This is a genomic window from Bacteroidota bacterium, assembly GCA_038746285.1.
Lineage (GTDB): Bacteria > Bacteroidota > Rhodothermia > Rhodothermales > JANQRZ01 > JANQRZ01.
Genome location: JBCDKT010000015.1, coordinates 1 through 57,671 on the forward strand (window position 1 = coordinate 1; position 57,671 = coordinate 57,671).

At 69.3% G+C, this 57,671-nt stretch carries 46 protein-coding genes and 1 pseudogene (1 of these 47 running past the window's edge); 25 read left to right on the plus strand and 22 right to left on the minus strand.

Features of this window, described 5'->3' with window-relative positions; translation table 11 throughout:
• The first annotated feature begins 316 nt into the window (after window positions 1-316).
• The 12 genes from AAGI91_06730 (at window position 317) to ppc (ending at window position 16,335) form a co-directional block, all read left to right on the plus strand.
• Window positions 317-1,765: a PQQ-dependent sugar dehydrogenase gene (locus tag AAGI91_06730; GenBank protein ID MEM1042311.1), complete on the plus strand. Its 1,449-nt coding sequence runs from the start codon at window positions 317-319 to the stop codon at window positions 1,763-1,765.
• Between the two features lie 38 nt (window positions 1,766-1,803).
• Window positions 1,804-3,297, plus strand: coding sequence for a PQQ-dependent sugar dehydrogenase (locus AAGI91_06735; GenBank protein ID MEM1042312.1), 1,494 nt, complete (start codon window positions 1,804-1,806; stop codon window positions 3,295-3,297).
• A gap of 27 nt (window positions 3,298-3,324) precedes the next feature.
• Window positions 3,325-4,788, plus strand: coding sequence for a PQQ-dependent sugar dehydrogenase (locus AAGI91_06740; protein MEM1042313.1), 1,464 nt, complete (start codon window positions 3,325-3,327; stop codon window positions 4,786-4,788).
• Window positions 4,785-5,483: an orotate phosphoribosyltransferase gene (pyrE, locus tag AAGI91_06745; protein ID MEM1042314.1), complete on the plus strand. Its 699-nt coding sequence runs from the start codon at window positions 4,785-4,787 to the stop codon at window positions 5,481-5,483. Before AAGI91_06740 ends, pyrE begins: the two co-directional genes overlap by 4 nt.
• 64 nt (window positions 5,484-5,547) lie before the next feature.
• Window positions 5,548-6,837 (plus strand): competence/damage-inducible protein A, encoded by a 1,290-nt coding sequence (locus tag AAGI91_06750; GenBank protein ID MEM1042315.1) that lies wholly within the window; start codon window positions 5,548-5,550, stop codon window positions 6,835-6,837.
• A gap of 249 nt (window positions 6,838-7,086) precedes the next feature.
• Complete coding sequence (recA, locus tag AAGI91_06755; GenBank protein ID MEM1042316.1) at window positions 7,087-8,172, plus strand: recombinase RecA; 1,086 nt, start codon at window positions 7,087-7,089, stop codon at window positions 8,170-8,172.
• 140 nt (window positions 8,173-8,312) lie between these two features.
• Window positions 8,313-8,939, plus strand: a complete 627-nt coding sequence (locus AAGI91_06760; GenBank protein MEM1042317.1) for a hypothetical protein — start codon at window positions 8,313-8,315, stop codon at window positions 8,937-8,939.
• 51 nt (window positions 8,940-8,990) lie between these two features.
• On the plus strand, window positions 8,991-9,719 hold the full coding sequence (locus AAGI91_06765) for a phosphatase PAP2 family protein (protein ID MEM1042318.1): 729 nt from the start codon (window positions 8,991-8,993) through the stop codon (window positions 9,717-9,719).
• Complete coding sequence (locus AAGI91_06770; protein MEM1042319.1) at window positions 9,719-10,558, plus strand: glycerophosphodiester phosphodiesterase family protein; 840 nt, start codon at window positions 9,719-9,721, stop codon at window positions 10,556-10,558. Before AAGI91_06765 ends, AAGI91_06770 begins: the two co-directional genes overlap by 1 nt.
• A gap of 175 nt (window positions 10,559-10,733) precedes the next feature.
• Window positions 10,734-12,776 carry a S46 family peptidase gene (locus AAGI91_06775; GenBank protein MEM1042320.1) on the plus strand — a complete coding sequence of 681 codons (2,043 nt, stop codon included), beginning with the start codon at window positions 10,734-10,736 and terminating at the stop codon, window positions 12,774-12,776.
• 140 nt (window positions 12,777-12,916) lie between these two features.
• A complete protein-coding gene (msrA, locus tag AAGI91_06780) occupies window positions 12,917-13,465 on the plus strand; it encodes a peptide-methionine (S)-S-oxide reductase MsrA (protein MEM1042321.1) in 549 nt (182 codons plus the stop codon).
• Window positions 13,466-13,539: 74 nt separating this feature from the next.
• Window positions 13,540-16,335: a phosphoenolpyruvate carboxylase gene (ppc, locus tag AAGI91_06785; GenBank protein ID MEM1042322.1), complete on the plus strand. Its 2,796-nt coding sequence runs from the start codon at window positions 13,540-13,542 to the stop codon at window positions 16,333-16,335.
• A 2-nt stretch (window positions 16,336-16,337) separates the two neighbouring features.
• Here ppc and AAGI91_06790 read toward each other — a convergent pair whose 3' ends face one another.
• From AAGI91_06790 to AAGI91_06810, 5 genes are all read right to left on the minus strand, one after another.
• A complete protein-coding gene (locus AAGI91_06790) occupies window positions 16,338-16,670 on the minus strand; it encodes a DUF5615 family PIN-like protein (GenBank protein MEM1042323.1) in 333 nt (110 codons plus the stop codon).
• A complete protein-coding gene (locus AAGI91_06795; GenBank protein ID MEM1042324.1) occupies window positions 16,667-16,885 on the minus strand; it encodes a DUF433 domain-containing protein in 219 nt (72 codons plus the stop codon). Before AAGI91_06795 ends, AAGI91_06790 begins: the two co-directional genes overlap by 4 nt.
• Window positions 16,886-16,980: 95 nt before the next feature.
• Window positions 16,981-19,005 (minus strand): S9 family peptidase, encoded by a 2,025-nt coding sequence (locus AAGI91_06800; GenBank protein ID MEM1042325.1) that lies wholly within the window; start codon window positions 19,003-19,005, stop codon window positions 16,981-16,983.
• A gap of 133 nt (window positions 19,006-19,138) precedes the next feature.
• Complete coding sequence (locus AAGI91_06805; protein MEM1042326.1) at window positions 19,139-19,489, minus strand: toxin-antitoxin system HicB family antitoxin; 351 nt, start codon at window positions 19,487-19,489, stop codon at window positions 19,139-19,141.
• Window positions 19,473-19,730, minus strand: coding sequence for a type II toxin-antitoxin system HicA family toxin (locus tag AAGI91_06810; protein ID MEM1042327.1), 258 nt, complete (start codon window positions 19,728-19,730; stop codon window positions 19,473-19,475). The genes AAGI91_06805 and AAGI91_06810 overlap by 17 nt, the downstream gene beginning before the upstream one ends.
• A 94-nt stretch (window positions 19,731-19,824) precedes the next feature.
• Here AAGI91_06810 and ettA point away from each other — a divergent pair, with 94 nt between their 5' ends.
• The 3 genes from ettA (at window position 19,825) to AAGI91_06825 (ending at window position 24,491) form a co-directional block, all read left to right on the plus strand.
• Window positions 19,825-21,507, plus strand: a complete 1,683-nt coding sequence (ettA, locus tag AAGI91_06815; protein MEM1042328.1) for an energy-dependent translational throttle protein EttA — start codon at window positions 19,825-19,827, stop codon at window positions 21,505-21,507.
• Window positions 21,508-21,509: 2 nt separating this feature from the next.
• Complete coding sequence (locus tag AAGI91_06820) at window positions 21,510-22,019, plus strand: DUF1440 domain-containing protein (GenBank protein MEM1042329.1); 510 nt, start codon at window positions 21,510-21,512, stop codon at window positions 22,017-22,019.
• A gap of 150 nt (window positions 22,020-22,169) precedes the next feature.
• Entirely contained in the window at window positions 22,170-24,491 is a 2,322-nt protein-coding gene (locus AAGI91_06825; protein MEM1042330.1) for a S8 family peptidase, read from the plus strand.
• A gap of 89 nt (window positions 24,492-24,580) precedes the next feature.
• Here the strand turns inward: AAGI91_06825 and AAGI91_06830 are convergent, their stop codons facing one another.
• The 4 genes from AAGI91_06830 to tsaD form a co-directional block, all read right to left on the minus strand.
• The gene (locus AAGI91_06830) at window positions 24,581-24,946 is read right to left on the minus strand and encodes a DUF2237 domain-containing protein (GenBank protein MEM1042331.1); all 366 of its coding nucleotides are present in this window, start codon (window positions 24,944-24,946) and stop codon (window positions 24,581-24,583) included.
• Between the two features lie 69 nt (window positions 24,947-25,015).
• Window positions 25,016-26,650, minus strand: coding sequence for a hypothetical protein (locus tag AAGI91_06835; GenBank protein ID MEM1042332.1), 1,635 nt, complete (start codon window positions 26,648-26,650; stop codon window positions 25,016-25,018).
• A 56-nt stretch (window positions 26,651-26,706) separates the two neighbouring features.
• Window positions 26,707-27,762 (minus strand): endolytic transglycosylase MltG, encoded by a 1,056-nt coding sequence (gene mltG / locus AAGI91_06840; GenBank protein ID MEM1042333.1) that lies wholly within the window; start codon window positions 27,760-27,762, stop codon window positions 26,707-26,709.
• 121 nt (window positions 27,763-27,883) lie between these two features.
• On the minus strand, window positions 27,884-28,918 hold the full coding sequence (gene tsaD / locus AAGI91_06845) for a tRNA (adenosine(37)-N6)-threonylcarbamoyltransferase complex transferase subunit TsaD (GenBank protein MEM1042334.1): 1,035 nt from the start codon (window positions 28,916-28,918) through the stop codon (window positions 27,884-27,886).
• A gap of 85 nt (window positions 28,919-29,003) precedes the next feature.
• On the opposite strand from tsaD, the gene AAGI91_06850 reads away from it, so the two are divergent.
• Together AAGI91_06850 and AAGI91_06855 are read left to right on the plus strand one after the other, a co-directional pair.
• Window positions 29,004-30,545 carry a T9SS type A sorting domain-containing protein gene (locus AAGI91_06850; protein MEM1042335.1) on the plus strand — a complete coding sequence of 514 codons (1,542 nt, stop codon included), beginning with the start codon at window positions 29,004-29,006 and terminating at the stop codon, window positions 30,543-30,545.
• Window positions 30,546-30,718: 173 nt separating this feature from the next.
• Window positions 30,719-31,177, plus strand: coding sequence for a DoxX family protein (locus tag AAGI91_06855; GenBank protein MEM1042336.1), 459 nt, complete (start codon window positions 30,719-30,721; stop codon window positions 31,175-31,177).
• A gap of 5 nt (window positions 31,178-31,182) precedes the next feature.
• On the opposite strand, the gene AAGI91_06860 is transcribed toward AAGI91_06855, so the two are convergent.
• From AAGI91_06860 to AAGI91_06875, 4 genes are all read right to left on the minus strand, one after another.
• Window positions 31,183-32,139 (minus strand): T9SS type A sorting domain-containing protein, encoded by a 957-nt coding sequence (locus tag AAGI91_06860; GenBank protein ID MEM1042337.1) that lies wholly within the window; start codon window positions 32,137-32,139, stop codon window positions 31,183-31,185.
• 78 nt (window positions 32,140-32,217) lie between these two features.
• On the minus strand, window positions 32,218-33,006 hold the full coding sequence (locus AAGI91_06865) for a CPBP family intramembrane glutamic endopeptidase (GenBank protein ID MEM1042338.1): 789 nt from the start codon (window positions 33,004-33,006) through the stop codon (window positions 32,218-32,220).
• Window positions 33,007-33,156: 150 nt separating this feature from the next.
• Entirely contained in the window at window positions 33,157-34,257 is a 1,101-nt protein-coding gene (locus tag AAGI91_06870) for a quinone-dependent dihydroorotate dehydrogenase (protein MEM1042339.1), read from the minus strand.
• A 74-nt stretch (window positions 34,258-34,331) separates the two neighbouring features.
• Window positions 34,332-37,493, minus strand: coding sequence for a peptidase S9 (locus tag AAGI91_06875; GenBank protein ID MEM1042340.1), 3,162 nt, complete (start codon window positions 37,491-37,493; stop codon window positions 34,332-34,334).
• 756 nt (window positions 37,494-38,249) lie between these two features.
• Between AAGI91_06875 and mrdA the strand changes: the two genes are divergently transcribed.
• Window positions 38,250-40,109, plus strand: a complete 1,860-nt coding sequence (gene mrdA / locus AAGI91_06880; GenBank protein ID MEM1042341.1) for a penicillin-binding protein 2 — start codon at window positions 38,250-38,252, stop codon at window positions 40,107-40,109.
• 49 nt (window positions 40,110-40,158) lie between these two features.
• Window positions 40,159-41,430, plus strand: coding sequence for a rod shape-determining protein RodA (rodA, locus tag AAGI91_06885; protein ID MEM1042342.1), 1,272 nt, complete (start codon window positions 40,159-40,161; stop codon window positions 41,428-41,430).
• Window positions 41,431-41,462: 32 nt separating this feature from the next.
• Here rodA and AAGI91_06890 read toward each other — a convergent pair whose 3' ends face one another.
• Complete coding sequence (locus tag AAGI91_06890; protein MEM1042343.1) at window positions 41,463-41,921, minus strand: hypothetical protein; 459 nt, start codon at window positions 41,919-41,921, stop codon at window positions 41,463-41,465.
• A gap of 318 nt (window positions 41,922-42,239) precedes the next feature.
• Between AAGI91_06890 and argS the strand changes: the two genes are divergently transcribed.
• From argS to AAGI91_06905, 3 genes are read left to right on the plus strand one after another with little or no spacing between them, the layout of a single operon-like run.
• Window positions 42,240-43,982 (plus strand): arginine--tRNA ligase, encoded by a 1,743-nt coding sequence (gene argS, locus AAGI91_06895; GenBank protein ID MEM1042344.1) that lies wholly within the window; start codon window positions 42,240-42,242, stop codon window positions 43,980-43,982.
• The gene (locus AAGI91_06900) at window positions 43,979-44,548 is read left to right on the plus strand and encodes a hypothetical protein (GenBank protein MEM1042345.1); all 570 of its coding nucleotides are present in this window, start codon (window positions 43,979-43,981) and stop codon (window positions 44,546-44,548) included. The genes argS and AAGI91_06900 overlap by 4 nt, the downstream gene beginning before the upstream one ends.
• Before the next feature lie 4 nt (window positions 44,549-44,552).
• Complete coding sequence (locus tag AAGI91_06905) at window positions 44,553-45,476, plus strand: TPM domain-containing protein (GenBank protein ID MEM1042346.1); 924 nt, start codon at window positions 44,553-44,555, stop codon at window positions 45,474-45,476.
• A gap of 46 nt (window positions 45,477-45,522) precedes the next feature.
• Here AAGI91_06905 and AAGI91_06910 read toward each other — a convergent pair whose 3' ends face one another.
• From AAGI91_06910 to sufB, 6 genes and pseudogenes are all read right to left on the minus strand, one after another.
• Window positions 45,523-45,963 carry a hypothetical protein gene (locus tag AAGI91_06910; protein MEM1042347.1) on the minus strand — a complete coding sequence of 147 codons (441 nt, stop codon included), beginning with the start codon at window positions 45,961-45,963 and terminating at the stop codon, window positions 45,523-45,525.
• A gap of 141 nt (window positions 45,964-46,104) precedes the next feature.
• Window positions 46,105-47,382, minus strand: a complete 1,278-nt coding sequence (locus AAGI91_06915; GenBank protein ID MEM1042348.1) for a cysteine desulfurase — start codon at window positions 47,380-47,382, stop codon at window positions 46,105-46,107.
• 84 nt (window positions 47,383-47,466) lie between these two features.
• Entirely contained in the window at window positions 47,467-47,820 is a 354-nt protein-coding gene (locus AAGI91_06920; GenBank protein MEM1042349.1) for an iron-sulfur cluster assembly protein, read from the minus strand.
• 76 nt (window positions 47,821-47,896) lie between these two features.
• Window positions 47,897-49,258 (minus strand): Fe-S cluster assembly protein SufD, encoded by a 1,362-nt coding sequence (gene sufD / locus AAGI91_06925; protein ID MEM1042350.1) that lies wholly within the window; start codon window positions 49,256-49,258, stop codon window positions 47,897-47,899.
• A gap of 64 nt (window positions 49,259-49,322) precedes the next feature.
• Window positions 49,323-50,088, minus strand: a pseudogene (sufC, locus tag AAGI91_06930) (Fe-S cluster assembly ATPase SufC).
• A gap of 117 nt (window positions 50,089-50,205) precedes the next feature.
• Window positions 50,206-51,696, minus strand: coding sequence for a Fe-S cluster assembly protein SufB (gene sufB / locus AAGI91_06935; GenBank protein ID MEM1042351.1), 1,491 nt, complete (start codon window positions 51,694-51,696; stop codon window positions 50,206-50,208).
• Window positions 51,697-51,909: 213 nt separating this feature from the next.
• Here sufB and AAGI91_06940 point away from each other — a divergent pair, with 213 nt between their 5' ends.
• Window positions 51,910-52,242: an iron-sulfur cluster assembly accessory protein gene (locus tag AAGI91_06940; GenBank protein MEM1042352.1), complete on the plus strand. Its 333-nt coding sequence runs from the start codon at window positions 51,910-51,912 to the stop codon at window positions 52,240-52,242.
• Between the two features lies 1 nt (window position 52,243).
• Window positions 52,244-53,140 carry a dihydrodipicolinate synthase family protein gene (locus tag AAGI91_06945; GenBank protein ID MEM1042353.1) on the plus strand — a complete coding sequence of 299 codons (897 nt, stop codon included), beginning with the start codon at window positions 52,244-52,246 and terminating at the stop codon, window positions 53,138-53,140.
• A gap of 20 nt (window positions 53,141-53,160) precedes the next feature.
• Here AAGI91_06945 and AAGI91_06950 read toward each other — a convergent pair whose 3' ends face one another.
• Both AAGI91_06950 and AAGI91_06955 read right to left on the minus strand, forming a co-directional pair.
• A complete protein-coding gene (locus AAGI91_06950) occupies window positions 53,161-54,630 on the minus strand; it encodes a FlgD immunoglobulin-like domain containing protein (protein ID MEM1042354.1) in 1,470 nt (489 codons plus the stop codon).
• 126 nt (window positions 54,631-54,756) lie between these two features.
• Window positions 54,757-56,925, minus strand: coding sequence for a winged helix-turn-helix domain-containing protein (locus AAGI91_06955; GenBank protein ID MEM1042355.1), 2,169 nt, complete (start codon window positions 56,923-56,925; stop codon window positions 54,757-54,759).
• Between the two features lie 446 nt (window positions 56,926-57,371).
• On the opposite strand from AAGI91_06955, the gene AAGI91_06960 reads away from it, so the two are divergent.
• Window positions 57,372-57,671: the beginning of a T9SS type A sorting domain-containing protein gene (locus tag AAGI91_06960; protein MEM1042356.1), read on the plus strand. Its footprint extends 1,356 nt past the window's final position; the window shows 300 of its 1,656 coding nt (coding positions 1-300); the start codon lies at window positions 57,372-57,374; its stop codon lies off the right edge, out of view.

Here is a 57,671-nt window from a genome sequence, read left to right on the forward strand (position 1 = left end):
ACGGCCCCCCGTGTGACCCCGCGGACCCGGCATGCGTGGGCTTCGTTCGGTACTGGTGCGGGGCGGGAGGTCGGGAGGTCGGGTGGTCGGGAGGTCGGGAGGTCGGGAGGTCGGGAGGTCGGGAGGTCGGGAGGTCGGGAGGTCGGGCAAAGCAAAGCCGCGAAAACTACCGAGGCCGCTGCGCAACGCGCCAACCGTCCTCTGTCCACCGTCCAACGGGTTCACTAGATTTACCCTGCGCGCACCGGATAGTTTGGGTATATACTGTCCCGCCAGACTGCTTCCGTCCGTCTCCACCGATTTCGCCCTACTCGCCATGCGTCTACTTCTCCTTGCTGCTCTGCTGCTTGCCGCTCCCGCCTACGCCCAGATCACCGTCGAGGAAGTCTTCCCGGGCCTCTCGTTCGACAGTCCCATCGGGCTGGAGCACGACCCGGTCGACGAGGATCGGCTCTACGTCGTCGAGCAGGCGGGCGTGGTACGGGCGTTTGATATCGGCCCGGACGTAGCCTCGTCGAGCGTGTTTCTCGACCTCCTCGACCGGGTCAGCTCGGGCGGCGAGAAAGGGCTACTCGGGCTGGCCTTCCACCCGGATTACGAGACGAACGGGTACCTCTTCGTCAACTACAGCACGCGGCCCCCGCACCGCTCGCGCCTGTCCCGGTTCTCCCGCTCCGCCTCAAGCCCCAGCATGGCCGACCCGGCGACCGAACTCGTCCTGCTCGAGGTCGACCAGCCCTTCAGCAACCACAACGGCGGGGGACTCGCCTTCGGCCCGGACGGCTATCTCTACCTCTCGCTCGGCGACGGCGGCTCCGGCGGCGACCCCGAGGAGAACGGGCAGGACGGCACGACGCTCCTCGGCGCGATCCTCCGCCTCGACGTGGACGGCGGCGGGGCCGCGCCCGACTGCGGCGAGATCGGCGGCCAGGAGGCGGGCTACACCGTCCCGCCGAACGCCCTCGCCGACGGGCCGGGCGGTACGTGCGACGAGATCTACGCGTGGGGCCTCCGCAACCCCTGGCGCTTCTCCTTCGACCGCGAGACCGGCACCGGCTGGATCGCCGACGTCGGCCAGAGCCAGTGGGAAGAGATCGACGTGATGGAGGACGGCGCCAACTACGGCTGGAACACGTACGAGGGCAACGCCTGCTTCGACGGGCCGTGCGACCCGGAGGGGCTGGCATTTCCCGTCTGGGAGTATAACCACTCGCTCGGCTGCTCCGTAACCGGCGGCTACGTCTACCGCGGCACCGAGGTGCCGGAACTGACGGGCCGCTACGTCTACGGCGACTACTGCTCCGGCCGGGTCTGGGCGCTCGACACGTCGGGCGCGCGGCCGGTGAATGACGAGGTGTTCCGCTTCCCGGCGAGCCCCTTCCCGGCGCTGACCACGTTCGGCGAAGACGCCCGCGGCGAGCTGTACCTCGTCCGCCAGAACGGACAGTTCTACCGGTTCTTCTCCGGGTCCGACACTTCCACCGGTAGCGGTCCGAGTCCGGAGATCCTTCGCCTCGACCTCAGCGGCCCGAACCCGTTCCGCGCGGAAACGGCGCTGACGGTGAAACTCGCTCAGGCAGGGCCGGCGCGGGTAGCGGTCTACGACGTGCTCGGGCGCGAGGTGGCGGTGCTCCTCGACGGTGTGGCTCCGGCGGGCGAGACCACCGTGACGCTGGCTGCCGCCGGCCTGCCGGCCGGGCTGTACGTCGTGCAACTGGAAGCGGCAGGCGCAACGCGGACGCGCAGGGTCGTCCTCGCCCGCTAGACCGCCGTTCGCCTCCCTTCTTCTGCCTGCTGTCTGCCATGACGCTTCGCCCCGCTTGCTTTCTGGTCGCCGTGCTCCTCGCGGTTCCGGCCATCGCCCAGCCTGTCGAACTGGAGGCAGCCTTCCCCGAGTTGCCGCGCTTCCGGGTCCCCATCGGGCTCGAAACAGCCCCCGGCGAGACGCGCCTGTTCGTGGTCGATCAAGTCGGCCTTCTTTTTTCGTTCGAGAACGACGAGGCCGCGAGCCGGCTCGACACGCTCCTCGACCTCCGCTCTGTCGTGAGCTACGACGAGCCGTCGTGGGAAGAGGGCCTGCTCGGCCTCGCCTTCCACCCGGACTATCAGGAAAACGGCCACTTCTTCGTCTACTACAACGCGCCCCCGGCGAACCCGGGCGAGGACCACCGGTCGATCGTCTCCCGCTTCACCGTGACCGAGTACGCCCCGCCCCGCGCTACGCTCGGCAGCGAAGTCGTGCTCCTGGACGTCGAGCAGCCGTTCCGGTGGCACAACGGCGGCAAGCTCGCCTTCCACCCTGGCGAGGACGCGGCCAACCTCTACGTCTCCTTCGGCGACGGGGGGTCGGCGAGCGACCCTCTCGACCACGCCCAGAACCGCGAGACGCTCTTCGGCTCCATCCTCCGCCTCGACGTGGACAATCCATCGGGTGGTCGGAACTACGGCATCCCGCCGGACAACCCGTTCGCGGGCAACGCCGACGGCTGGCGCGAGGAGATCTGGGCCTACGGGCTGCGCAACCCCTGGCGCTTCTCCATCGACCCCGTCACCGGCGACCTCTGGGTCGGCGACGTGGGGCAGGGGCAGTGGGAGGAGGTGACCGCCGTGCGCGAGGCGGGGGCCAACCTCGGCTGGGACATGTACGAGGGGATGCACTGCTTCGAGGGTCCGTGCGACCCGGCCGGCGTCACGTTCCCGGCGTGGGAGTACCCGCACGCGGACGGGATGTGCTCGGTCACCGGCGGCTACGTCTACCGCGGCGCGGACCTCCCCGAGCTCGTGGGGCAGTACGTCTACGGCGACTTCTGCACGGGCCGCGTGTGGGCGCTCGACATCGACCCCGCGGCGGGGGACACCACCAACACCCTCCTCCTGGCAGGAGACGATGACAACGAGCCGGGCGAAGTCGACCTCCTCCTGTCCTCGTTCGGCGTGGACGCGGGCGGCGAGTTGTACGCGCTCGGGTGGGACACCCGCCGCGTCTACCGCTTCGTGCGTAGGATCGTGGACGCGGAACCCGGCGCGACGGGTACCGCAACGGTCCTCCGGGCCCCCTTCCCCAATCCGTTCGCGGACGAGACCGTGCTGCGGTTCGACCTCGCCGAGGCGGGGCCGGTGCGGATCGCGGTCTACGACGTGCTCGGGCGCGAGGTCGCCGTGCTGCGCGAGGGGGTGGCGGCGGCGGGCGCGGGCACCGTCCGGTTCAGCGCAGACGGCCTCGCCCCCGGCATGTACGTCGTGCAGTTGGAAGCGGCAGGCGCGACGCGGACCCGCAAGGTGCTTCTCGCCCGATAGTCTACCGAGTTCTTTTTCTAAATCTCTATGATGCTCAGCCGTTTCCTGCTTCTCCTCGTCCTGTCTGCGGGGACAGCCTATGCTCAGGCTCCCCTCGAGCGCGTGTTTCCCAACCTGGCTTTCGAAAACGCCATCGCGATCCGGAACGCGGGCGACGGGTCTGACTACCTCTACGTGGCCGACATCTACGGGCGCGTCTACGCGTTCCCCAACGACAACGATGTCGCCGAGGCGGACACCTTCCTCGACCTCTCGAACGACATCTACTCGAACCAAGCCGGGGGGCTCCTCGGCCTGGCGTTCCACCCCGACTACGAGGAAAACCGGTACTTCTTCGTGTACTACGTCACCGAGGCAGGGGAAGGACCGTACCGCTCCCGGCTCGCGCGCTTCACCGCGCCCGAAGCTCCCGGCCAGCCTGTCGACCTAGAGACCGAACTCATCCTGCTCGACATCGAGCGCGGCGAGAACCTCAACCACCACGGAGGCGACCTCCACTTCGGGATTCCCGAGGGTCCGCTCGGGGAGCACTACCTGTACCTCTCCGTCGGAGACGGTGCCTGCTGCTTCGATCCTCTCGGCGCTGGACAGGACCGCACGACGCTCCTCGGCTCGGTCCTCCGCCTCGACGTGGACAATCCATCGGGTGGTCGGAACTACGGCATCCCGCCGGACAACCCGTTCGCGGGCAACGACGACGGCTGGCGCGAGGAGATCTGGGCCTACGGCTTCCGCAACCCCTGGCGCTTCTCCATCGACTCCGAGACCGGGCAGGTCTGGGTCGGCGACGTGGGCGAGTTGTCATGGGAAGAGGTCAACCTGGTCACGGGCGGAGGGAACTACGGCTGGAGCGTCATGGAGGGCAACGGGTGCCTCGACAGCGAGACGTGCGAGGACGAGGGGATGACGCGCCCTGTGTGGGCCTACCCCCATGACGTGGGCGTCTCGGTGACGGGCGGCTACATCTACCGAGGCTCCAGCGCCCCCGATTACTACGGGAAGTACATCGTCGCCGACTGGGGGCTCCGCAAGCTGTGGAGCCTGGACTACGACCCGCAGAGTGGCGAGCCGGCTGAGGTGGAGCTCCTGTCAGACTTCACCGGACTCTTCGTGGTCTCGTTCGGGACGGACGAATCGGGCGAACTGTACGCGCTCAACTACTTCCTCGGCGGCATCTACCGCTTCGCTCCGCCAAAGGTCAGCAACGAGGACGCCGCACAGGCTGACGCTCCGCTCGCGCTTCAACTCAGCGGCCCCAACCCGTTCGCGGACGAGACTGTGCTGCGGTTCGACCTCGCCGAGGCGGGGCCGGTGCGGATCGCGGTCTACGACGTGCTCGGGCGCGAGGTGGCCGTGCTGCGCGACGGCGTGGCGGCGGCGGGCGCGGGCACCGTCCGGTTTAGCGCGCCCGGCCTCGCGCCCGGCGTGTACGTCGTGCGCCTGACGGCCGGTGGGCGCAGCGTGTCGCGCACCCTCACGCTTGCCCGATGAGCCTGCCTCCCACGACACCGCACATCGACCCGCTCACGACGCTCCGCGAGCAGATCGCGGCGGACCTCTTGCAGATCGGTGCGCTCGTGCTGCGACCGGACGAGCCGTTCACCTGGGCCTCGGGCCTCCGCGCGCCGGTCTACTGCGACAACCGGCTGACGCTCGCCTACCCGGCCATCCGGTCCCGCGTCACGGCCGGTTTCCAGGAACTGATCGGGCGGAGCGAGGCAGCCCCCGACGCCGTGGCCGGGGTGGCGACGGCCGGCATCCCGCAAGCTGCGCTCGTCGCAGACCAGCTCGGGCTGCCGCTGGCCTACGTCCGGGCGAGCGTGAAGGGTCACGGGCGCGAGAACCGGATCGAAGGCCGCCTCGAAGCAGGGCAGCGGGTGGTCCTCGTCGAGGACCTGATCTCGACCGGCGGCTCGTCCGCCGCCGCCGCCGAGGCGCTGCGTGCGGCGGGTACGGTCCCGACGACGGTCCTCGCCATCTTCTCGTACGGCCTTGACGCCGCTGCCGGACGCTTCGCCGAAGCCGGCCTCGCCCACGCCACGCTCACCGACTTCGATACCCTCCTCCGCGTCGCCGAGCGCGCCGGGGCGCTGGCGTCGTCGTCGCTCGGCACCCTCCGCGCCTGGCGCGCCGACCCGGAAGGGTGGAGCCAGAGCCATCGGGGGACTGGAGGATCGGAGGACTGAGGGATTGCGTTCCGGTGGTCGCACGTTTTCCACTCCCCCGATCTCTCAATCCCTCAATCACCCAATGATAGCTTCTCTCATCACCGTTGGCGACGAGCTGCTGATCGGGCAGACGGTCAACACGAACGCGGCCTGGATCGGCGAGCAGCTCAGCGCGCGCGGCATCACCGTCCGCCGCGCCGCGACGGTCTCCGACGAGGCCGACGACATCCGCGACGAGCTGCGCCGCGCCCTCGCGGCGTCCGACGCCGTCCTTCTCACCGGCGGCCTCGGGGCGACGCACGACGACATCACCAAGCGCGCCGTCGCCGACGAGCTCGGCCGCGCGCTCGTCTTCCGGGACGACCTCTTCGCCGAGCTGAAGGCGAAGTTCGAGGCGCGGGGCCGCACGATGGCGGCGCGCAACCGCGTGCAGGCCGAGCTCCCCGAAGGCTTCGAGGCCCTGCCGAATCCGGTCGGGACGGCACCGGGGCTGTGGTTCGAGGACGAAGCAAGCGGCTGCGCTGTCGCCGTGATGCCGGGCGTCCCGCAGGAGATGAAGACGCTCATGCGCGAGGCCGTTCTCCCGCGCCTCGTCGAGCGGCGCGGCGACGAGACGGTCGTGCAGAAGACCCTCCTCACCGTCGGGCGCGGCGAGACCGACCTCGCCGACGCCCTCGGCGACTACGCCGAGCGCCTCGGCCCCGACCTCCACCTCGCCTTCCTCCCGAGCTACGGCGTCATCCGCCTCCGCATTACCGCCTCCGGGGCCACGCGTGCCGAGGCCGAGGACCGGCTCGCAGGTTTCGAGCGCCTCGTCCGCGACCGGGTCGAGGAGTTCGTCTTCGGCGAGGGCGACGATCTCCTCGAAGCCGCCGTCGGGCGCATGGTCGGCGAGCGCGGGCTGACCCTCGCCACGGCCGAGAGCTGCACCGGCGGCCTCCTCGCCGACCGCATCACGAACGTCCCCGGCGCGTCGGCCTACTACAGCGGCGGGGCCGTTGTCTACGGCAACGAGCAGAAGGTCAGCCTCCTCGGCGTGGACCGGGCCGCCATCGAGGCGCACGGGGCCGTGAGCGAGGCCGTCGCCAAGCAACTCGCTGAGGGCGTGCGCCTCCGCCTCGGGACCGACCTCGGCATCTCGACGACAGGCGTGGCCGGGCCGGGCGGCGGCACGCCCGAGAAGCCCGTCGGCACCGTCTGGATTGGCTACGCCGACACGCACGGGAGCTACGCCGTGCGGCTGCAACTGGCGAAGGACCGGCTGCTCAACAAGCGCCTCAGCATCACTTTCGCGCTCAACCTCCTGCGCCGGCAGCTCCTGCGGCGGGACCGAGCGGCGGTAGACGGTGAGACAGTGGACCGTGGACGGTAAGACAGTGGACGGTAAGACAGGGGCCGCTGTAGATAGGCCGACCTCTGCGCTTTGCACCTGTTCGTAGGGGCGTAGCGGTCCTACGCCCTGCCTGGGGGCAACCCGTCGAGGCGCACGTTCAAAAAAATCAGTTCGGCGGGGTTACGGGGCGGGACTTTGCGCGTCTAGTTCCGTATGACACAAGGCTGGCAGCGCCCGGCTGTATTCTCCCGTACACACCTTCACCAACCCACGGGGACACCCACCATCATGGCAAACGATTCGACGCAGGACGGGGCCCGCCAGAAGGCGCTCGACCTCGCCCTCAAGCAGATTGAAAAGCAGTTCGGCAAAGGCTCGGTGATGAAGCTCGGCGACGCGCCGCCGGTCATCATCGACGCGATCCCGACCGGGAGCCTCGCCCTCGACCACGCCCTCGGCATCGGCGGCGTCCCGCGCGGGCGCGTGGTCGAGATCTACGGCCCCGAGTCGAGCGGGAAGACGACGCTCGCCACCCAGATCATCGCCGAGGCCCAGAAGCTCGGCGGGACGTGCGCGATGATCGACGCCGAGCACGCCTTCGACCCGACCTACGCCGAGAAGCTCGGGGTCAACATCGACGACCTCTACATCTCCCAGCCCGACACCGGCGAGCAGGCCCTCGAGATCGTCGACATGATGGTCCGCTCGGGCGCGCTCGACGTGGTCGTGGTCGACTCCGTTGCCGCGCTCGTGCCTAGAAGTGAGATCGAGGGCGAGATGGGCGACAGCCACGTCGGCCTCCAGGCGCGGCTGATGAGCCAGGCGCTCCGCAAGCTCACCGGGACGATCAACCGGACCAAGACCTGCCTCGTCTTCATCAACCAGATCCGCGAGAAGATCGGCGTCTCCTGGGGGTCCCCGGAGACGACGCCCGGCGGGCGGGCGCTCAAGTTCTACTGCTCGGTGCGGATGGACATCCGCCGCATCGGCGCGGTCAAGGACGGCACCGAGATCGTCGGCAACCGGACGCGCGTCAAGGTGGTCAAGAACAAGGTCGCCCCGCCGTTCCGGCAGGCTGAGTTCGACATCATCTACAACGAGGGCATCTCCTCGATGGGCGAGCTCGTCGACATGGCCGTCGAGGCGGACATCGTCACGAAGTCCGGTTCGTGGTACAGCTACGGCGAGGAGAAGATCGGCCAGGGCCGCGACTCGGCCAAGCAGTGGCTCCGCGACAACGACGACGCCCGCGCCGAAGTCCTCCACCGCGTCAAGGTGGACCTCGGGATGATCGAGGCCCCCGACGCGGTGTCGGAGGCGGCCGAGGTGACGAAGGAGCAGGCGAACGGGGCCGCCGAGGTCTTCGGGGCCTGACCCTGACTCCGACCTTCGGACCCAGCGCGTATGCCGCGCCGCCGACGCTTGTTGGCGGCGCGGCTTTTTTGCGCGAGCGACGCTTAGCTTACAGTACCAGTGCGAGAGTGAACGTGCAATTGCCCGGCAAAGCGAAAACGATGCGCGGCTACACCGTTTGTGTAGGCATCTTCTGCCTATGCATAGCCGGTTGCATCACGGTCGTGGCGGATCACTTCACTATTGACGACCCCAACCTTGAGAGTGCCCCGCTGAAACTCGATGGGTACTACTACCACCTCGTGCCTCACTTCTCCGCCGACCCGTCTCTCGGCAAAGCCATCGATCCTATCCTGCTCTGGCGGGACGGAACGGCTGCGTATGTCGGACGCAGCGGAAGGCGTCTCAACGACTCCGAGATCGGCCCGACTCGCTACGGGACGCTGGAGAATGCGCATGGGGATTTTCAGCGCTTCATCAACGACCCTCAACTCTTCGACAGAACCATCAATGGAGGAATTCGGTGGGGGAAGTTCCGCGTTGGGGAGGACAGCCTCTTGCTTCAAGTCTTTCGGTTGAGCTTTGGTACGATACCTCGCAGCTATGACGTATCGGAGTACAAAGGGCGTATTCTGAGTGACACCTCGTTCGTGCTCGACGAGGTGCGTCTGTACGGTCCCCCTCACAGAGGAGCTTCGGGAGCGATGAGCGATACCTTCTACTTCCGACACGTCGAAGAAAAGCCCTCCTCAATGAACTGGACGCAGACACATCCCGACCTACAGTAGCGCGTCTTTCTCTGCCGACGTTTCCACGTCACCCTTCCACCTTCCGCTGCCGTGCTGATTCGCGCCTTCCCGCTCCTCACGCTCCTCCTGATCGCCGCTGTGCCTGTGCAGGGGCAGGTGGACCCCGCCACCGGCACGCCCATCGTGGCCGAAGACCCGCCGAGCACGGCGGATGTCCGGCTCTTCCGCACGATCTACGACATCGAGGCTCCGGCCTTCGCCGCCACGATGCGCGGCGTGCACTGGACTTCGCGCAACGTCTTCATCGGGGCGGTCCCGGCGGCGTGGCTAGGCACCCTCGCCGGCGGCGGCGACCGCGACTACCAGCCGGCGTACCTCCTGACGCTCACGCATGCCAGCACGATTGGGGCCGTGTTCGCGCTCAAGACGCTCATCCGTCGGCCCCGGCCCTACGCCTCGCTGCCGGGCGTCACGCCGCGCTCGGGCGGCCACCCGAGCACGTTCGACCCGCACTCGTTCCCGTCGGGCCACGCCGCGCTGTCGTTCGCGCTCGCCACCTCGGTGAGCCTGTCCTACCCCGAGTGGTACGTCATCGCGCCGTCGCTCACATGGGCGGCGGCGGTGTCGCTCAGCCGCCCGTGGCTCGGCGTGCACTACCCCTCCGACGTGGCCGTCGGCATCGTGCTCGGGACCGGGATCGCCCTCGGCCTCCACGCCCTCGGCGATGCGATCACGCCGAGTGGCCTACGGAACGACGACGAGCCGGACCCGCTGCGCACCCCGTCGCCACCGTCGGTCCGGTTCGTCATCCCCTTCTGATGCCGCGCGTCCCCGACGGCTTCGACGTGCAGGGGCACCGGGGCGCGCGCGGCCTCGCGCCGGAGAACACGATCCCCGCCTTCCGCCGCGCCCTCGACCTCGGCGTGACGACGCTCGAACTCGACACCGTCGTCTCGGCCGACCGCGTGGTCGTCGTCTCGCACGACCCCACGATGTCGCCGGTGTTCTGCGCGCACCCGGACGGGCGGCCCGTCGCGCCGGACGAGGAGATCACGCTGTTCGGCCTGCCCTACGCTGAGATCGCCCGGTTCGACTGCGGGAGCCGGCTGACCCCGCGCTTCCCGGAGCAGGTGCTCCAGCCCGCCGCGAAGCCGACGCTCGCCGAGGTGGTTCGCTTCGCCGAAGCCTACGCGCACGAGCACGGCCGCCCGCCGGTGTTCTACAACGTCGAGACCAAGTCGACGCCCGAGGGCGACGGGCGTCTGCACCCACCACCGGGCGAGTTCGTCCGCCTGCTGTGGGAGGTTGTGAAGACGGAGGGCATCGCCGAGCGGTTCACGCTCCAGTCGTTCGACGTGCGGACGCTCCAGGAGGTGCGCAGCCTCAGCCTCCCGGTCCGCCTCGCGCTGCTCGTCGAGGATACGGGACGGTCGCCGGAGAAGAGCCTGCACAGCGGCCTCGGCGCGCTCGGGTTCGTCCCCGACATCTACAGCCCCGACTTCCGACTCGTGAACGAGGCCGTGGTCGCGGCGGCGCGCGAGGCCGGGATGCTCGTCATCCCGTGGACCGTCAACGAGGTCGGCGATATGGAGCGGCTCCGCGCCCTCGGCGTGGACGGCCTCATCACGGACTACCCGGACCGGGCGCTCGGGCGGTAGGGGCACGGCGGTACCGTGCCCGAGGGGTAATGCCAACCCAGGGCGAGGCGCACCTCGCCCCTACGGATTCTGCGCCGGTCGCATCGCCGAGCAGACTGTCCCGTCGGAGCGTACCATTACCAAGACCTCGGGGCTGCGTCGTAGCTTCCCGTTTCATCCACTTCGCTTCCTCGCCATGCCGACCCGATTTCTGCCCCTCGCCGCGCTGCTTCTCGCCCTGCCTGCCTTCGCCCAAGACGCCGACGTGATGCGCGCCGGGCCGCTCGACAACGGCAAGATGTGGCTCTTCGAGAACCCGCCCGTCGACTACCTCGCCGAGACCTACGGCCTGCGCCCGGACGAGGCATGGTTCGAGCGCGCTCGTCTCTCCGCGCTCCGGCTGCCGGGCTGCTCCGCCTCGTTCGTCTCCCGCGACGGCTTGGTGGCGACCAACCACCACTGCGTGCGCGGGGCCATCGTGGACGTGACGCGCGAGGGCGAGACGCTCGTGCAGGACGGCTTCTTCGCCCGGTCGCTCGGCGATGAGCGCCGGGTCGAGGGGCTGTACGTGGACCAACTCGTCGCCATCACTGACGTGACCGACCGGGTGAACGCCGCGCTCGATGCCGCCCAGACCGATGCCGAGCGGGCTGCCGCGCGCAGCGCCGTGACCGACGAGATCGAGGCTGAACTGGCGACTGGAGACGGGATCACGGTACAGGTCGTCTCGCTCTACAACGGCGGTCTGTACTCGGCCTACACCTTCCGCCGCTACGACGACCTCCGCATGGTCGCCGCGCCCGAGGAGCAGCTCGGCTTCTTCGGCGGCGACCCGGACAACTTCACGTACCCGCGCTACGCGCTCGACTTCGCGTTCCTCCGCGTCTACCAAGATGGGCAGCCGCTCGACACGTCCGACTTCCACTACGCGTGGAGCACGGAAGGCGTCGCGCCCGGCGACCTCGTCTTCGTGATCGGCAACCCGGGCTCGACGGATCGGGGCGACACCGTCGCCCAGCTCCACTACCGGCGCGACGTGCAGGTGCCCGCACTGCTCACCTTCCTCAACGGGCGCATCACCGCTATCGACGCTTACCTCGAAGACCACCCGGACGAGGAGGGCGTCCGCAACCAGCGGTTCGGGCTGAGCAACGCCCGCAAGGCATACCGGGGCCGGGCCGACGCGCTCACGAACGAGGTCATCATGGCGCGCCGCCGCGACTTCGAGCGCCAGTTCCGCCAAGCCATCGAGTCGGATGCTGGCCTCCGGGCTGAGTACGGCGGGCTGATCGACCGGATGTCGGCCCTCCAGCGCGAGAAGCGCGAGGTCGCCCCCGCGTTCAGCGCCTTCGCCGCGATGACGAACCCGACGTACTCCTCGTCCACGCTGCGCCGAGCCTTCGCCGTGGTGCAGGGCGGCGACGTAGCCTCCATCGCCGACTTGCCGCCGGCGCTGGACCGGATGTACCTCGCGGCTCAGCTTCGCCAGTTCGAGCGCTACCTCGAACCGGGGTTCGTCAACCCAATCCTCGACGGGCGCTCGCCTGAAGCAGCAGCAGAAGCGATCATCGCGGGATCGGACCTGTCGAGCGCCGAGCAGGCAGGAGACGTAACGATGGCATCGGACGACCTCGCTGTGGACCTGGCCCGCGCGGTTCTGCCCCGCTTCGCCGAGTTCCAGAGCGCGAGCGCTGGGCTGGGCGCGCAGGAGGCCGAGGTGGCGCGGCGGCTCGGGCAGGCGCGGTTCGCGGTCTACGGCACCGCCGTCCCGCCGGACGCCACCTTCTCGCCGCGCTTCACCGACGGCGTCGTGCGCGGGTACGACTACAACGGCACCGTCGCCCCGCCGAACACGACCTTCTTCGGGCTCTACGACCGCAACGCCTCGTTCGGGCAGGACTCCGAGTGGGCGCTCCCCGAGCGCTGGCTCCCCGCCCCGCCCGACCTCGACCGCGCGACGCCGCTCAACTTCGTCTCGACCTCCGACACGATCGGCGGCAACTCCGGCTCGCCAGCCGTCGACCGCGACCTCCGCCTCGTCGGTCTCAACTTCGACCGGATGATCGAGGGCTTGAGCCGCGACTACATCTACTTCGCCGACCGGGGCCGCAACGTGATGGTCGACGCCCGCGCGGTCCTCGAAGCCCTCGACGCCGTCTACGACCTCGACCGCGTGGTCGTAGAGCTTCGCACGGGCGCGCTCGTCGAGACGGAAGCTGAAGCTGATGCGATGGAGTGAGCGACGAAGTACGGGTGACGAGCGACGAGTCTGGATAGGCAGCCGTTCGTCACTCGTCGCTCGGCAGTCGTCGTTCGTAAGGAGCTTTCGGGCGTAGCGGGCGTAGCAGCGTCCCCATTCACCGAACCCGAGTCATCCCGATGAGCAACCTTCAAACGGCCACGATTGGCGGCGGCTGCTTCTGGTGCGTTGAAGCCGTCATGCAGCCCCTCAAAGGCGTCGAGCGCGTCGTCTCCGGCTACTCCGGCGGCAAAGGGGCCAACCCGTCCTACCGCGAGATCTGCGGCGGCCGCACCGGCCACGCCGAAGTCGTCCAGGTCCACTTCGACCCCGACGTGATCTCGTACCGCGACCTGCTCTACGTCTTCCTCGCCACCCACGACCCGACGACGCTCAACCGCCAGGGCGCGGACACCGGCACGCAGTACCGCTCCGTGATCTTCTACGCCGACGACGAGCAGCACCGCGTCGCCGACGAGGTCATCGCCGACCTCACCCAGCGTCAGATCTTCGACCGCGGGATTGTGACGGAGGTCTCGCCGCTCGGGCCGTTCTACGAGGCCGAAGACTACCACCAGGACTACTTCCGGCAGAACCCCGGCCAGCCCTACTGCCAGGCGGTGATCGCGCCGAAGGTCGCCAAGCTCCGCCGCCACTACCTCGACCGGCTCAAGGCAGAGGCGGCGTAGCCCCTCTCGCAAAACTATTTCGGGCGGATCGGTGCGGGGCGATATCTTCGAGAGCTCACCCGACTCTCCGCTCTGTGCCCATCCCCACCTCGCTTCCCGGCGGCCTCGAGATTGAGGCCGAAGGCTCCGGCATCTCGGCCCCGCTCTCGCGCACGGTCAACCTCCTCGGCGGGCTGCTCGGCCGCGCCGTCCGCGCCCGCTACGGCGACGACGCGTTCGACCTCGTCGAGACGCTGCGCGGGCTGTGCCGCGAAGAGCAGCACGACGAGGCCGCTCGCCTCCTGGACAGTCAGCCGCTCGACCGGCTCGTGGCGCTGCTGCGGGCGTTCACGACGTTCTTCCACCTCGTCAACAAGGCGGAGCAGCTCGAAATCCTCCGTATCAACCGGGACCGCGCCCGCGAGGCGTCGCCGGACGCACCCCGCGCCGAGTCGGTGATGGCCGCCGTCCATGCGCTCAAAGAGCAGGGCTGCTCGCTGGACGACGTGCTCGCGCTCGTCGGGGCGCTCGACGTTCAGCCGACGCTGACGGCGCACCCGACCGAGGCGCGTAGGCGCTCGATCCTCTTCCACCAGCAGCGCATCGCTGACCTCCTCGGTGGGCTGCGCGAGCGCGACACGACGCCGGCCGAAGACGACGCGCTCGTCGGCGAGATCGAGAGCGTGGTCCAACTCCTCCTCGCCACCGACGAAATCCGCTCGGCGGCGGTGACGGTCGAGGACGAGGTCCGCCACGGCCTCTTCTTCGTCGCCACCAGCATCTGGGAGACCGTCCCCCGCATCCACGCCGACCTCCGCCGCGCCCTCAACACCTACTACGACGAGGAAGAAGTACGGGCGCAGCATGCTGCGTCCCTGCCGCCGCTCTTACGCTACCGCTCGTGGATCGGCGGCGACCGCGACGGTAATCCGCGCGTGACGGCCGAGGTGACCGAATGGACGCTGGGCGTGCACCGGGAGGACGCGCTCCGGCTCTACCGCCGCGCGCTCGACCACCTCCGCCTCACGCTCTCCGTCTCCGAGCGCCAGACGCCGGGCGACGCGTTCGCCGCGCTGCGCGACTCCATCGAGCAGGACCGCGAGGCCGTGGCCCTCCCCGCGCGGCGGTGGCGGCAGAACGCCCACGAGCCGGTCCGCCTCAAGCTGATGCTGATGCAGGCCAAGCTCGACCGGCTCCTCAGCGGCGATGAGTTCAGCTACGCCGCCGCCGACTTCCGGGCCGACCTCGACCTGGTCGCCGAGAGCCTGACCGCCGCCGGCCTGGAGACGCTCGTCGCCGACGGGCCGCTGGCCGACCTCCGCGTGCAGGCCGACGCCTTCGGTTTCCACCTCGCCGCACTCGACCTGCGGCAGCATAGCCGCCTCCACGAGGCCGCCGTGGACGACCTTCTCCGCCTCGCGGGCGTCACCGACGACTATGCCTCGCTGGGCGAAGCCGAGCGACTGAGCGTGCTCGACGCCGAGCTTCGCAACCCGCGTCCGCTCCGCGCGCCCGGCGCTGAGGTGGGCGACGACACCCACCGCGTCCTCAGCGTTCTCGACGTCGCCCGGCGGGCGCTCAGCGCAGAGCCGGAGAGCATCGGGTCGTACATCATCTCGATGACCGACGCGGTCAGCGACGTGCTGGAGGTGCTGCTGCTCTTCAAAGAAACCGGGCTGTGGCAGATGGCCCCCGGCGGTGGCGTCACCTGCCCGCTCGACGTCGTCCCCCTCCTCGAAACGATCGCCGACCTGGACCGCGGCGAGGCGCTCCTCGACCGACTCTTCACGCACCCGGTCTACGTCCGGCAGCTCGTGGCGCGCGGGCGGATGCAGGAGGTCATGCTCGGCTACTCGGACTCGAACAAGGACGGCGGCTACTGGCAGGCCAACTGGGCGCTCCACAAAGCGCAGGGCGCGATCGCCCGCGTCTGCCAGCGCTTCGGGCTCGACCTCCGGCTCTTCCACGGGCGCGGCGGGACGGTCGGGCGCGGCGGCGGGCGGGCAAACCAGGCCATCCGCGCCATGCCGCCCGAAGCGCAGACGGGCCGCATCCGGTTTACGGAGCAGGGTGAGGTCATCTCGTTCCGCTACGCGCACCCCGGCATCGCCCGGCGGCACCTGGAGCAGATCGTCCACGCCCAACTCGGTGCCCTCGCCGAGGCCCCTGACCCGGCGAGCTTCGAGGGACCGACCGAAGACGACACGCGGGCGCTGATGCAGCAGATCGCCGACACCTCGATGACGGCCTACCGCGCGCTCATCGACGACCCCGCGTTCTGGCCCTGGTACCTCCAGGCGACGCCCATCGAACACATCGCGGGCATCCCGATGGCCTCGCGCCCGGTCTCGCGCAAGGCCGCGAGCGAGGTCGATTTCGACGGGCTGCGGGCGATCCCGTGGGTCTTCGCCTGGACGCAGCCGCGCTACACCGTCCCCGGCTGGTACGGCCTCGGCACCGCGCTCGCCCAGGCGACGGCTGACGCGGGGCAGGCTGACCGGCTCCGGCAGATGCACGCCGAGTGGCCGTTCTTCCAGGCGATCGTTGCGAACGCCCTCCGCGAGATGGCGAGGGCACGCTTCGCCATTTCCGAGCGCTACGCGGGCCTAGCCGAAGGGCGTCAGCACGAGCGCCTCGCGGCCGAGTTCGAGCGCGCCGAGCGGGCGCTCCTCCGCGTCGCCGGGCAGGACCGACTGCTCGCCCACAGCCCGGTGATCGAAAAGTCGATCCGGCTCCGCAACCCGTACACTGACGTGCTGAACCTCGTCCAGCTCGAACTGATCGAGCGGTGGCGCAGCGGCGGGGCCGAAGGCGACGAGGCCGACGCCCTCGAGGAGGCCCTCTTCGTCTCCCTCAACGGCCTCGCCGCCGCGATGCAGAGCACGGGGTAGGCTCAGTCCAGAATCAGGAAGGCCGCCTCCCGGTCGTCGGCGAACCGCTCGATGATCGGGCGACGGATGCGGAGCAGCTCTGCGACGCGCGTCGTCGGAGCGTTGCCGACGCGCAGCCACACGACCTTCGGTGGGGAGCCGTAGAGAATACTCCGCTGGTAGAAGTCGGTGTCCTTCGAGACTAGGAGAAACCCCTCGTCGGCAGCGTGTGTCCAGATGCGGGCATCGTCCGCGCCGAGTAATCCGATCTCCCGAACGTGGGCAGAACCCGGATAGGCTTCCGCGAGCGTCTGCGGGAGACGGAACGACAGGTTCTCGTCAAACAGCAGCCTCACGCTGCGAAGAGCCGGCGTTCACGCTCAGCGGCAAAGGCGAGGGCGGCGCGGATGTCCTCCGCCGACAGGTCCGGGAAGTCGCTTAGAATTTCCTCCGGCGTCATTCCCCCAGCGAGGTATTCAAGCACGTCCGAGACGGTGATGCGCGTACCTCGGATCGTAGGTTTCCCACTGCGAATAGCCGGGTCGAGCGTAATGCGGTCCTGAGCGTCCATGATTCCGCTGAGAGTGCAGATCCGGGTACGTCCGCTTCCGGTGAGCGTTCCTTCGTCCAGTGGCCTCGCCGCCGCGATGCAGGGCACGGACTAGATTACTCAACACCTCGGTAGCGCTCGAACCAGCCGAGGATGTAGGCCACCTTCGCCATGAGCCGGCTCGGGCGCGAGGCGATGCCGTGCGCGGCACCGGGGACGCGGACGAGCGCCGTCGGAACCCGCCGAAGCTTGAGCGCCTGGTAGTACTGCTCCGACTCCGAGATCGGCGTGCGGAAGTCCTCTTCACCGGTGAGCAGCATCGTCGGCGTCGTCACGTTCCCGACGTAGGCCAGCGGCGAGCGCGCCCAGTAGCCCTCCGGGTCCTCCCACGGGAGGGCCGGGAACCAGTACTGCGAGAAGAACGGGTAGGCGTCGGCCGTCAGCACAAAGCTCGTCCAGTTGATGACCGGCTTCGCCACGACCGCCGCCCGGAACCGGTCCGTATGCCCGACGATCCACGCCGTCAGCACACCGCCGCCCGAGCCACCCGTCACGAAGAGCTGGTCCGGGTCCACGTAGCCCTGCCCGATGGCGGCGTCGACCGCGCTCATCAGGTCGTCGTAGTCCTGGCTCGGGTAGGCGTGGTGGATCAGGTTGCCGAACGCTTCGCCGTAGCTCGTCGAGCCGCGCGGGTTGGTGTAGAGGACGACGTAGCCCGCCGCCGCCATCAGCTGGACCTCCGCCGAAAAGCGCGGGCCGTAGTTGGCGAACGGCCCGCCGTGGATTTCGAGGATCAGCGGGTAGCGCCGGTCGGGGTCGAAGTCCGGCGGCTTGACGATCCACCCATGGATGCGCTGCCCGTCGGCGCTCGACTCGGTCCACAGCTCCTCGACCTTGCCGAGCGGGGCGTGCTCGAACAGGTCGTCGTTGAGGCGGGTCAGCCGTGCTGTGCGTGCGCCACGCTGCCCGACCGCGAGGTCGGCCGGGTGGTGGGGTGCCACCAGGGTGAACGCGAAGCGCCCGTTTGAGGCGATGGAAAACGACCCGCCGCCGTAGGGCCGCCCGAGCGAGGTCCCGCCGAGGTGGTCGGCGAGGTTCGTCACCGTGCCGTCAAGGGCGACGAGCGCAATCTTGGTGTCGCCCTCGTCGTCGTACTGGACGAACACGCCCGTCCCGTCGGCGCTCCACGTCGGACGCTGCACGCTCCGGTCCAGCCCGCCCGTGACAAGGCGCGGGTTCGAGCCGTCGGCGTCGGCGACGTAGAGCCGGGTGAGCTGGTATCCCTGGCGGCGGTCGTCGAAGCCGAGGTACGCGATCCGCCCGTCAGGCGCGACCGCTGGGCTGGCGTCGGGGCCGTCGCGGTCGGTGAGCCGGGTGAGCGCTTCCGTGTCGAGGTCGAGTCGGTAGAGGTCGGACTCGCGCGGGTCGTACTCCCAGTCTGAGCTTCGATTCGCGGAGAGGATGAGCGCCTGTCCGTCGGGTGTCCAGGCGGGCGAGCCGCCGTGGTTGTACGGGCCGTTCGTCACCTGGCGCGGCGTCCCGCCCTCGGCGGAGACTACGAAGACCTGCCGGAAGCCGGGCTCGGTGTAGCCGCTGCCGTCCGACCGGTAGCGAACCGACTCGGTGTAGGTCGGGCGGTCGGCCCACGCCGCGCCGTCCGGTGGGGCCGGGAGCGAGATGAGCGATTCAGCCTCGCCCTCGACGAACATCGTGAACGCGATCTGCTCTCCGTCGGGGGACCACCCCAGCCCGCCGGGCGAGGCCGGAAGCTGGGTCAGCGCCACCGACGCGCCCGTGTCGAAGTAGCGGACAAAGAGCTGCGCCTTGTCGTGCTCGTCGGTTGTGACGTAGGCCAGCCGCTCGCCGTCCGGCGACCAGCGCGGCGACGAGGCATCTGCGACGAGCGGACGGTGGTTGCCGCCGTCGTAGTCGACGATCCAGAGGTCGGAGCGCGCGCGGTCGGCCATCACGTCCATCCGGTTGCGCCGGTAGATGACGTGCTCGCCGTCGGGGCTGATCTGCGGGTCGGACGCGTACTCGAGCTCGAACACGTCCATCAGCTCGAAGCGCTCGGCCTCCTGCGCGAGCGCGACGGGTGCGAAGGCGAGCAGGGCGGCGAAAATGAGGAGGTGGAAGCGCATGGCGGAAGGGTCGGCGTGGGATGACAGTAGCTCGGATACGCGCCTTACATGTTTAGCCCTCGTTATTTCAGCCGGCGGACGCGGCACGTTCTCCAGCGCTTTTTTGCTAGCGCGTCCGGGTCAGGATGTGCGCTCAGATGCTGAGGCGGTCCGGTCCGGTTTCTGCCAGGCGCGTGACGATGAGTTGATTAAGGCTAACGCCTTCGCGGTCGGCGGCCTGCGCGAGGCGGGCGTGGAGGCTGCGCGGCATCCGAACGTGGAAATCGCCGCTGAAGGCCGAAAGGCTGTCCGGGCGCGGCAGCGGGTCGCCGGCCTCGGCCATGTCGGCGAGCACATCGCGGAGCAGGTCGAGCGCCTCAGCGACGGCGCGCTGCGGGTCCTCGTCGAGCACAGAGAGGAGCGGAAAGGCCGGGAAGGTGACGACGTACTCGCGGTCGTCGGGACTCCAGTCTAGGCTGAGTTGATAGTCAGTCGGCGAGGCCATCGGGATAGTGCGAGTCAATGAAGGCAAGAAGCTGCCGGACTTGATAGGGCTTCGCTTTGCTGCCTCTCGGCTGGAGGTTGAGGCGCTCGCTCGGCGCGTCCGGGTGCCGGTAGATCCGGTGCGAGGCGGACTGTCGGCGGAACACGAACCCGGCGCAGACGGCCAGCTTCTCTAGGTCGCCGAAGCCGAAGTTGTTTGGTGCGCGGCGGGCCTTGTCGAGGAGCTTCAAGCAGCGGGCCATAAGCGTCCAGATGATGGGAGTATATACGGTCCCTACATATGGGTTCCATTCGTACCTTTGCCTTGTCCCCGCGCACCTACCCCTTCGCCCTACCGTGAGCGACCAGAACATCATCTTCTCGATGGTCGGCGTCAGCAAGAGCCACCGCCCCGGCCAGTTCGTCCTCAAGGACATCTACCTCTCGTTCTACTACGGCGCCAAGATCGGCGTGCTCGGCCTCAACGGTGCCGGCAAGTCGACGCTCCTCAAGATCATCGCCGGCCTCGACCCTAAGTACGACGGGACGATCCAGGCCGACAAGGACATCTCGTTCGGCTACCTCGCCCAGGAGCCGGAGCTGGACGAGTCGAAGACCGTCCGCGAGATCGTCGAGGAAGGAGCCGCCGAGGCCGTAGGGTTGATGAAGGAGTACGAGGCCGTCAGCGCGGGCTTCGCCGAGCCGGACGCCGACTTCGACGCGCTCATGGAGAAGCAGGGCAAGCTCCAGGAGCAGATCGACCGCCTCGACGCGTGGGACATCGACTCGAAGCTGGAGATGGCCGCGGGCGCGCTCCGCTGCCCACCGATGGAAACGCCGATTTCGGTCCTCTCCGGCGGCGAGCGCCGACGCGTCGCCCTCGTCCGCCTCCTCCTCCAGCGCCCCGACGTCCTCCTCCTCGACGAGCCGACCAACCACCTCGACGCCGAGTCCGTCGCCTGGCTCGAAGGGCACCTGGAGCAGTACGAGGGCACCGTCATCGCGGTCACCCACGACCGCTACTTCCTCGACAACGTCGCCGGCTGGATCCTCGAACTCGACCGGGGCAAGGGGATTCCGTTCGAGGGCAACTACTCGTCGTGGCTGGAGCAGAAGCACGCCCGGCTCGCGGTCGAGGAGAAGCAGGCGTCGCGGCGGCAGAAGACGCTCGCGCAGGAGCTGGAGTGGGTCCGCCAGAACCCGAAGGGCCGCCGCGCCAAGAGCAAGGCGCGCATCGCCAACTACGAGCAGATGCTCGCCGAGCAGCACGAGCAGCGCAGCGAGGAGCGCCAGATCACGATCGCCCCCGGCCCCCGCCTCGGCGACATCGTGATCCAGGCCCAGGACGTGGCCAAGGGCTACGGCGACCGCGTGCTCTACGACGACCTCTCGTTCAGCCTCCCGCCGGGCGGGATCGTCGGCATCATCGGCCCGAACGGGGTCGGGAAGACGACCCTCTTCCGCATGATCACCGGGCAGGAGGAGCCGGACGCCGGGACGTTTACGGTCGGGCAGACGGTCGAACTCGGCTACGTCGACCAGGGCCGGCCGCTCGACGACGACAAGACGGTCTTCGAGGAGATCACGGGCGGGGGCGACTTCGTCCAGGTCGGGGGCCGCGAGGTGAACGCGCGCGCCTACGTCGGGCGGTTCAACTTCGCCGGGCAGGACCAGCAGAAGAAGACCGGCGAGCTCTCCGGCGGCGAGCGCGGCCGGGTCCACCTCGCCAAGACGCTCAAGGAGGGCGCGAACGTCCTCCTGCTCGACGAGCCGACCAACGACCTCGACGTGAACACGCTCCGCGCGCTCGAAGAGGCGCTGCTCGGCTTCGCGGGCTGCGCCGTCGTGATCTCGCACGACCGCTGGTTCCTCGACCGCGTCGCCACCCACATCCTCGCCTTCGAGGTGGACGCCGAGGGTGAGGTGGACGTGCGCTGGTTCCCGGGCAACTACTCGGAGTACGAGGAGGACCGCCGCGCCCGCCTCGGGACCGCCGCCGACATCCCGAAGCGGATCAAGTACCGCCAACTCACCCGCTGACCATGTCACCTCTCTGGAAAGGGGCCGCCGCCGGCTTGGTCGGTGGCCTGGCCGGGGCCTGGGCCAAGAGTAAAACGGAGCCTGTGCTCCAGGTGGTGGGCGAAGACTTCTTCCCCCCGACGTACGACGAAAAGCAGCTTCCCGGAGCCGACATCTCGGGCCACCCGGAGCGGATGCCGCCCGCGCTCCTCGTGGCGCGGCTCACCGGCGGCCGGATCAGCCAAACCCAGACGCTCGCAGCGCAATCGCGCATCCACTACGTCTTCGGGACTGGTGCGGGGGTGGCCTACGGCGTGCTGGCCGAGGTCGCGCCGGTCGTCGGGATCGGGTACGGGCTGCCGGCGGCGCTCGCGCTCTGGGCGGGGACGCACGGGACGATGCTGCCGGCGCTCGGCCTCCAGGCGCGGCCTGCCGACCTGCCCACGTCGGCGCATGTGTGGGAGGTCGGGTCCCATCTCGTTTTCGGTCTCACAGCGGACCTCGTGCGCCGGGCCGTCCGCCGGGCGCTCTGAATCCAGGCGGCGCAGGGCCCGGCGTCGCGCAAACGTCACGTTTGCATCAAAGCGAACACATAGGTTGCGCTAGGCGGCGTGTTTGCTTAGTCTTGCGGGACGGGCCACCGCGCCTCCTTCCTTCCCTCCACCGACTCACCCAGAACCGTGATGCATGTTTGCCGACGCGGCTTGTTCGCCGCCCTTGCCTGTCTCCTGTTCCTCGCTGCTCCCACCGCCGACGCGCAGCGCGCCGACGCCCGCGTGCCGAGCGAGCTCATCGTCCGCCTCGCCCCCGAGGCTGACATCACCGACCTGACGGCGGCCGCCCGGCTCTCCGGCGAAGGGCTCGTCGCCAAGCGGCTCCTCGTCCCGGCGCTGGGCATCTGGCTCGTCGAGTTCAACGAGGTCGGGCGCGACGACCTCGCGGCCCGTGCCACGCTCGACGCCGTGCGCCGCACGGCGGCGGTCCAGGTAGCGCAGTTCAACCACGAAGTGACGCTCCGCAGCACCGAGCCGGACGACAGCCGCTTCGGCGACATGTGGGGCCTCCACAACACCGGCCAGAGCGGCGGCACGCCCGACGCTGACATCGACGCGCCCGAGGCGTGGGACTACCTCTCCGGCGGCGTCTCCGCCCAGGGCGACCGCGTGGCAGTTGGGATCGTGGATAGCGGGTTCGACCTGGACCACCCCGACATGGACTACTGGACCAACACGGCCGAGACCCCGAACAACGGCATCGACGACGACGGCAACGGCTACGTCGACGACGTGAACGGCTGGAACGCCTACAGCAGCAGCGGCAACGTCACCAACTCGTTCCACGGCTCGCACGTCTCCGGGACGGCGGCGGGCAACGGCGGCAACGGCATCGGCATCACCGGCGTCAACTGGGACGCACAGGCCGTCGCCATCCAGGGCTCCTCGGGCAACGAGTCGACGGTCGTCGAGGCCTACGGCTACGCGCTCGCGCTGCGCCAGCAGTACGACGCCACCGGCGGCGCTGAGGGCGCGTTCATCGTCTCGACCAACTCGTCCTTCGGCGTCGACTTCGCCGACCCGGACGACTTTCCGATCTGGTGCGGGTTCTACGACGATCTTGGCCAGGCCGGCATCCTCTCGATGGGGGCGACCATGAACCGCAACGCCGACGTGGACCAGACGGGCGACGTCCCGACGGCCTGCCCGAGCAACTACCTGGTCTCGGTGACCAACACCACACGCACTGACGACAAGAATAGCGGCGCGGCCTTCGGTCTGACGACGATCGACCTCGGCGCGCCGGGCACCTCCATCCTCTCGATCAACAGCAGCGGCGGCTACAGCAACGCCACCGGCACCTCGATGGCGACGCCGCACGTCGCCGGTGCCGCGGCGTTCCTCGTCTCGGGCATGAGCGGGGCCCGCCTGCAGGAGTACAAGGACAACCCCGGCGCGGTCGCGCTCGACGTCAAGCGCGCCCTGCTGCTCGGCACCGACGACATCGGCCTCGAGACCGTCAGCGGGGGGCGCCTGAACCTGCTCGGCAGCCTCCTCGAGAGCTTCGAGGACGACGACCGCAGCGACGTGATCGCCGCCAGCACGACGATCGCGGACCTCGCCCTCGACGGCGAGTACCTCTACGTCCCGGACGGCGTCACGCTCACGCTCACCGGCTCGCTCACGCTCGGTGCCGACGCCGACGGCAACCCGTCGCGCCTGGTTGTGCGCGGCACCGTGCAGGGCACCGTCAGCCAGTCCATCACCGGAGGCAGCGAGATCGTCCTGCGCCCAGGCGGCCAAAACCTGATCGACGGCACCGGTGCCGGCAGCATCGACCTGACGGCGAGCGCGACGACCTCCACGACCGTCGCCCCCGGCGGCTCGGTCTCGTTCGCGTTCTCGGTCACCAACTCGACCCCGGCCGGGTACGCGGGCGACTTTTACTACACCGCCATGCCGGGCTCGGCCTCGGGTCTCATCCGGTCCGGTACCTTGCCCTCGGGCGCTACGGTGAGCGGCACGTACACGCAGATCGTACCTGCCTCCACACCGCCCGGCATCTACACCTACACGCTCTCGGTCGGTCAGATGACGGGCTCGTTCCTGGCGCGGGCTGTGGTCGAGGACTCGGAGAGCTTCACGATCACGGTGACGGGCTCCGCCATCGGCGACGCCCCCGCGTGGCTGGCGAAGGACATCGCGGTGGAGGAAGAGGATGCAGCGGCGAGCCGCAGCGCGACGGTCCCGGCAGAGCTGGGCCTGGCAGCCTACCCGAACCCGTTCGCGGGCTCTACGATGATCCAGGTCGACCTCGCCGCCTCGGCTGAGGTACAGCTCGTCGTCTACGACGTGCTCGGGCGCGAAGTGGCCCGCCTCGCCAGCGGCACGATGGACGCCGGGCAGCACACGGTCGTCTTCAACGGACGCGACCTCCCGAGCGGCTCCTACGTGGTCCGCGTGACTGCCGGCGGCTCGGTCCAGACGCAGCGGATCACGCTCCTGCGCTAGCAGGCACCGCTAGGCTGAAAGCAGGTCGGGGCTGGTGGAGCGATCCACCGGCCCCGATGCGTTTGGGGTCCGTCTGTCTTGCGGCTCGCTCAGGCGTCTTCGGCCGCGTGGGCGCGGAGCGTGCCGAGGTCCACGACGGTGAGGGCCTTCTCGTGCGTCGCCTCCAGGACGACGGGCGGGGCGACGCCGGCGGCGAGCGCCTCGGCCCAGCGGCTCACGCAGAGGCACCACTGGTCACCGGCGCGTAGGCCGGGGAAGCCGTAGGCCGGGTTCGGGGTCGAGAGGTCGTTGCCGCGCGAGGCGGTGAAGGCGAGGAACGCGTCCGTCACGCGGGCGCAGACGACGTGGGTGCCGTGGTCGTCGGGTCCGGTCTGGCAGGCCCCGTCGCGGTAGAAGCCGGTGAGCGGGTCGATGCTGCACGGCTGGAGGTCGCCGCCGAGGACGTTCGTAGCCATCAGAGAAGAGAGAAGTGAGAGGGAACAGGACCAACGCACGAAAGGCGTGTGCGTTCGGACCCCGCAGTGCTACGCCTCTGCCGGACGGGGAGCCGAGCCCCACGCCAGTGCGGGCCGCGTCAGCCGCAGACCAGGCAGCCGGCCGAGTGCTGCGTGAGCGAGGACCATGCCGGCGAGCGCCAGTACCGCATTCGGCACCGAGGCGAACGCCGCCACCTGGAGCATCAGGAAGGCGACCGCAGCCGGGATCGAGAGGAACAGCGGGACGAACCGTTCCGCGAACGAGAACCGGTCCGAGCGCTTCGAGAGCGGCGGCTCGCGGTGGAACAGCGCCTGCACCCGCGTCACGAGCGCGCACGTTCCGAGCCAGAAGCCGGCGTGGAGCAGAGCGTGGAACGGCGACATCGAGAGGCTGAGCAGGAGCGCGAGCGCCGCGTGCAGCGGCAGCAGCACCCGGAACACGAGCGCCGACTGCGCGCCGACCTGCAAGGCCCGCCCGCTTCGCATCGGGAGGACGCTGAACACCCACGCGGCGCGCTCGTGGGCCGAGAACTGGAGCGCCTGCACGAGCGTCTGCGCGCTGAAGAGCAGCACGACGAGCACGGAGAGGTGCATCTGGACGGCCTCCTCCATCAGCACGTTCTGCGCGCCCCACACGAAGAGGTCGCCGAGGCCGTCCTGCCACCAGCCGAAGACGCCGAAGAGGAAGGCGAGCAGGGCGGCGGGCCACACCCGGCCGCGCATCAGCCGGTCGCTCCGCAGCGCGGCGACGGTGAGGCCGAACGCCGCCCGCGCTTCCGGGGCGCGGACGACTAGGCGCTCCCACCGGTTCGGGGCGAGCTGCCCAGCACGCTCCTTGTTGCCCAGCGCCTCGCTCGCCGCCGTCCGCTGGAAGAGGGCGAAGTAGCGCCGGGGAAAGACCAGGCTGAAACAGGCGACGAGCACGGCCGCGAGCGCCACCAACAGCGCAGCGTCCGCCGCGCTACTGCCGAGCCAGAGCCCGCCGAGCACCCAGCTCGGCGGCCACCACGCGGCATCGACCACCAGGTCGGACTGCGTCCCGATCCACTGGTAGCCCACGACGAGTGCGCCCACGAGCAGCGCCCGCCCGGCCCCGAGCACCGGCTTGAGCGCGCGCGGCGGGAGCGCGAGCGTCAGGCCCCAGATGCCCGCGAGCGCCGCGAAGACCACCCCGAAGACCATCGCCACGAAGAGGCCACCCGCTGCGAGGGCCACCGCTACTCCGCTGTGCCAGCCGACGAGGACCGCCAGCGGCAGCGCCGTCGAGACGCCCACGACGCCCGCGAAAAGGCCGATGTTGACGAGCCGGGCGACGTAGTGCGTCGCCTCCGTCGCCGGCAGCGTCAGCGCCCAGGCGTGGTCGCGCGGCCGCCCCATCAGGTCGTCGTAGGTGCCGACCACGGCGAAGCACGCGAGCACCGTCGCGAACGACAGCCCGACGAAGAGTACCGTCTCGGTGTGGGCCGCGTGCGGCAGGAGCGAGACGGCGAGGATCAGCGACGAGACCCCGTAGGAGACCACCGTCATCGCGGCACGCGAGAACCGCGCCGCCCCCGTCTTGGGGTGCCGGAGGTCCAGCGTGAGCTGCGCCTCGACGAGCGCGCGAACCTGGTCCCAGTTGACGGCCCCAGTGAGTCGGTGAGTCGAAGAAGAGACAAGAAAATCAGCCAGGCCGCCGCGCAACGCACCAACGGTTCGCTGTCTTCTGTTCGCCGTCTTCTGTCTTACTGTCCTCTGTCTCACCGTCCTCCGCCCTCCGACCGCCGGCGCTCGCGCATCAGGGCGCGGTACCGTTCGGCGGCGTTGTTGTGCTCGCGGAGCGTCCGGCTGAAGACATGGTCTCCGTCGCCGGTGGCGACGAAGTAGAGGTAGTCGTGCTCCTCGGCGTCCAGGACGGCGCGGACCGAGGACTCGGATGGGTTGTTGATCGGGCCGGGCGGGAGGCCGTCGATGAGGTAGGTGTTGTAGGGGTGCGGGAACCGGTAGTCGGCGAAGAGCAGGCGACGCATCCGGCCGCCCTCCTCCTGCATCAGCGCGTACTGCACCGTCGGGTCGGCCTGGAGCCGCATGCGCCCGGCGCGCGTCCGGCCGAGCAGCCGGTTGAGGTAGACGCCTGCGATGCGGGGCCGCTCCTCACGCTGCCGCGCCTCCCACTCCACGATCGACGCCAGCGTCACCACCTCGTCGCGGCTGAGGCCGAGGGCGTCGGCCTTCGTCTGCATGTCGTCCGTCCAGAAGCGGTTCCACTCCCGCTTGAGCCGCCGGACCGCCCCGCGCTCGTCAGTCGTCCAGTAGAGGTCGAACGAGTTGGGGCGCATGTAGCCGAAAAGGTGCGCCGTGTCAGTCCCAAGCTCGGCGGCGAGGTCGGGGTCGGCGAGGGCTTCGACGACGGCGGCGGAGTCGGCGTCGAGGTCGCGGCGGAGGACGGCGGCGAGGACGGCGGGGCGCGTGCCGGGCGGGACCGTCACCCGCACCGGGTCCTGGCGGCCCGCGCGGATCTTGCGAAGGATGTCCCAGTTGCGCGCGCCGGCCTCGAAGCGGTAGTAGCCCGGCTTGAGCTGCCGGCCCCAGCCCGTCAGCGTCGCCGCCCACTCGAACGATGCCGAGGAGGCGAGCAGGCCCGCGCTGCCCAGCGAGTCGGCGATCACCTCAAACGACGCGCCCTGCGGCAGCTTCGTCCCGCGGAATCCGTCGTAGTCGGGCGTGTTCGGCATAAAGAGGAGCCAGTAGACGGCGAGGGCACCGACGAGGCCGAGCGCGAGCGCGGCCAGGGCGAGGCGAATCAGCAGCTTCATAGGCGCGAGGGGAGGCCGGGCATAAATCCTGCCAGCCGGGCAGAGAACCGGTGGCGGCCGGAGAGTGGGACGTGGCGCGTCGCCGAAGGACGGGTAAACGCCGCCGGGGGGCCTGCGAGTTTCACCCTGAGACGGCCAGCGCCGGGGCCGCTGCGAGGTCCAGCGTGCTCTCGATCCCCGCTGCCCACTTCCGGTGCCCCGCCACCGCAATCATCGCCGCGTTGTCCACCGAGTACGCCGGTTTCGGGATGAAGAGGCGGAGCCCCTCGGCCTCGGCCATCACCTGCGCTTCGCGCCGAAGCTGGCTGTTAGCCGAGACGCCCCCGACGACGGCGACCGCCTCGACGCCCGCCGCGCGCGCCGCGTCGCGCAGCGCCCCGACGAGCACGTCCACGACCGCCGTCTGGAAGCTCGCCGCGATATCCGGCAGGTAGTCCGCGAGCAGGGCCTCCCGCTCGGCGTCGGAGAAGCGATTGAGGTAGTAGAGCACCGCCGTCTTGATGCCGCTGAACGAGAAGTCGAACGGCCCGTCCGGCCCGCCGAGGCGGGTGCGGGGAAAGTCCTGAAACGCCGCATCGCCCTCCCGAGCCAGCTTGTCGATCACCGGCCCGCCGGGGTAGCCGAGGCTGAGCATCTTCGCCACCTTGTCGAAGGCCTCGCCCGCCGCGTCGTCGCGCGTCGTCCCGAGTACCTCGTGGCGAAAGCCGTCCTGGACGAGCACGAGTTGGGTGTGCCCGCCCGAGACCGTCAGGCAGAGGTAGGGGAGCGGCGGGTACGGCTCCTCGATAAAGACCGAGTAGAGGTGCCCCTCCAGGTGGTTCACCCCGACGAGCGGAATCCCGAGGCCGAGCGCGAGCGCCTTCGCAAACGACAGCCCGACGAGGAGCGACCCCGCTAGCCCAGGACCATACGTCACCGCGACGGCGTCGAGGTCGTGCTTGGCCACGCCCGCCTCGCCGAGTGCCGCCTCCACGACGGGCACGACGAGGCGCTGGTGCGCCCGGCTCGCCAGCTCCGGCACGACCCCGCCGAATCGTCCGTGGACGGCCTGGCTCGACACGATGCTCGACTGCAACGCGCCGCCCGCGACGACGGCTGCGGCCGTGTCGTCGCACGAGGATTCGATGCCGAGGAGGATGGGCGAGGCGAGGGGCATGGCGGAGAAAATAGCCCCCGCGCTTGCCGAAGTGCACGCGCGTCCGTATCTATGGAGCTAACGACACGAATATGGAGACCCGCCAATGCGACTGGTTACCGCTTTTTTCCTGCTTACGCTCTGCGCCGGCTCCCTCGTCGCCCAGCCTTGCGACCCGGCTGCCACGGAGGAAGCCTGCGCCGACACCACCGACTGGAAGCGCTACTTCCCCCTCGAGGTCGGCAACGTCTGGCACTACTACGAGGACCTCACCGAGGAGCCGGAGAACCGCTGGAGCTGGTCGATCACCGGCGAGGCCGAGGCGGGCGGCGAGACCTACGTTTCGCTCGAACGCTGCGACGACAACGCCGCCGGGGCTGCCGTCTGCGAAGCACCCGTGCTGCTCCGCTACGACGACGAGCACGACATGATCGTCCGCCGCACCGAGAGCGGCGACGTGTGGTGGCGCCAGCTCCCATGCCTACTCAGCGCCGACTTTAACGTGGGCTACGCGTGTACCGGCCCGGGTACCGGGGACGTGGCGTTCAGCTCGGTCTTCGGCGCATACGGAGCAACGAGGCCCGTGCCGCCCGATGTCCTGTCCGGCGATACGGAGAAGGACTTCGTCAAATTCCCCGGCACAGGCGCGGTGCTGTACGCGGGCCTCGGGGCGACCGCCTTCCCCATCGAACTACAGGGCAACGCACCGAAACTCGTGTATGCCCATGTCGGCGGCGAGCAGGTCGGCACGCCCGCCTTCGCCTCGTGCGACCCGACCGACCTGGAAGACGACGAAGTCTGCCCCGACACGACCGACTGGCGGCGCTACTTCCCGCTTGAAGTCGGCAACCAGTGGCAGTACGAGTACGAGGGATTCTGCAACGGTGTCTTCACGTGCAAGACTGGCCAAGAGGTCGTCGGCACGGAACGCATCGAGGGCGTCGACTACTTCCTGATCCGCTCCTGCGAAGTTGACGACGGTACCAGCGAGGTCTCCTGTTCCGACCCGGTCCCCCGGCGCTACGCCGAGGAGGGCGACCCGGTGGACGATCCGCGCCTCATCACGCCTTGCCTGTTCGACCTTCCGTTCAACTTCCAGGACGAAGTAGCGTGTTCAGAGGTACCAGAGGCCGCCTGGTTCACGTCGGGGCGCTACGGCAGCACGTTCGGTCTTGACGAAGGGCCAAGCCTTCAAGGCACGGTGAAGGAGATAGGCAACATCGGGGCGTTCGCGACCTACTTCGCAGGCATCGGGCAGACCCGCTACCTAGGCGATGGAAATCTGTTCGGGACGAATTTAGTCTACGCCCAAATCGGTGGGGTCGAATACGGCACTCCTGCTTTCGCCTTCCCGACTTCCGGCGAGGGCGAGGCTGCGCCGCTGGCCTCCGGCTTCACCTCGCTCTTCCCGAATCCGTCCAGCAGGACGGCGACCGCTCGCTACACGCTCGGCGCGGCGCAGGTGGTGACGCTGGAGGTCGTTGACCTCCTCGGGCGGCGCGTCCACACGGTCGAGGCCGGGCCGCAGACTGCCGGTGCGCACGAGGTCGCGGTCGAGACGCAGGACCTGCCGGCGGGCGTGTACCTGCTCCGGCTGCGCGGCGGCGAGGGCGTGCTGGCCGTGCAGCGCCTGTCGGTCGTGCGCTGAGCAGAGGACGCCGGAGACCGCAGCGAGGGCAGGGACGCAGCGCAACGCGTCCCCGCCCTCGCCGTTTCTGCTCGGTGCCAGCACCCACCGCGGCCGCGCTTTCGGCGAGTGAACCTCGGCGGCGGTTCCGCGTGCAGAGGCCCGTCTCTCATCACACCACCACCTCTCGCCCGATGAAACGCATCCACCACCTTCTGATCGGCGGGGCTGGGGGCGCGGACGCCGTGGCCGACGCCGGTCTGCTCGTGCTCCGGCTCACAGCGGGCCTCGCGATGGCCTTCGCGCACGGCCTCGGCAAGGTCCCGCCGGCTCCCGGCTTCGTCGAGCTGACGGCCGGCCTCGGCTTCCCGCTGCCAGGTCTCTTTGCCTGGGCGGCCGGCCTCGCCGAACTCGCTGGCGGCCTCTTGATCGCCGTCGGGCTGCTGACCCGGCCGGCGGCGTTTTTCCTCCTCTTCACGATGGGCGTCGCCTTCTTCCTCCAACACGGCGGCGACCCCTTCGGCGAGCGCGAGATGGCGTTCCTCTACGGCGCATTCTCGCTCACGCTGCTCCTGACCGGAGCCGGGCGCTTCAGCCTCGACGCGCTCCTGCAGAGCCGGGTCCGCCGCAGCGGCGAGCGGTTCTTCCGGTAGGCCCGCTACCGGGCAAGCGTCACGCGGCGGGTCTCGGCGAAGCCTTCGCCGGTGGCGCGCACGACGTACACCCCGGCAGGCAGCGCGCTGGCGTGGAAGGTGAAATGATGCTCCGCCGCCGCGAGCGGCCCGTCGTGGAGCGTAGCGACCTCGCGCCCGAGGAGGTCGAAGACCGCCACCGTCGCCCGGCCGTCGGATGAAACCGTCAGCGCGAACGAGGTCGAGGTCGCAAACGGGTTCGGGTAGGCGGCTTCGAGGACCGGCGACGCGGATGCTGTCGCCGCATCGGCCGTCAAGATGGGGTCCGAAGGTATTGGTTGGCTATTGCCGTTAGGGTAACCGTTGGGGTAAATAGTGTAGTTCGGTTCGAGTGCGTCGAAGCGCGGATCATCCTCATAGGTAGCGATGGCGTCTCCGAGCGTCGTCCCTGATATCTCGACGAGGTAGCTGTAGAAGTTCTCTTCAACGACGCGTGCGTTCAGCGCTTGTCCCACGTCCCGCACGTCGGCAAGCGTGACCCCATCGGCGAGGAAGACGTCCAACTGGCCGCCGAGGTAGCGACGGGCGAGGAACGACGCCTCAGCCGGGACTAGCTCCATGTTCCAGCCGAAATAGGCGCGGATGGTCTGCCGCCCCGTCGTCTCCGGCACGCCGTGGACGTTCGGCGCGATCTCCCACACCCAGGTCCGCGACGCGTTCGGCGCGAACGTGAAAGGAAGTTCAGCCGCGGCGCACTGCTGAATTCCGGGCAGCGGCCCGTAGTCGATGTTGGCCGGGATATTTGGGCACCCAATGACGAACGTGATCGGCTCGTCGGTCGTGTTGGTGATCGTGTAGCGGAACGTGATGGTCTCGCCGTAGCGGTAGGCCCTCCGGTCCGTCTCGGCGGAGGATACGAGGCCGTCCTGCGCAAAGGCAGGGGCGACGAGGGTGAGAAGTAAGAGCAGGAGCAGAGCACGCATACCGGATACCGTTCGGGAGAAGAGGAAGCCTGACACCGAGTATAGGGGGGCGCGCTCTCTTTTCCAAACGAACCGCTGTTAGCTGCCAAGTCCGCGCAGCGCCTCCAAGAAGGCCGCGGGCCCGATCCCGCTCGCGCCGGTGCGGAGGCGGAGCGTGCAGAAGAGGTCGATCAGGAGCATCTGCACGGCGTGGAGCGGGACGGCGATCCAGAAGCTCCGGCACCGCCACACGAGCGCGCCGAGGGCGAGACCGCCGAGGATCGAGAGGTACGCCTCGGCCGCCGGCTTGCCCACGTGGAGGATCGCAAACGGCACCGTCTGCACGACGACCGCGAGGTAGCCGAACGCCGGGGCCGTCCCGAAGAGCACGAACCCCCGCCACAGGTACTCCCACCCGATCCAGTAGAAGATGTAGAGCAGCTCGTAGAGCACGAACGTCTGCCAGTCCGCCGACGCGGTGCGGAGGTGCGGGTAGGTCGACTGAAACGCCGGGTCCGCCGAGAGCACCCACGTCCCGAGCGCGACGACCGGCACGTAGAGCCCGCCGATCAGCGACGCCAGCCGCCAGTCGCCCAGCCCGAGGCCGATCTCGGACGGCTTCCGCTTGAAGAAGACCACCAAGAGGGCGACGGGAACGACGAAGCCAAGCACGCCCTGCGTCACGAACCGCCACGCCCACGACCCCAGCCCCAGGTGCTCCGGCGCGACCGTCTCAGCAAAGGTCTCGCGGAAGAACCCCCGGCTCCCGATCTGCGAGTGCAGGATCACGAGCGCCGCTGCCGCGACGAGCACGACGGCCGCCTGCCGGTCGATCCCGGCCACCTGCTCGCGGAGCAGCGCCCATTCCTGTTTCAGTCGGTCACGCATCGGGACGGTGGGACGGAGGACGGTGGGACCGAGGACGGTGAGACAGAGGACGGTGCGCGAGATCGGAAGGCGAAGCTACCGAGGCCGCCGCGCTCCGCGCCAACCGTGTAGGGGCGCAGCACGGCTGCGCCCGCCTAGAGGACTCGCCGCTCATGCTGCTGTCCCCACGGCCTCGCCGACAGAGGCGAAGCCGTCAGTCTCCAGCAGCCGCACGAGGCCTCGGTTAATTCGGCCGACCAGCCCTGGGCCCTCGTAGACCAAGCCGGTGTAGACCTCGACGAGCGAGGCCCCGGCGCGGACCATCCGGTAGGCAGCCTCGGGCGAGTCCACGCCGCCGACGCCGATGATCGGGCGGCGGCCCTCGGTCCGGCGGTAGAGGTGGCGGACGAGCGCCACCGAGCGCGCCGCAAGCGGCCGGCCGCTGAGGCCGCCGCGCCCCATCGCCTCCAGCCGGGCGGCGGCGGTCCGCAGTCCGGCGCGGTCCGACGCTGTGTTCGTCGCCACGAAGCCCGCCACGCCGTGGCCCAGCGCGATGTCGACGAGCGTGTCGACGGGTCCAGAGTCGAATGCCACGTCGGCAGGGGGCGAGAGCTTGACGAGGACGGGCACCGCGAGGCCGAGGGCTGTGCGCTCCGCCATCACCGCGCCCAGCAGCCCGTCGAAGGCCGCCGGCTCCTCGAAGGTCTTGCCCTCGGCCGTGTTAGGGCACGAGACGTTGAGCGCGACATACTCCGCCAGCGGCGCGAGGCGGCGGAAGCTGTGGAGGAAGTCCTCGGTCGCGGCATCGCCCAGGATCGACGGGTCGTGCGTCTTGGCGAGGTTGATCCCGAGCGGAACTGGCCGCGCCCTGCGCTCTGCGCGCAGCCGCGCGGCGACGGCGTCGGCCCCCTCGTTGTTCAGGCCCATCCGGTTGACGAGCGCGCGGTCCTCGGGCAGCCGGAACGCCCGCGGCGTCGGGTTGCCGTCGCTCGGGTGCGCCGTCACCGAGCCCACCTCGGCAAACCCAAACCCGAGCGCCGCCCAGGCTCCGACGAGCGCCGCGTTCTTGTCGAACCCCGCCGCCAGCCCGACGGGATTGGCGAACTCGCACCCCCACAGCCGCTGCCCCAGCGCCGCGTCCGCGACTCGGAAGGGGCGGAGCAGCGCCGGAGCTACTCCCGCCAGCCGCGCCCCCTGCATCGCCGCGCCATGCGCCGTCTCGGTGCCGAGCCGGAAGAGAAGCGGACGGAGATATCGGTAGACCGAGGACAGAAGACGGAAGACGGTTGGATCGCCCGAAGATAGCGCTCGTGTGTCCTCCGTCTACTGTCTTCCGTCCTCCGGCCCTACCAGCCCGGTGAGAAGTTCAGGCCCCAGACGGTCGGCGTGCCCTGGCGCGAGAACGGGACGGCGTAGTAGACCTCCAGGATGAGCGCGCCGAGGACGTTGACGCGGGCCGAGGCCCCGGCGCTGTAGACCGGCTTCGCTGCCGAGAACGGCCGCCCGAGTTCGCCGCCCACCCCGAAGAACCGGTCCTGGGTCTGGCCCCAGGCCAGCCCGGCATCGGCGAAGAGCGTTAGCTCGGTCGGGAGGTAGGGGAAGTTGACGAGGCCGAACTCGCTCGTGCCGAAGAACGGGAGGCGGACCTCGGCGCTCGCCACGCCGATGCTGCTGCCGAAGAGGCGGTCCTGGAGGAAGCCGTCTAGGTCGCGCTCCTGCTGCGAGGTAAACCGGTAGCCGCGCACGAGCGTGCCGTAGCCGAGGTAGAGCGGGAAGAGCTCGCCGCTGCTGGCGTCCGAGCCGTAGCGCCCGTAGTGGAGCACGCGGGCAGCGAACGTGAACGGCCGCGCGAAGAGGTAGCGCCGGTAGTCGGCCGTGGCCGTCAGGTAGTTGAGCGAGCCGACCGTCCCGTCCAGCCCGAAGCGGTAGCGACCGCCGCGCACCGGCGACGTGAACCCGAAGAACGAGTAGTCGCCGACGAAGGCCCCGCCGCCCTCGGCGAGGTAGAGCGCGTCGTCGCGGAAGCCGATGTCCGCGCCGTCGATCCCGCGCCGGCCCCCCTGCCGGAAGCCGCCGCTAACGCGCTCGATGTCGTTGTACTCGTAGTCGTAGCCGATGCGGCGGACACCGAGGTTGCCCTCCAGGCGGCGCGTCTGCGAGAGCGGGTACGCCGCCAGCCCCGACACCTGCGTAAGGTAGATCCGGCGGAAGAAGAACGTATCGAAGCCCGTGTCCGGGTCGTCGCCGACGCCGAGCACCTGGAGGAACGGGATGTGCGAGGCGGACCCGCCCCAGTTGAGGCGGCGGCGCTGGTTGAGGTAGAACACCTGGCCGCCGATGTCCTTGAACGACCCGTTGGCCTGGATCGAGGCGCCGACGATGTTGTTGCCGAGCACGTCGGAGAAGCGCATCGCGATCCCGCCGCCCACGCCGAAGCCGTAGAACGGGTCGTAGCCCGCGCCGACCGTCGGCTGCGTCACGAAGTCGAGCCCGAGCTTCGGCTTGTAGGCCGTGTCGGGGAAGTCGCGCGTGCCCGGCAGGCCGGTCGTCTTGTCGGCGAGGTAGCCGTCGACCTTGCTCCGGCCGAGCGCGTCCACCGGCGGCAGCAGCCCGGCGATCGCCACGCCCCCGTCCTCGACCGGAGCCGACGGCGCGGCGTCCGACAGCGGCGTGCCCTGCGCCTGGGCCGCGTCGAGCGTGTAGACGTTGTAGCTCTGCGCCTCGAAGACGGAGAACATCACCGTCCCAGACTGCGCGGCCACCGACAGCGTCGGCGAGAGGTCGGTGATGCCGCTGATGCCGGTGGCGACGTCGGTCACCTGGAAGACCTCGCCCGAGGCGAGCGCGGTGCGGTAGACGTTCGAGAAGCCGCCCTGGTCGGCGACGAAGTAGAGACTCTCGCCGTCGGGGCTGAACTGCGGGTTGATGTGCTTGGCCCCCTCGAAGAGCGACAGCAGCTCGATCTCGCTCGTCCCGAGGTCGAACAGCGCGAGGCGCGGCGCGGCCGTGGCGATGCGGTCGAAGGAGGTCCCCGGCCCGCGGTCGGTGGCGAAGGCGAGCGTCTGGCCGTCGGGGCTCCAGGCGGGCTGGAGGTCCATGTAGCGGTCGTTGGTGAGCTGCCGCGCCGTCCCGCCCTCGACGTTGACCAAGTAGAGGTCGCTGAGGCCGCCCTTGATGCCGGTGAACGCGATCTGCCGCCCGTCCGGGCTCCACACCGGGTCCTTGATCGCCCCGATGTCGGTCACGCGGATGCGCCGCTCGATCTCGCGCGTCTCCACGTCCAAGACGGCGATCTCGTTGTCGCCCTCGACGAAGACGACGAAGGCGAACTTCTGCCCGTCCGGGCTCCACGTCCCGGCCGAGTTGATGAACCGGAGCGCGTCGAGGTGCCCGTCGCTCGACACGTCGCCGAGCTTGCGGAGCACCTCGCCGGTGCGGGCGTCGGCCAGGAAGAGGTCGATCCCGAACAGGTCCTGGTCGGAGAGGTAGGCCACGTAGCGCCCGTCCGGGCTGGCGACCGGGGAGACGTTGACGTTGCCGCCGTCGAGTTCGCGGGCGAGGAGGCGGCGGCCCGCCATCGCCGTCACGCCGAGCGAGTCGAGCCGAGCCTCAAGCTCCACGATGTCGACGCGGTTCTCGTTGATGTAGGGCGGGGCCTCCTTGTTCGCCATGAACGGCGTGTAGGTCTCGGCCACGGCCCGTCCCCAGCGCGCGCCGAGCGAGTCCGGCGTCAGCCCCGTCACGCTCACGATGGCCGAGTCGAGCGGCATCGCGAGCGAGGTCTTGAAGAGGTTGACGGCCCCCTCGTCGCCGTAGGTGCCGCCGACGTAGGCCCAAAACGCCTGGCCGTAGCGGTAGGGGAAGTAGCGCGGGTCGCGCGAGAGCTGCTCGAGCGTCGGGAAGGCGTCGCGGAGGACGGCGTCGCGCATCCACATCGCCGTGTGCACGTCCTCGCGCCCGACCGAGAGGTACTCGGCGAAGCCCTCGACGATCCACAGCGGCAGCCGGATGAAGTTGGCGAACGTGCCGCCGCGCTGCGACATGTCGTACTGGAACTGGTGGACGAGCTCGTGCCCGAGGACGTGGTCGGTGTCCTCGTACGAGCCGGTGAGCGGCATCACGATCCGCTGCTTGAAGCCCTCCGTCACGCCGCCCGTGCCCTGCCCGATCTGGCCGCTGATGACGTTCGTCTGCTGGAAGTCCGCGTCGTCGGCGTAGAGCACGATCGCCTTGCGCTCGTCGAACTCGTGGTCGAGGATCGCCGAGAGGCGGGTGTACCAGCGCTCGGCCATGCGGGCGGCGTCGCGCACGCCCTGCTCCTCCTCGGGGTAGTAGTAGATGTCGAAGTGCTCGGTCTCGAGCACGCGGAAGTCGAAGTCGTCGTACTGGACCTTGTTGCGGCCGAAGTACTGCGCCGCCGCCTGCTGCACCGGCGCAGCGAGGAAGAGCGCGACTGCGAAGAGCGTGAGGGACCGGAGACCCGCGAGTCGGAGGGCCGATGCGTTCATAATGCCAGGAGTCAGCGGTGCCGCGCGGTGCGGCACCAGGAACGAAGGTGTGTCTGCGTAGCCGGGCACAAGGCGGCGGCGAGTAACAAAGGGGATCGAGAACTGCCCTCCGAGGCGAACGGCTGGCCGGTGCGGCCGCGCTGGTGAGTAACGATGTACCCTAAATATGGGGCTAGGGTCCTTCGGGAACCAGACAAAGCCGCTGGACGGGAAGCAGCAGGCGGTGACCGGTGGAGAGCCGGCCCTGAGCCGGCGCGGATTGCCCGGCGGGTGTCGGCCTCGTCACGGAATCAACGGACAGAGACTGGGGAACGTGCCCACCGGAATGTCAAAGATGTGTAACAGACGAATCCGCGCAGCACTGGTGGCGTGTAACCGAGCGTTCGGCAAGCCCGACTCTTCCCTCGAGCAAGACCAGCAAAGCCCTGAACTCCTGCCACAACGCACTCAAAGACTTCCGGCCCCTCGGAGTCATCCCGGACCCCGATCCGGGGCCCACCGGCTGGCTTCACCTGTGGGTCCCCACCGGAGCCTGTCCTGAGCGCAGCCGAACGGGCGGGGATGACGAATACAGAGGCCGGGAGCTTGAGAGCGTTGCATGAGGCGCACCTCAACGCCTGCCCCCCGACTGTCCTCGTCGCCTCACCGTTAAAGGGAGAACGCTGCTCCCACCGTTTCTAAATGTCGCTATCGTTGCGGACGAACGGCGGCGCTCGCCCGTTCTCCCCTTCGACCCTCGACCAGCGCGTGCACGCGATGAAACCCGACCTCCTCGCCGTCCAGGAAAAGAGCGGCCTCCGGCTCGCCATCTTCTCCGGCCTCGTCGTGATCCTGCTGGGCCTGCTCTCGGTCCGGCTCGTGCAGATGCAACTCCTCGACCGGGGGCAGTACAGCGACGAGGCCCTCGCCAACTCCGTCGACCAGAAGGTCGTCGGCCCGGCGCGCGGGCTGATCTACGACCGCAACGGCATCCTCCTCGTCGACAACGAGCCGATCTACTCGCTGACGCTCGCGCCGCGCTACTTCGAGCGCGAGAAGCTCGGCCTGCTCGCCCGCCTCGCCGGGGTCCCGGACTCGCTCGCCGAGGCGAAGTACGACGAGATCCGCGACTACTCCTCGTTCAAGAGCTCGCTCTTCCTCAAGGACATCCCGTTCCAGGCGTTCGCCCGCGTCAAGGAGGAGAGCTGGCGGCTGCCGGGCGTCGGGTTCGAGATCGCACAGAAGCGCGGCTACCACACCGAGGCCCGCGCGAGCCACGCTCTCGGCTACGTCCGCGAGATCACCGACAGCCAACTGGAGCAGCGCCGCCAGGAAGGTTACCGCCTCGGCGACATCGTCGGCCAGACCGGGATCGAGGAGTCCTACGAGACCGTGCTCCGCGGGCGGCCGGGGCGCGAGTTCGTCCTCGTCAACGTCCACGGCATGGAGGTGATGCCGTTCGAGGAGGGGACCGAGGACATCGACCCCCAGAGCGGCTACGAGCTCCACCTCACGCTCGACGCCAAAGTCCAGGCCCTCGCCGAGAGCCTGATGGTGAACATGCGCGGCGGCGTCGTCGCCCTCGACGCCCAGGACGGCGGCATCATCGCCATGGCGAGCGCGCCGGACTACGACCCGACCAAGTTCGCCGGGCGGCTCAGCCAGGACTTCGTCGACTACATCTACCGCAACGAGGCCAAGCCGCTCTTCAACCGCGCCACCCAGAGCAGCCAGCCGCCGGGCTCGACCTGGAAGCCGTTCATGGCGGCCGTCGCCCTGGAGGAGGGGATGATTACCGAGGACACCGACCTCTACTGCGGCGGCGGCTACGTCCTCGGCGGGCGGCTCTTCAAGTGCCACGGCGGCTCGCACGGCAACATCTCGGTCAAGCGCTCGATCCAGGTCTCGTGCAACACGTTCTACTTCCGCCTGATGAACGACCGGATTGGCGGGAAGCGCCTCGACCTCACGACCTGGAGCAACTGGGCGCGGCGCTTCGGCTTCGGCACGCTCGCCCCGCTCGACTTCCCGGACCAGCGCCCTGGCCTCATCCCGGACTCGTCCTACTTCGACCGCATCTTCCCGCACGGCTGGGGGCCGGGCGTGACGATCAACCTCGGCATCGGGCAGGGCAACATGGGGACCACCCCGCTCCAACTCGCCCGCCAGACCGCCGCGATCGCCAACGGCGGCCGCCTCGTCACGCCGCACCTCGTCGGTCACCAGCTCGACACCGAGACCGGCGAGCGGGTCGAGCCGAGGCACAGCGCCCGGTCGATCCCGATCTCGGACGAGAACCTCGACATCGTCCGGCGCGGGATGGAGCTCGTCGTCGAGGCCGGTACGGCGCGGCGCGCGCAGATCGAGGGGATCGCCGTGGCGGGCAAGACCGGGACGAGCCAGAACCCGCACGGCGAGGACCACTCCGTCTTCATCGCCTACGCCCCGGCCGACGACCCCCAGATCGCGGTCGCCGCGATCATCGAGAACGCCGGCTACGGCTCGACAGCGGCGGCACCGATTGCGAGCCTGCTGATCGAGCAGTACCTCACCGGCGAGATCGGCCGCCCCGGCCTCGTCGAGTTCACGCGCGCCCAGCGCAGCGAGCCCATCGAGAACGCAGTTGAGGAAAGGTAATCTTCCGTAGGGGCGCAGCATGCTGCGCCCCTACCGTGAACGCATCCACATGAACCGCACCTGGTACAAGAACATCGACTGGAGCACGATGCTCGCGTGGTCGGGCCTCGTGGCCGTCGGCCTGACGGCCATCTACAGCGCCACGCATGGCCCGGCCTCCGAGTTCTTGCTGGACTCGGTGCAGCGCAACTTCGACCGGCAGTTCACCTGGTTCGCGATCTCGGCGGTGGCGTTCTTCGTGATCCTGCTGATCCCGGCGCGGTTCTGGGACCGGGTCTCGTACCCGGCCTACGCCGTCGTGATCGCGCTCCTGGTGGCGACGCTGCTCTTCGGGCGCGTCGTCAACGGGGCGAAGGCCTGGCTGTACGTCGGGCCGTTCGGGCTGCAGACGGCGGAACTGGCGAAGATCGGCACCCTGATGGCGGTGGCGAAGTTTCTGGCCTCGAAGCAGGCGCGCACCGGGCGGCTCCGCTACACGCTCGTCGCGGTCGGGATCGTCCTCCTCCCGGTCGTCATCATCATCGCGCAGAACGAGACCGGAACGGCGTTGATCTTCTTGGCGATGATTCCGTTCGTGCTCTTCTGGGGCGGCGTCCCGCTCTCGCTGATGGCGCTCATGGTGGCTCCGGCCGTCGCGGGCTACCTCGCCGTCGTCCAGAACGACGCGGCCTTCCCGCTCTACGTGCTGATCTTCGCGCTCCTCTTCACCGCTGCCATCCTCGCCACGACGCGCGACAAGTGGTGGAGCGCCGCGGCGTTCGCCTTCACCGGCGTCTTCGGGATCGCAGCGTGGCTCGGGCTGACGCAGATCCTCAAGCCGCACCAGGTCAGCCGCATCATCGCCTTCACCAACCCCGAGGCCTTCGCCTCGACGACCGGCTACCACGTCATCCAGTCGAAGGCCGCGATTGGCTCGGGCGGGCTGCTCGGCAAGGGCTACATGCAGGGCACCCAGACCCAGCTCGCGTTCATCCCCGAGCAGTCGACGGACTTCATCTTCACCGTGATCGGCGAGGAGTTTGGGTTCCTCGGGACGATGACCGTGCTCGCGCTCTTCGGGTACCTGCTGATCCGGCTGGCTTCGCTCGGAAGCTGGGCGGCGCACACCTTCATCAAGGTCTTCGCCGCGGGCGTGGCCGGCATCTTCCTGACCCACGTCATCATCAACGTCGGAATGACGATCGGCGTGGTGCCGGTGATCGGGATTCCGCTGCCGCTGGTGTCGTACGGCGGCTCGGCGCTGCTCGCCAACACGATCCTCGTGGCGATGGCGGTCAACCTCTACGCCCGCCGCGACGAGTTCTCGATCTACAGGTCTTGAGGTTGAACGTAGGGGCTTGACTAATCAAGCCCCTACTCGCGCTCGTAGACCGTCCGCCGCCCGCGCGGGTCGGTGAAGACGAGGCGGCCGTCGCTGCGGATCTCCAGCGTGGCTTCGCCCGGCAGGTCGTCGAAGGTGAGGGCGTTGCCGGTGACTTGGCCGTCGTAGTATTCCGGCTGGGTGCCCGCCCGGCGGTCCTCGCCGGAGAGGATGGCGGCCCCGCCGCGCTCAACGGTCAGCCGCCGGACCAGCATCCCGCTCCGCAGGTCGGTGTCGGCGTCGGGCTCGTCTAGGGCCCCGACCGCGGTCCACTCGCCGGTGATCGAGACGCTCCCGATGAGCACATCGGCGCTGCTCGCGGCGTCGGCAGGGGGCGCGGGGTCAGGCGGTGGCTCGGAGGCTGGCACGCCGCCGCCGCCGACGCGAGGCGAGGAGGTCGAACCGCAGCCGGCGAGGACGAGGGCGAGGAGGAGGAAGGCGAAGAGGCGCATGGCAGCAGCGAGGTGACGAGAGCGGTAATCTACATCCGAGCCCCGCGCGGCGGCAGCGAATTCATTGAAACCTGCGTGCCGGCCTCGGGAGGCGGCCCCCATCGCCCGGACGCCGGTGCCTATCATTTGAGAGACTGCTCGGCAAGCTCACTTTAGACAGGTATGTCATCCTGAACTTGGTTCCCTGCAGGGAGGCTTCGCGTTCAGGATCTCCAAGCCTCGTCTCAGATCCCGGATCGGGGTCCGGGATGACAAAGTTAGGAAGCGTGGCAGTCTCAACTTGCCAGAGGACTGAGTCCTTGTTTGTCCCGACGTCTCATGACCGAGTATCTCACCCAGCTTGTCCGCGCGGCCCTGGCGGGTCTCCCGGACCTGCCCGACGACTTCGACCCGGCGGCGTTCGAGGTCGAGTTCCAGACGCCCGCGCAGCCGGAGCACGGCGACCTCGCCACGAACGCCGCGATGCAGCTCGCCCGCCCGCTCCGCCGCGCCCCTCGGCAGATCGCCGAGGCGCTCGTTGCCGGTCTCGATCTCGACCCCGAGCGCGTGGCCGCCGTCGAGATCGCCGGGCCGGGGTTCATCAACTTCCGCTTCGCCGACGCCTACCTCACGAGCGGCATCGCGGACCTCTTGCAGCAGGGCATCGATTACGGCCGCGCCGAGCCGACCGGGCAGACGGCGATTGTCGAGTACGTCTCGGCGAATCCGACCGGGCCGCTGACGGTCGGGCACGGGCGCAACGCCGTCCTCGGCGACACCGTCGCCAACCTCCTCGACTGGTCGGGCTACACGGTCACGCGGGAGTACTACTTCAACGACGCCGGCCGCCAGATGCGCGTCCTCGGCGAGAGCGTCCGCGCCCGCTACGAAGCGCTCGCCAATCCCGACACGCCGACCAAGACCCTCGACGACGGCACCCTCGTCCCGGAGCGGTTTCCCGATGACGGCTACCGGGGTGCCTACATCATCGACATCGCCCAGGACCTCGTGGACGAGCATGGCAACGGGCTGATGGAGGCCGTCCGCTCCGACGATACCGGCCCGTTCCAGCAGGCCGCGCAGACCGCCATCTTCGCCGACATCGAGGCGACGCTGAAGCGGCTCGGGGTCGAGATGGACGAGCACTTCAACGAGCGCTCGCTCTACGACAACGACGCCGTCTGGGAGGCCGTGGCGAACCTCCGCGAGCAGGACCTCGCCTACGACAAAGATGGAGCCATCTGGTTCAAGACGGGCGCGCTCGGCAAGACGGTGACGAACGAAGACGGCGAGGACCAGCCCGTCGACACCGTCCTCGTCAAGTCGTCCGGCGAGCCGACCTACCGGCTGCCCGACATCGCCTACCACCTCGACAAGCTCTCCCGTCCGGTAAACGGACGGCGCGGCTTCGACCGGGTCGTGGACATCTTCGGGGCCGACCACATCGCCACCTACCCCGACGTGCTCCGCGGCGTCGAGGCCCTCGGCGGCGACGCCTCCAAGATCGACGTCGTCGTCTACCAGTTCGTGACGCTCGTCCGCGGCGGGACGCCGGTCAAGATGAGCACGCGGAAGGCGACTTTCGTCACGCTCGACGACCTCATCGACGAGGTCGGGCCGGACGTGGTGCGGTTCTTCTTCCTCATGCTCAGCCCCGGCACGCACCTCAACTTCGACCTCGACCTGGCGAAGGAGGCGGGCGAGAAAAACCCGGTGTTCTACCTCCAGTACGCCCACGCCCGCATCCGCTCGATTGAGCGCAAGGCCGAGGAGACCGGCGTCGCGGTCACCGACACGCCGGACTGGAGCCTCCTCGCGCACGAGAGCGAGACGGCGCTGATGAAAGAGCTCCTCCGCCTGCCCGAGCGCATCGCGGACGCCGCCGCCCGCTACGAGCCGCACCGCCTGGCGACCTACCTCCGCGACGTGGCGACCGCCTTCAACGCGTTCTACCGCGACTGCCACATCGTCGGCGAAGCGCCGGACCTCGCGGCGGCCCGCCTCGCCCTCGCGCGGGCAGCCCGGATCACGCTCGCGGGCGGCCTCGACGTGCTCGGCATCACCGCACCGGAGCAGATGTGATGACGCTCGCCTTCGACGGAACGCCTGGTGCCAAAGCCGCCGCGCTCGCGCTCGCGCCCGAAGCCGACCTGCTCGCCCTCACCCGTGGGGAGCGGGTGATCGATACCCTCGCGTCGGGCGAGGCCGAGCGCGGGATGGTCACCGTGGAAGACGGCATGGCGGGGAGCGACATCGGGGTGCTGGACGCGCTGCTGGAGACCGAGGCCGTCCGCATCGTCGGCGAGCGGTGGGAGCCGGCGGACGGTAGCGCGGCCCGCGCCTGGCTGATCGCCCCGGCGGGCACCGCGCCGGGCGGTCCGGCTACCAAGACGACGCTCGTCCTCACCCCGAAGACCGAGGTGCCGAACGCGCTCTTCCGCAGCCTGACCGCGTTCGTCGGCCGCCGGCTCGCAGTCTACAACGTGGTCTCGCGCCCGCGCCCCGGTCAGCCGGGCGCGTACCGCTACCTGGTCGACATCGAGGGCGACGCCGAGGCCGAGCCGCTGGCCTCCGCCCTCGTTGACCTCGGGGCGCTGAACGACTCCGTGCGCGTCCTCGGGTCGTATCCGGGTCACACGCCAGCGTGAACCGATGCGCCGCCTGCCCATCCTCGTGCTGCTCGCCGCCTGCGCCGCCCACGCGCAGCCGGCGGTGCCGGCCCTTACCGGGCGCGTCGTGGACCGCGCCGAGGTGCTCGACGCTGCCACCGAGCAGGCCCTCGCCGACCAGCTCGAAGCGCACGAGGAGGCCACGAGCAACCAGGTCGTCGTGTTGACGATCCCGTCGCTGGAAGGCGAGTCGGTCGAGCGCCTGGCGGACGAGGTCTTCAACACCTGGGGCCTCGGGCAGGCCGACCTCGACAACGGCGTCCTCGTCCTCATCGCCCGCGACGACCGCGAAATGCGGATCGAGGTCGGCTACGGGCTGGAGGGCGACCTGACCGACGCGCAGGCGGGCCGGATCATCCGCGGCGACTTCGTCCCGGCCTTCCGCAGCGGCGACTACGACGGCGGCACGCTCGCCGGGGTCACCTCCATCCTCGGCACGATTGAGGGTACCTACGAGCCGGCCGACGGCGGTGGAGGCAGCGAGGACATTCCCTGGTTCGTCCGCCTCATCTTCGGCTTTACGCACGTCCTGATCCCGGCGGGGATTGCGACGATGACGCTGTTCACGCCGGGGTGCGTGCGGTATTTCACCTTCCTGTTCTTCCTCGCCTTCATCGGGGTTGGCAGCATCTTCGTCTTCCCGATGCCCTACGGGTTCGCCGTAGGGCCGACGTTTCTGGTGCTCTGGCTCGCGGCGGACATCTATATGAGTCGGTCGCCGACGTGGCGGGCCAAGCGCGAGGAGGTTCGCGAGCGGACGAAGAAGGGCTTGAAGACGAAGGTGAGCATCGGCGGGCTGTCGTTCAGCGTCGGCGGCCGGTCGAGCAGTAGCGGGGGGGCGTCCGGCGGCGGGTTCAGCGGGGGCGGCGGCTCCTCCGGCGGGGGCGGCGCGTCGGGAAGCTGGTGAGGGGAGGTGCGAGCGACGAGTGACGAACGACGAATGAGCAGCAGGCTCAGTCGCAGCCGGTGACTTTGAGGCGGAGACCGTCGGGGTCGTGGAGGATCAGCGTGTCGTGCCGCTCGGTGTAGCCGACGGCCTGGGTGTTGAGCCGGGCGCGGAGGGCGTGCCAGGAGCGCTTCGGCAGCCGGAAGCTGAGCTGGCTGACCGACTCGCTCGTGCGCGCGGCGTCGCCCGGCGTCTCGACGAGTTCGATCATGTCGCGCCCCTCGGCGTCGATCAGCACGGCGCGGAGCCGGTCAATGTGGAGCGGGTGGCGCTCGACGGTCCGGAGCGAGAGACCGAGCGTGCCGGAGTAAAAGTCCAGGGCCTCCTCGAAGCGCGGCGTGATGACGCGGACCGGCCCGAGCCAGACGGTCGAGGACGGGTTGCGGATCGCCCGTTCGAGGATTCGCTCGGGGGAAGTGAGGGAAGACGTCGCGGGTACGTGGCCCATGAAGGCAAGGCGCAGGATGAAACAGGTCGATGGACCGGAGCGGGCAGAGTCTATGCCAGCCCAGACAGACCCTGTTCAGGCCAAGTCAGCGTAACGGGTCCAGGCCGGGACTATCCGCAGAAGCCCCGGAGTGCTGCCCCGTCAACCGGCTGAGACCGTGCGCCGCCGCGTGAGTGTCTCATGCGCGACCTGGAGCGCCTCGGCGAGCCGGTCGGCGTCGGCGAGGGGGTTATAGACGTAGGCACTCGCCCTGAGCGAGGTCGCGGGGTAGGCACCGCCCCCGGCGAGGTGGGCGTGGAGCGGCATCGTGCAGTGGTGACCGGCGCGGCACATCACGCCCTGCGCGTCGAGGAGCACCGCGAGGTCATGCGGGTGGAGCCCCTCCAGCTGGAGCGCGACGATCCCGCCCTCGGCCTCGTGCTCGCCAGGCGGCCCGATGAGGCGGACCCCCGGGATCGCTCGGATCTGGCGGGTCGCGTACCGTCCCCAGGCGCGCTCGTAGGCTGCCACGGCCGCCATCCCGGTCTCGTCTTCGTAGCTCAGGCTGGTGAGGTAGTCGCACGCCGCCGCAAAGCCGACGGCCCCGGCCGCGTGCGGCGTCCCCGCCTCGAAGCGCAGGTACCCGTCGAGGTAGTCCGAGCCCTCGACCGCGACCGTGCGGATCATCCCGCCCCCGGTCTGATAGACCGTCATCGCCTCCAACACCTCGGGCCGGGCCACGAGCGCGCCGATGCCGGTCGGGCCGAGCATTTTGTGGGCACCGAAGGTGAGCGCGTCGCAGTGGAGGTCGGCCAGGTCCACGGGCCGCGTCGGGACGCTCTGCGCGCCGTCGAGCACCGTGAGGGCCCCGACCGACTGCGCGGCGGCGAAGACCTCGCGCACCGGGTTTTCGATACCCAGCACGTTCGAGACGTGGGTCATCGCCACGAGCTTCGTCGCTGGGCCGATGAGGTCGAGTGAGGCGTCGGCGTCAATCGTGCCGTCGGCCTGGAGCGGGAGGAAGCCCAGCGTGGCACCCGTCCGCTTCGCCAGTTCCTGCCACGGGAGGAAGTTCGAGTGGTGCTCTTGCGGCGAGAGCAGGATCTCGTCGCCCGGCCCGACCCGCTCCTCGCCCCACGACCGCGCCACGAGGTTCAGCCCCTCCGTCGTCCCCCGCGTAAAGACGACCGACTCCGCGCTCGCGCCGACGAACGCACCGACCGTCCGCCGCGCCTGTTCGTAGAGATCCGTCGCCCTCGCGCTCAGCTCGTAGACGCCCCGGTGGACAGGGGCGTTCTCGAAGGCGTAGAACCGGGCGATCCGGTCCACGACCGCCTTCGGCTTGAGCGAGGTCGCCGCCGAGTCGAGGTAGCACGGGCGCTCGCCCTCGGGCACATCGAGGAGCGGGACCTCAGAAGGTGAAAGCGGGAGGCTTGGCATCGGAGGATTGAATGATTGGAGGATCGGAAGAGCGAGGAGTACCGGCGATCACTCCCTCAATCCTCCGGTCCCTCATCCCCTCAATTACATGAACCCTAGCGTCATCTTCGCCTCGGGGGTCATGTAGTCCGGGTGGTAGGGCGGGGCGAAGGTGATGTCCACCTTGCAGCCGCGCACCTCGGGGATGTGGGAGACCTTCTCCTGCACCTCGGCGGGCATACTCTCGGCGGCGGGGCAGTTCGGGGCCGTAAGCGTCATCTTGATGTAGACCTCGTTGCTGTCGTCCACGTCGATGAGGTAGATCAGCCCGAGGTCCCAGATCGGCACCGGAATTTCGGGGTCGTAGATGCCCTTGAGCACCTCCACGACCTGCGCCCCGATGGGGCCGAAGTCCTGCTCGCGGTCGAGCGGCGAGTCGAGCGGTTCGAAAGGATCCATTGTATCGGGGGATTGAATGACCGGGGGATGGGAGAGTGGGACGGACCAGGGACCGATCCCTCAATTCTCCAATCCCTCAATCCCTCAACAGTTGTGCGTTGAGGCGGACCTCGATGAGGTCGTCGAGGTAGGTGCGGAGCGCCTCGTGCGGGAGCTCGGTGACGATGTCGTGCGCGAAGGCGTAGAGCAGGAGGGACTTCGCCTGCTGCTCGCTCAGGCCCCGGCTGCGGAGGTAGAAGACGTGCTCCGGCTCCACCTCGCCGGTCGTCGAGCCGTGCGAGCACTTCACGTCGTCGGCGTAGATCTCGAGCTCGGGCTTCGAGTGGTGGCTCGCGCTGTCGCTCAGCACCACGCCCTGGCTGGACTGGTAGGCGTTCGTCTGCTGCGCATCGCGCCGGACGAAGACCTTGCCGTTGAAGACGCCCGTCGAGCGGTCGTCGACGATCCCGCGGTAGAGTTCGTTCGAGAAGCAGTTCGGCTTGGCGTGGTCGACGAGCGTGTGGTTGTCGACGTGCTGCTGGCCGTCGAGGATGTAGAGGCCGTAGAGGTGGGTCTCGCAGTGCTCGCCGTTGGGAACGGCGTTGATGTTGTTGCGCACGAGCGCGCCGCCGAGCGTATAGGTGTGCGCGGCGAAGTAGCTCTTCTCCTCCTGGTAGACCTGGAGCGTGTTGACCTGCGAGGCGTCCGCGCCCTCGGTCTGGAGCTGGAGCACGCTCGCGCGCGCCTCGCGCTCGACGACGATCTCCGAGACCCGGTTGCCGAACGTCTTGGCCCCGCCCGCCGAGTGGTAGGTCTCGACGACGAGCGCCTCGCAGTTCTCGCCGAACAGGTAGAGGTTGCGCGTCTGCACGAACGCGTCGCGGTCGGCGTCGGTGACGTGGATAATCTGGACCGGCCGCTCGACCGTCACGCCGCGCTCGACCTGGAGGAAGACGCCGTCGAGTTCGAACGAGGTGTTGAGCGCGATGAAAGCGTCCTCCTCGGCGTTCGCGTACTGCCCGAAGGCGCGCTGCACGGCCTGCGCATGCACGCTCTCGCCCGCCTCGCGGAGGCTGCCGACCGTCACGCCGTCCGGCAACGCGCCGAGGTCGGAGAGCCCGAGGTCCACGACGCCGTTGACGACGACGAGCGTGCTCGCGTCGAGGCCTTCGATGCGGAGGTCGGCTACGTCTTCGGCGCTGACCGCTGCGGCGTCCGGGTCGAGGAGCGCGTAGTCGTGCCGGAGCGCCCGCTCGATGTTGGTGTACTTCCAGGCCTCGTCCTTGCGGCCCGGAATGCCCAGGGCGTCGAACGCCGCGCGGGCACGCTCGCGGAGGTCGCGGAAGGCTTCGGGGTGGCCGTTGGTGTGCAGCGCCGCGTGCTCGTGCGCCGCAGCGATGCGCTCGGTGAAGGTGAAGTCTTTTTCCAAAGTGGGAGTGGGTTCCAGCGTGTCGATCATGGCGGGTGCGGCGGTCGGTCGTTCGCGGTAGGGGCAGATTTCAAACCTGCCCGTACGAAATTATTTACGCGGCGACGGCGTCCTCGGCGTGCTCGCGGATCCAGTCGTAGCCCTTGGCCTCGAGCTCCTGAGCCAGCTCCTTGCCGCCGGACTTCACGATGCGGCCGTTCATCAGGATGTGGACCACGTCGGGCACGATGTAGTTCAGGAGGCGCTGGTAGTGGGTGATGAGCACGAACGCCCGGTCCTCGCCGCGGAGCTTGTTCACGCCCTCGCTCACGATCTTGAGCGCGTCGATGTCGAGGCCGGAGTCGGTCTCGTCGAGGATGGCGAGCTTCGGGTCGAGCATGGCCATCTGGAAGATCTCGGCGCGCTTCTTCTCGCCGCCCGAGAACCCCTCGTTGACCGAGCGCTGCATGAGCCGGTGGTCGAGGTTGACGAAGTCGGCCTTCTCGCGCATGAGCTTCATGAAGGCGGCGACGTTCATCTCCTCCTCGCCCCGGTGCTCGCGCATCGCGCCCACGGCCGTGCGGAGGAACTGCATCGTGCTCACGCCGGGGAGCTCGACCGGGTACTGGAAGGCGAGGAAGACGCCGTCGCGGGCGCGCTCCTCGGGGGTCCATCTCCAGGAGGTCCTGCCCGTTGTAGGTCACCGAGCCGTCGGTGATCTCGTACTCGTCGCGCCCGGCGAGGACATTGGCGAGCGTGGACTTGCCGGAGCCGTTCGGCCCCATGATGGCGTGGACCTCGCCGGGGTTGACCGTCAGGGTCAGGCCCTTGAGGATTTCGTTGTCCTCAATCGAGGCATGCAGGTTCGTGATCTCGAGCATGGCGGTTGGGATTCAGAGACGGAGTTAAAGGCGATTGATCGTAGGGGCGACCCCATGTGGTCGCCCGTACGGTGGGGCTGGCCGCACGTTGGACCAAGCGGCGACATCGCTGCGGGGTTAGCCGACCGACCCTTCGAGTTGGATCGAGAGGAGCTTCTGGGCCTCGACGGCGAACTCCATCGGGAGCTTGGCCAGGATCTGCTTGGCGAAGCCGTTGACGATGAGGTTGAGCGCGTCCTGCTCCGAGATGCCACGCTGCTGGCAGTAGAACATCTGGTCCTCGCCCACCTTCGAGGTCGTCGCCTCGTGCTCTACCTTCGCCGTCGAGTTGTTGATCTCGATGTAGGGGAAGGTGTGCGCGCCGCACTGGTCGCCCAAGAGGAGGGAGTCGCACTGCGAGAAGTTGCGCGCGCCCTCGGCCTTCTTGTTGATCTTGACGAGGCCGCGGTACGAGTTGTTCGAGGTCCCGGCCGAGACGCCCTTCGAGATGATCGTGCTCTTGGTGCGCTTGCCGAGGTGGATCATCTTGGTCCCCGTGTCGGCCTGCTGCGCGCCCTTCGTGAAGGCCACCGAGTAGAACTCGCCGACGGAGTCGTCGCCCTTGAGAATCACACTCGGGTACTTCCACGTCACCGCCGAGCCGGTCTCGAGCTGAGTCCAACTGATCTTGGCGCGGTCCTCGCAGATGCCGCGCTTGGTGACGAAGTTGTAGATGCCGCCGACGCCGTCCTCGTCGCCCGGGTACCAGTTCTGAATCGTCGAGTACTTGACCTCCGCGTCGGGCTTGGCGACGATCTCGACGACGGCCGCGTGGAGCTGGTTCTCGTCGCGCATCGGGGCCGTGCAGCCTTCGAGGTAGGAGACGTAGCCACCGTCCTCGCAGATGATGAGGGTCCGCTCGAACTGGCCCGTCCCGGCCTCGTTGATGCGGAAGTAGGTCGAGAGCTCCATCGGGCAGCGGACGCCCTTCGGGATGTAGCAGAACGAGCCGTCCGAGAAGACGGCCGAGTTGAGCGCGGCGTAGAAGTTGTCCGTGTACGGCACGACCGACCCGAGGTACTCCTGCACGAGCTCGGGGTGGTCCGCGATGGCCTCGCCGAGCGAGCAGAAGATGATCCCCTGCCGGGCGAGTTCTTCCTTGAACGTCGTCGCGACCGAGACGGAGTCCATCACCACGTCGACCGCAACCGGCACGGTCTCTTCTTCGATCCCGACGAGCCGCTTCTGCTCCACGAGCGAGATGCCGAGCCGCTCGAAGGTCTCCAGGAGTTCGGGGTCGACCTCGTCGAGCGAGTTGTACTTCGGCTTCTTGCCGGGGGCGGAGTAGTAGGAGATCGCCTGGAAGTCCGGCTCGGTGTAGTCGAGGTGGGCCCAGCGGGGGTAGTGGGCGTCGTCTTCGAGGAGCTTCAGAACGTGGCGGTAGGCTTTGAGGCGCCACTCGAGCATCCACTCGGGTTCGCCCTTCTTCTCAGAGATCAGGCGGACCACGTCTTCGCTGAGGCCCTCCGGGATCGTGTCGGCGTCGGTCTCGGTGACGAAACCATACTTGTAACCGCCTTCCTCTTTCTCGATGTCGGCGATTAGGTCATGCTCGGTGTACGTCGGCATAGTCGGTTAGCGCTAAGAGCAGGTCGTGTGGGAAACTTGCCTCTCGGAACGATGGTATGCTGCGCGCTCCAAAGGGTTGCCCGGCCCCTGTTAAGTTCTCCTCAAGCCGCGCGCTGCGGCGGGGAAGGGCACGAAGCGTGGAACTTCAGACGTATCCTGTAGGGTCCCCGCGCCGGCGGACACCTCCCGACTCAGCACCAGCCTGATCTTGCGATGGAAGGCATCACGATCACCGACTCCGCCGCCAGCCGGCTCCACGAGATCGCCGAGCGCGAGGGCGTCGGCGGTGAGCAGTTCCTCCGCGTCGCCGTCGTCTCGGGCGGCTGCTCGGGGCTGACCTACGACCTCGGCTGGGACACGACCTTTGGCGAGACCGACCAGGTCGTCGGCGAGGAGCCGCTGCGGGTGGTGATGGACCGCAAGAGCTTCCTCTACCTCGACGGCACGACGCTCGACTTCTCGGACGGGCTGGAGGGCCAGGGCTTCCACTTCCACAACCCGCAGGCGTCCCGCACCTGCGCCTGCGGCGAGTCGTTCTCGCTGTAGCATGGGCGGGAGCGTCCTTCCGTCTGGCATCCTCGCGCCGAACCTCACACCGTTCGAGGACGACGGGCGCATTGCCGAGGCGCTGTACGTCGCGCACGCGGAGCATCTGCTGGCGCAAGGGTGCGCGGGACTGATCCCGTTCGGGACGACGGGCGAGGCGGCGTCAGTGGGGCTGGAGGAGCGGATGCGTGTGCTCGACCGGCTCGTGGCGGCCGGCGTTCCCGCGAGCAGACTGATCCCGGGCACCGGGCTGACGAGTCTGCCCGATACGGTCTACCTCACCCGGCACGCGGCGGAGCTAGGCTGTGCCGGCGTGCTCGTGCTGCCGCCGTTCTACTTCAAGTCGGTCTCGGACGAGGGCCTGTTTGCCTACTTCGCTCGGCTCGTCGAAACGGTCGGTCACCCAGCGCTGCGTGTGGTGCTCTACCACATCCCGCAGGTGGCGGGCGTCGGGCTGTCGGTCCCGCTCGTCCGGCGGCTGCGCGAAGCGTTTCCCGAAACGGTCGTCGGGATCAAAGACTCGTCGGGTGACGGGGCGAACACCTCGGCCCTCCTGGAGATCGGCGGGCTGACGGTCTATCCCGGCACCGAGTTGCTGCTGCCGCAAGCCCTTGCAGTGGGCAGCCCCGGTTGCATCACGGCAACAGCCAACGTCAACGCGCCCGCGCTCGTCCGCCTGGCTCGTCTGGTCCACGACGATCCCGGAGCAGCGGACACCGCGTTCGAAGACGTGCGGCGGGTCCGCCTCGCCGTCCAGGCGTACCCGCCGATTCCAGCGATGAAGGCGCTGCTTGCCCGGCGCACGGGCGACGCCCGCTGGCGGAACGTGCGCCCGCCGTTGGAGCCGCTCGCCCAGGTCCAGGAAGAGGCCCTCGCCGAGCGTATCGGCGAGGGCTGACCTGCAAGTGGCTCGGGGATTCAGCGGAGCACCGTCACCCGAGACGTAAGGGTCTCGTCCCCGGCCCGGAGCCGGACCAGGTAGACCCCGCTCGGCAGCAGGCGCCCCGCGCCGTCGCGTCCGTCCCACCCCAGCGTGTGTGACCCGGCGGCGAGCGCTCCGGCCTCCAGCGACCGAACGCGGCGGCCCTGCACGTCGAACACCTCGACCGACGCATCGCGCGCATCGGGGAGCGTAAACGACAGGCGCGTACCGGAGCGGCCGAGAGGATTCGGTGCCGCAGTGAAGGCGAGCGCGCCGTCCTGAGTCCCAGGCTCGCTCGCCACCGGCTCGGCGGGCTTGAGGAGGAAACCGAAGTTCTCGGGCCGCCCCTCGCTGTCGAAAAACCCCGCGCGCTGCCCGACGCCGACGATCCATCCGAGGTTGTTGATCCCGACGGCGCGCTGGAATGTCCACCCGTCGGCCGAGTCGTCGACGAGGTCACGGAGCAAAAAGAGCGTTTCGTCGATCCACACCGAGGCCTGGATGCGGTTCGGATCATTGAGGTCATTGCACTGCCCGACGACCCACGCGGCCTCGTTGAAGTCCTCGGCTGTGCATCCGAGGATACCGTCCGGATTGGTGTAGCGCCGCGCGGTGCCGTCGGGCTCCCAGATGACCGGGGTGAGTTCGTCACCTGGCCCGAACCGCTCGCCCATGATCTGCCCTTTCTCGTTGATCTCCTTGGCCTCGGAGAAGGTGTCGCCGGGGGAGACCACGCCGAGGTCCTCGATGGTGTACGTCCCGTCGCCGTTGGGGAGCCAGCGCACGGCGCGGATAATGTCGTCGCCCTCGGCGGGGACCGCCGCCCCGGCGATGACCCCGGCGTTGTTGATCCCGACGGCCCGGCTGAACCCGCCGCCGATCGTCCCGAGGTCGGTGACGGCGTAAGTGCCCTCGCTGCTCGGCGTCCATACGACCGCGTGGTAGGCGTTGAATGAGCCCCCCTCCCACGCCGGGTCGTCGGTACGCGCGTTGCCGACGACGAGGCCGGCGTCGTTGAGGTCGAAGCTCGACGAGACGAGGTCGAAGCCCTCCTGGAGCGGGAGCCCAGGCATCCCGACGGGCTCGCCGCCGTCGGCGCGGAAGAACGCGCGGAACTCGCCGTTGAAGCCGTCGCCGGCCTCGGCGGCCACGCCGGCTACGTCGCCCGCCGCGTTGATGTCGGCCACGCCGGCACTGCTCGGCCCGAGCGAGCCTTGCCAGATGATCTGGCCGTCCTGCCAGAGGTAGGCCTCGGAGGGGTCGAGGGGCCCGTCGGCGTCGAAGAGCGCAATCGATCCGCCGACCAAGCCGTCGTCGGTGACGACGTTGGCGTTGCCGCCTGCGTCGTTGTCGGTGACCAGGGTAAGCGAGTACGTCGGTGCGTCCTGCGCGGCGGTTGCGTCCTGCGCGGCGGTGGGGAGCGCGAGCGCCGCAACGAGCGCAGCGAGCGTAGCGAGTCGGAGCATGGTGCAGACCGGATAGCTGGGGACGTTGTGCCTGCGGAAGCGAGCAGGCTCCGCAAGAAAGCCTGCGGCCCGATGCGAGGCCCTGAGAGCGGGCTGAGGAAGCCCCAAGGCTTCGCCGAGGCGCAGCTACCGGGCGTCGGGAAGCGTCGCGGCGGCGAGGTCTACCTCGCGCTCACCGATCCGCGAGACGACGGCGGACGTTCCCTCCGGCGAAAGGGCGAGGGTGAAGACGACACCCCCGCGCGGCAGCACGACGAGCGGGCGCTCCGGCGACGCGCTAGACTCCAGCGTCTCGTGGCTCCAACCAGGCCGGCGGTGCGCAAAGACGACCCCATCCGCTGCTGGTGCCCAGTTATAGACGTACCGTGGGTCGAGGTCCGGGAGGAGGACCTCGTCCTCGCCGTCTTCGCCCGTCCGCTGCCACAGCCCCGGGCGGCCGGGCCGCATCGTGTAGAGCTGCCCGCCCGTCGGCGACGGCTGGGGTGTCTTTGCTCCGCTAAAGGTCAACTGCGTACCCTCGCCCCCTCCGGCGGGGAGGCGCCACACCTCCGTCTGGCCGGAGCGGTCGGAGGCGACGTAGAGCCATGCCCCGTCGGCGGACCAGGCGGGCTCGGCCTCGTTCCACCCCGGCGAGGCCAGGCGGCGAGGCGGTTCGCCGAGCCCGTCGATCACGTACACGTCGGCGTCGGCACCGCCTCGCGTGGCAAACGCGAGCCGCGTTCCGTCCGGCGACCACCGCGCAGCGCCCACGACGCCGGGGAGGTCGGTGACCGCGCGGGGGCGGGAGCCGTCGCGCTCGGCGACCCAGACCTGCGGCGTGCCGGAGCGCTCGGAGACGAACGCCACGCGGCGGCCGTCCGGCGAGATCTGCGGGTGCGCGTCAAAGGCCGTCGACGGCGCGAACGGGACGAGGTCGGCGAGGCTGTCGGGTCCTGGCGGGCGCGCGAGGTCGAGCGCGAACAGGTCGGCCTCGACGCGCCACCGCTCGAAGACGAGGCGGCCGCCGGCCACGTCGGGAAAGACGCCGGGGTCTTCCACCGCAAGCAGTGCCGGGTCGGCCGTGCCGTCGGTCGTAGCGAGCCGCCAGAGGCTGGAGCGGCTGGCTTGGGCGAGCGCGTAGACGGCCCCGCCCGCCGAGAGCCAGTCGTGCCCGGCCATCATCTGCGTTCCCGTCGCCAGCGGCGTCACGGAGCCCGTTTCGAGGTCGAGGACCGAGAGGGTAACGGACTGCGCCCCGGCAGCCCGGAGGAAGAGGACGCGGCGGCCATCGGGCGAGGCGCGGGGCGTGTCGTCCACAGCGCCCGGCGGGCGGTCGTAGTCGAGCGCGCGCGTCTCGCCGCTGGCTAGGTCGACGAGCGAGAGCCCCAGCGCCGTCCCCGCTTCGTCGCCGCCGACGAGGAGGGCGCGGCCGTCGGCTGTCCAGTCGAGCGTGCGCGCGGCACCTCCGGGGCACGGGGCGACGACGCGCGGGGGCCCCCCGAAGGCGGGCACGACAGCGAGCACGCACGGGTCGCGCGCCCAGCGCGACGGGTCCCGGATCCAGTCGATGTAGGCGATCTGCGCCCCATCTGGGCTCCAGCGGGGCGACTCAGCGAGGTCGTCGGCCGTCACGAGCCGGAGCGGCTCGCCGCCCGCACCGGGCTCGCGGACGGGAAGGACGACGAGGTCGCCGGTCCGGGCGGTGCCGCTCACGTAGGCGACCCACGCGCCGTCGGGGGAGAGGGTCGGGCTGCGCTCGAACCCCGGCGTGCTCGTCAGCGGAGGCGCGGGCAGCACCGGAGCGGCCTCGCCGGAAGACGGACGGGCGAATCCTCCCGCGAACCAGCTGTAGGCCAGGACCGCGAGGACGGCTGCGGCCGCGAAGACGACGCCCGGGCGCACCGTCCGCGGCCTCTCGTGCGAAGGGTCCGGAACCGCGGCTGCCGATGCGTCTGGAGGAGCAGGCGGCTCGGCCGGCAGCCAGGCGACGGGGGCGAGCAGGCGGTAGCCGACCCGGGGCACGGTCCCGATGACCGTCGGGGCGCGAGCGTCGTCACCGAAGGCTTTGCGGAGTTCGGAGACGCAGCGCGTCAGCGTCTCGTCGCCGACGACGGTGTCCGGCCACCCCTCGTCGAGCAGTTCGCGCCGCGAGACGGCGGTCCCGGCGCGGCGGGCGAGGTGGCAGAGGACGCCCATCACTTTCGGTTCGAGCGTGCGGGCTTCGGTGCCTCGCCGGACCTCGAGGAGAGGCGGGTGCACCTCGCGCCCCGCCACGCAGAACGGAGGGGTAGAGAGCAGGCGGTCGTCGGAAGCCATCGCGGAGAGCGGCAAGAAGGAGGGAAGATAGCCTGAGGAAGTACCGACTGCGCGGGCCACACGTCGGCGTGTAGCGAGTCCGCGAGCATGACCTCACAGAACCATCAGGCTCCCATCACTGCGCCGCTGGCGCGCTCCGGTAGCTTAGAGTGCCCGACAAAACCTATTGTTGCCATTGCGAGCAATTCCCTCGACCGCGCTCAGGACAGGCTCCGGGAGCGCGGCAACCTCCTGAGCGAGGTGGCGTCCTAAGGAAATTGCTTCGTCGCTACGCTCCGCACAATGACAGCCTGGGTAGGTTTTGCCAGAGCGTCTTGGTCGAATCGGAGGCTCGCAAAACCGGAGCCTGAGCGAGACGGCCCGCACACGTTCCCGCGTGCTTGCCATCGCGCCGTCATGCTCGGAGCCATCAAGCACAGACCCTTCCTGACCAACCTCCTGGCGTTATGAAACCGTTCGTGTCCATCGTCGCTCTGTGCTTTGCCCTGAGCGCGAGCGCCCAGGTCGCGCCGCTCTACACCTTCGCCTCGCCTGACGAGCAGCAGGAGAGCCTCTTCGGCAGCGCCCTCGCCGCCGTCGGCGACCTCGACGGCGACGGCGTCCCCGACGTTGCGGTCTCGGCCCCGGACGAGGACGCGGGTCCAGCCGGCGACGCCGTCGTGGATGGCGGTCAGCTCCACGTCTTCAGCGGAGCCACGGGCCTGCTGCTCCGCACGTTCGTCTCCCCGAACCGCGAGACGGACGCC

What these genes read in the sequence shown, in the direction of transcription:
- AAGI91_06730 (MEM1042311.1), top strand. Translation starts at nt 317, where the DNA reads ATGCGTCTACTTCTCCTTGCTGCTCTGCTGCTTGCCGCTCCCGCCTAC.
- AAGI91_06735 (MEM1042312.1), top strand. Translation starts at nt 1,804, where the DNA reads ATGACGCTTCGCCCCGCTTGCTTTCTGGTCGCCGTGCTCCTCGCGGTT.
- AAGI91_06740 (MEM1042313.1), top strand. Translation starts at nt 3,325, where the DNA reads ATGATGCTCAGCCGTTTCCTGCTTCTCCTCGTCCTGTCTGCGGGGACA.
- pyrE (MEM1042314.1), top strand. Translation starts at nt 4,785, where the DNA reads ATGAGCCTGCCTCCCACGACACCGCACATCGACCCGCTCACGACGCTC.
- AAGI91_06750 (MEM1042315.1), top strand. Translation starts at nt 5,548, where the DNA reads ATGATAGCTTCTCTCATCACCGTTGGCGACGAGCTGCTGATCGGGCAG.
- recA (MEM1042316.1), top strand. Translation starts at nt 7,087, where the DNA reads ATGGCAAACGATTCGACGCAGGACGGGGCCCGCCAGAAGGCGCTCGAC.
- AAGI91_06760 (MEM1042317.1), top strand. Translation starts at nt 8,313, where the DNA reads ATGCGCGGCTACACCGTTTGTGTAGGCATCTTCTGCCTATGCATAGCC.
- AAGI91_06770 (MEM1042319.1), top strand. Translation starts at nt 9,719, where the DNA reads ATGCCGCGCGTCCCCGACGGCTTCGACGTGCAGGGGCACCGGGGCGCG.
- AAGI91_06775 (MEM1042320.1), top strand. Translation starts at nt 10,734, where the DNA reads ATGCCGACCCGATTTCTGCCCCTCGCCGCGCTGCTTCTCGCCCTGCCT.
- msrA (MEM1042321.1), top strand. Translation starts at nt 12,917, where the DNA reads ATGAGCAACCTTCAAACGGCCACGATTGGCGGCGGCTGCTTCTGGTGC.
- AAGI91_06795 (MEM1042324.1), bottom strand. Translation starts at nt 16,885, where the DNA reads ATGGACGCTCAGGACCGCATTACGCTCGACCCGGCTATTCGCAGTGGG.
- AAGI91_06800 (MEM1042325.1), bottom strand. Translation starts at nt 19,005, where the DNA reads ATGCGCTTCCACCTCCTCATTTTCGCCGCCCTGCTCGCCTTCGCACCC.
- AAGI91_06805 (MEM1042326.1), bottom strand. Translation starts at nt 19,489, where the DNA reads ATGGCCTCGCCGACTGACTATCAACTCAGCCTAGACTGGAGTCCCGAC.
- AAGI91_06810 (MEM1042327.1), bottom strand. Translation starts at nt 19,730, where the DNA reads ATGGCCCGCTGCTTGAAGCTCCTCGACAAGGCCCGCCGCGCACCAAAC.
- AAGI91_06820 (MEM1042329.1), top strand. Translation starts at nt 21,510, where the DNA reads ATGTCACCTCTCTGGAAAGGGGCCGCCGCCGGCTTGGTCGGTGGCCTG.
- AAGI91_06825 (MEM1042330.1), top strand. Translation starts at nt 22,170, where the DNA reads ATGCATGTTTGCCGACGCGGCTTGTTCGCCGCCCTTGCCTGTCTCCTG.
- AAGI91_06830 (MEM1042331.1), bottom strand. Translation starts at nt 24,946, where the DNA reads ATGGCTACGAACGTCCTCGGCGGCGACCTCCAGCCGTGCAGCATCGAC.
- mltG (MEM1042333.1), bottom strand. Translation starts at nt 27,762, where the DNA reads ATGAAGCTGCTGATTCGCCTCGCCCTGGCCGCGCTCGCGCTCGGCCTC.
- tsaD (MEM1042334.1), bottom strand. Translation starts at nt 28,918, where the DNA reads ATGCCCCTCGCCTCGCCCATCCTCCTCGGCATCGAATCCTCGTGCGAC.
- AAGI91_06850 (MEM1042335.1), top strand. Translation starts at nt 29,004, where the DNA reads ATGCGACTGGTTACCGCTTTTTTCCTGCTTACGCTCTGCGCCGGCTCC.
- AAGI91_06855 (MEM1042336.1), top strand. Translation starts at nt 30,719, where the DNA reads ATGAAACGCATCCACCACCTTCTGATCGGCGGGGCTGGGGGCGCGGAC.
- AAGI91_06860 (MEM1042337.1), bottom strand. Translation starts at nt 32,139, where the DNA reads ATGCGTGCTCTGCTCCTGCTCTTACTTCTCACCCTCGTCGCCCCTGCC.
- AAGI91_06865 (MEM1042338.1), bottom strand. Translation starts at nt 33,006, where the DNA reads ATGCGTGACCGACTGAAACAGGAATGGGCGCTGCTCCGCGAGCAGGTG.
- AAGI91_06875 (MEM1042340.1), bottom strand. Translation starts at nt 37,493, where the DNA reads ATGAACGCATCGGCCCTCCGACTCGCGGGTCTCCGGTCCCTCACGCTC.
- mrdA (MEM1042341.1), top strand. Translation starts at nt 38,250, where the DNA reads ATGAAACCCGACCTCCTCGCCGTCCAGGAAAAGAGCGGCCTCCGGCTC.
- rodA (MEM1042342.1), top strand. Translation starts at nt 40,159, where the DNA reads ATGAACCGCACCTGGTACAAGAACATCGACTGGAGCACGATGCTCGCG.
- AAGI91_06890 (MEM1042343.1), bottom strand. Translation starts at nt 41,921, where the DNA reads ATGCGCCTCTTCGCCTTCCTCCTCCTCGCCCTCGTCCTCGCCGGCTGC.
- argS (MEM1042344.1), top strand. Translation starts at nt 42,240, where the DNA reads ATGACCGAGTATCTCACCCAGCTTGTCCGCGCGGCCCTGGCGGGTCTC.
- AAGI91_06905 (MEM1042346.1), top strand. Translation starts at nt 44,553, where the DNA reads ATGCGCCGCCTGCCCATCCTCGTGCTGCTCGCCGCCTGCGCCGCCCAC.
- AAGI91_06910 (MEM1042347.1), bottom strand. Translation starts at nt 45,963, where the DNA reads ATGGGCCACGTACCCGCGACGTCTTCCCTCACTTCCCCCGAGCGAATC.
- AAGI91_06915 (MEM1042348.1), bottom strand. Translation starts at nt 47,382, where the DNA reads ATGCCAAGCCTCCCGCTTTCACCTTCTGAGGTCCCGCTCCTCGATGTG.
- AAGI91_06920 (MEM1042349.1), bottom strand. Translation starts at nt 47,820, where the DNA reads ATGGATCCTTTCGAACCGCTCGACTCGCCGCTCGACCGCGAGCAGGAC.
- sufD (MEM1042350.1), bottom strand. Translation starts at nt 49,258, where the DNA reads ATGATCGACACGCTGGAACCCACTCCCACTTTGGAAAAAGACTTCACC.
- sufB (MEM1042351.1), bottom strand. Translation starts at nt 51,696, where the DNA reads ATGCCGACGTACACCGAGCATGACCTAATCGCCGACATCGAGAAAGAG.
- AAGI91_06940 (MEM1042352.1), top strand. Translation starts at nt 51,910, where the DNA reads ATGGAAGGCATCACGATCACCGACTCCGCCGCCAGCCGGCTCCACGAG.
- AAGI91_06945 (MEM1042353.1), top strand. Translation starts at nt 52,244, where the DNA reads ATGGGCGGGAGCGTCCTTCCGTCTGGCATCCTCGCGCCGAACCTCACA.
- AAGI91_06950 (MEM1042354.1), bottom strand. Translation starts at nt 54,630, where the DNA reads ATGCTCCGACTCGCTACGCTCGCTGCGCTCGTTGCGGCGCTCGCGCTC.
- AAGI91_06955 (MEM1042355.1), bottom strand. Translation starts at nt 56,925, where the DNA reads ATGGCTTCCGACGACCGCCTGCTCTCTACCCCTCCGTTCTGCGTGGCG.